Annotated in this window: 52 protein-coding genes and 1 tRNA gene (1 of these 53 running past the window's edge); 9 read left to right on the top strand and 44 right to left on the bottom strand. The window is 38.2% G+C overall.

Features of this window, described 5'->3' with window-relative positions; all coding sequences use genetic code 11:
* From mutL to RTR43_RS15070, 3 genes are all read right to left on the bottom strand, one after another.
* Positions 1-895, bottom strand: the start of a protein-coding gene (gene mutL, locus RTR43_RS15080) for a DNA mismatch repair endonuclease MutL (protein ID WP_312473061.1). The gene continues 1025 nt to the left of window position 1, outside the view; the window shows 895 of its 1920 coding nt (coding positions 1-895); the start codon lies at positions 893-895; its stop codon lies off the left edge, out of view.
* 20 nt (positions 896-915) lie between these two features.
* Entirely contained in the window at positions 916-3516 is a 2601-nt protein-coding gene (gene mutS, locus RTR43_RS15075) for a DNA mismatch repair protein MutS (protein WP_312473060.1), read from the bottom strand.
* A 205-nt stretch (positions 3517-3721) separates the two neighbouring features.
* Positions 3722-5533 carry a M6 family metalloprotease domain-containing protein gene (locus RTR43_RS15070; RefSeq protein ID WP_312473059.1) on the bottom strand — a complete coding sequence of 604 codons (1812 nt, stop codon included), beginning with the start codon at positions 5531-5533 and terminating at the stop codon, positions 3722-3724.
* A gap of 317 nt (positions 5534-5850) precedes the next feature.
* On the opposite strand from RTR43_RS15070, the gene RTR43_RS15065 reads away from it, so the two are divergent.
* The 4 genes from RTR43_RS15065 (at position 5851) to RTR43_RS15050 (ending at position 9346) form a co-directional block, all read left to right on the top strand.
* Positions 5851-6594, top strand: coding sequence for a YwaF family protein (locus RTR43_RS15065; protein WP_312473058.1), 744 nt, complete (start codon positions 5851-5853; stop codon positions 6592-6594).
* Between the two features lie 63 nt (positions 6595-6657).
* Positions 6658-6731: transfer RNA gene (locus RTR43_RS15060), tRNA-Arg, on the top strand.
* 494 nt (positions 6732-7225) lie between these two features.
* Entirely contained in the window at positions 7226-8638 is a 1413-nt protein-coding gene (gene gad, locus RTR43_RS15055) for a glutamate decarboxylase (RefSeq protein ID WP_312473057.1), read from the top strand.
* A gap of 330 nt (positions 8639-8968) precedes the next feature.
* On the top strand, positions 8969-9346 hold the full coding sequence (locus tag RTR43_RS15050; RefSeq protein ID WP_396954586.1) for a CotD family spore coat protein: 378 nt from the start codon (positions 8969-8971) through the stop codon (positions 9344-9346).
* Positions 9347-10071: 725 nt separating this feature from the next.
* Here RTR43_RS15050 and RTR43_RS15045 read toward each other — a convergent pair.
* From RTR43_RS15045 to RTR43_RS15035, 3 genes are all read right to left on the bottom strand, one after another.
* Positions 10072-10161: a YjcZ family sporulation protein gene (locus tag RTR43_RS15045; protein WP_396954585.1), complete on the bottom strand. Its 90-nt coding sequence runs from the start codon at positions 10159-10161 to the stop codon at positions 10072-10074.
* A 72-nt stretch (positions 10162-10233) separates the two neighbouring features.
* Positions 10234-10362: a YjcZ family sporulation protein gene (locus tag RTR43_RS15040; protein WP_248733527.1), complete on the bottom strand. Its 129-nt coding sequence runs from the start codon at positions 10360-10362 to the stop codon at positions 10234-10236.
* Between the two features lie 614 nt (positions 10363-10976).
* Positions 10977-11861 carry a FixH family protein gene (locus tag RTR43_RS15035; RefSeq protein WP_312473056.1) on the bottom strand — a complete coding sequence of 295 codons (885 nt, stop codon included), beginning with the start codon at positions 11859-11861 and terminating at the stop codon, positions 10977-10979.
* A 313-nt stretch (positions 11862-12174) separates the two neighbouring features.
* Between RTR43_RS15035 and hpaB the strand changes: the two genes are divergently transcribed.
* The gene (gene hpaB, locus RTR43_RS15030; RefSeq protein WP_312473055.1) at positions 12175-13614 is read left to right on the top strand and encodes a 4-hydroxyphenylacetate 3-monooxygenase, oxygenase component; all 1440 of its coding nucleotides are present in this window, start codon (positions 12175-12177) and stop codon (positions 13612-13614) included.
* 358 nt (positions 13615-13972) lie between these two features.
* Here the strand turns inward: hpaB and RTR43_RS15025 are convergent, their stop codons facing one another.
* The 4 genes from RTR43_RS15025 to RTR43_RS15010 form a co-directional block, all read right to left on the bottom strand.
* Complete coding sequence (locus RTR43_RS15025; protein ID WP_312473054.1) at positions 13973-14437, bottom strand: flavin reductase family protein; 465 nt, start codon at positions 14435-14437, stop codon at positions 13973-13975.
* 43 nt (positions 14438-14480) lie between these two features.
* A complete protein-coding gene (locus tag RTR43_RS15020; protein WP_312473053.1) occupies positions 14481-14795 on the bottom strand; it encodes a thioredoxin family protein in 315 nt (104 codons plus the stop codon).
* Positions 14796-15083: 288 nt separating this feature from the next.
* Positions 15084-15749 carry a deoxyribose-phosphate aldolase gene (gene deoC / locus RTR43_RS15015; protein ID WP_312473052.1) on the bottom strand — a complete coding sequence of 222 codons (666 nt, stop codon included), beginning with the start codon at positions 15747-15749 and terminating at the stop codon, positions 15084-15086.
* Positions 15750-15802: 53 nt separating this feature from the next.
* On the bottom strand, positions 15803-17281 hold the full coding sequence (locus tag RTR43_RS15010; RefSeq protein WP_312473051.1) for an aminotransferase class I/II-fold pyridoxal phosphate-dependent enzyme: 1479 nt from the start codon (positions 17279-17281) through the stop codon (positions 15803-15805).
* Between the two features lie 425 nt (positions 17282-17706).
* Between RTR43_RS15010 and RTR43_RS15005 the strand changes: the two genes are divergently transcribed.
* From RTR43_RS15005 to RTR43_RS14995, 3 genes are all read left to right on the top strand, one after another.
* On the top strand, positions 17707-19158 hold the full coding sequence (locus RTR43_RS15005) for an aminotransferase-like domain-containing protein (protein ID WP_312473050.1): 1452 nt from the start codon (positions 17707-17709) through the stop codon (positions 19156-19158).
* 267 nt (positions 19159-19425) lie between these two features.
* Entirely contained in the window at positions 19426-19617 is a 192-nt protein-coding gene (locus RTR43_RS15000; protein WP_312473049.1) for a hypothetical protein, read from the top strand.
* Between the two features lie 52 nt (positions 19618-19669).
* Positions 19670-19861 (top strand): hypothetical protein, encoded by a 192-nt coding sequence (locus RTR43_RS14995; protein WP_248733537.1) that lies wholly within the window; start codon positions 19670-19672, stop codon positions 19859-19861.
* Positions 19862-20072: 211 nt separating this feature from the next.
* On the opposite strand, the gene RTR43_RS14990 is transcribed toward RTR43_RS14995, so the two are convergent.
* A complete protein-coding gene (locus RTR43_RS14990) occupies positions 20073-20828 on the bottom strand; it encodes a serine/threonine protein kinase (RefSeq protein ID WP_312473048.1) in 756 nt (251 codons plus the stop codon).
* A gap of 122 nt (positions 20829-20950) precedes the next feature.
* On the opposite strand from RTR43_RS14990, the gene RTR43_RS14985 reads away from it, so the two are divergent.
* On the top strand, positions 20951-21502 hold the full coding sequence (locus tag RTR43_RS14985; protein ID WP_312473047.1) for a GNAT family N-acetyltransferase: 552 nt from the start codon (positions 20951-20953) through the stop codon (positions 21500-21502).
* Between the two features lie 17 nt (positions 21503-21519).
* On the opposite strand, the gene RTR43_RS14980 is transcribed toward RTR43_RS14985, so the two are convergent.
* The 33 genes from RTR43_RS14980 to RTR43_RS14820 all read right to left on the bottom strand — a co-directional run bounded on the left by RTR43_RS14980 (position 21520) and on the right by RTR43_RS14820 (position 57412).
* Positions 21520-21720, bottom strand: a complete 201-nt coding sequence (locus tag RTR43_RS14980; RefSeq protein WP_312473085.1) for a hypothetical protein — start codon at positions 21718-21720, stop codon at positions 21520-21522.
* A 99-nt stretch (positions 21721-21819) separates the two neighbouring features.
* Positions 21820-22365 carry an outer spore coat protein CotE gene (locus tag RTR43_RS14975; protein ID WP_248733540.1) on the bottom strand — a complete coding sequence of 182 codons (546 nt, stop codon included), beginning with the start codon at positions 22363-22365 and terminating at the stop codon, positions 21820-21822.
* 251 nt (positions 22366-22616) lie between these two features.
* Positions 22617-23072 (bottom strand): YlbF/YmcA family competence regulator, encoded by a 456-nt coding sequence (locus RTR43_RS14970; RefSeq protein ID WP_312473046.1) that lies wholly within the window; start codon positions 23070-23072, stop codon positions 22617-22619.
* 1 nt (position 23073) lies between these two features.
* A complete protein-coding gene (gene miaB / locus RTR43_RS14965; protein WP_312473045.1) occupies positions 23074-24618 on the bottom strand; it encodes a tRNA (N6-isopentenyl adenosine(37)-C2)-methylthiotransferase MiaB in 1545 nt (514 codons plus the stop codon).
* A gap of 192 nt (positions 24619-24810) precedes the next feature.
* Positions 24811-25677 carry a 2-oxoacid:ferredoxin oxidoreductase subunit beta gene (locus RTR43_RS14960; protein ID WP_312473044.1) on the bottom strand — a complete coding sequence of 289 codons (867 nt, stop codon included), beginning with the start codon at positions 25675-25677 and terminating at the stop codon, positions 24811-24813.
* On the bottom strand, positions 25678-27414 hold the full coding sequence (locus RTR43_RS14955; protein ID WP_312473043.1) for a 2-oxoacid:acceptor oxidoreductase subunit alpha: 1737 nt from the start codon (positions 27412-27414) through the stop codon (positions 25678-25680).
* 520 nt (positions 27415-27934) lie between these two features.
* Positions 27935-28195 carry a stage V sporulation protein SpoVS gene (spoVS, locus tag RTR43_RS14950; RefSeq protein ID WP_003211281.1) on the bottom strand — a complete coding sequence of 87 codons (261 nt, stop codon included), beginning with the start codon at positions 28193-28195 and terminating at the stop codon, positions 27935-27937.
* 301 nt (positions 28196-28496) lie between these two features.
* Positions 28497-29294 (bottom strand): TIGR00282 family metallophosphoesterase, encoded by a 798-nt coding sequence (locus tag RTR43_RS14945; protein WP_248733545.1) that lies wholly within the window; start codon positions 29292-29294, stop codon positions 28497-28499.
* Positions 29295-29404: 110 nt separating this feature from the next.
* Positions 29405-30964 carry a ribonuclease Y gene (gene rny, locus RTR43_RS14940; RefSeq protein WP_312473042.1) on the bottom strand — a complete coding sequence of 520 codons (1560 nt, stop codon included), beginning with the start codon at positions 30962-30964 and terminating at the stop codon, positions 29405-29407.
* A gap of 321 nt (positions 30965-31285) precedes the next feature.
* Complete coding sequence (gene recA, locus RTR43_RS14935) at positions 31286-32326, bottom strand: recombinase RecA (RefSeq protein ID WP_312473041.1); 1041 nt, start codon at positions 32324-32326, stop codon at positions 31286-31288.
* A gap of 267 nt (positions 32327-32593) precedes the next feature.
* The gene (locus RTR43_RS14930) at positions 32594-33847 is read right to left on the bottom strand and encodes a competence/damage-inducible protein A (protein WP_312473040.1); all 1254 of its coding nucleotides are present in this window, start codon (positions 33845-33847) and stop codon (positions 32594-32596) included.
* 24 nt (positions 33848-33871) lie between these two features.
* The gene (pgsA, locus tag RTR43_RS14925) at positions 33872-34456 is read right to left on the bottom strand and encodes a CDP-diacylglycerol--glycerol-3-phosphate 3-phosphatidyltransferase (protein ID WP_312473039.1); all 585 of its coding nucleotides are present in this window, start codon (positions 34454-34456) and stop codon (positions 33872-33874) included.
* A gap of 51 nt (positions 34457-34507) precedes the next feature.
* On the bottom strand, positions 34508-35419 hold the full coding sequence (locus RTR43_RS14920) for a helix-turn-helix domain-containing protein (RefSeq protein WP_312473038.1): 912 nt from the start codon (positions 35417-35419) through the stop codon (positions 34508-34510).
* A gap of 21 nt (positions 35420-35440) precedes the next feature.
* Positions 35441-36229 carry a DUF3388 domain-containing protein gene (locus RTR43_RS14915; RefSeq protein ID WP_312473037.1) on the bottom strand — a complete coding sequence of 263 codons (789 nt, stop codon included), beginning with the start codon at positions 36227-36229 and terminating at the stop codon, positions 35441-35443.
* 194 nt (positions 36230-36423) lie between these two features.
* Positions 36424-36669 carry a DUF3243 domain-containing protein gene (locus RTR43_RS14910; protein WP_312473036.1) on the bottom strand — a complete coding sequence of 82 codons (246 nt, stop codon included), beginning with the start codon at positions 36667-36669 and terminating at the stop codon, positions 36424-36426.
* Between the two features lie 77 nt (positions 36670-36746).
* Complete coding sequence (ymfI, locus tag RTR43_RS14905; protein WP_312473035.1) at positions 36747-37469, bottom strand: elongation factor P 5-aminopentanone reductase; 723 nt, start codon at positions 37467-37469, stop codon at positions 36747-36749.
* Positions 37470-37662: 193 nt separating this feature from the next.
* Positions 37663-38952 (bottom strand): EF-P 5-aminopentanol modification-associated protein YfmH, encoded by a 1290-nt coding sequence (gene yfmH, locus RTR43_RS14900; RefSeq protein ID WP_312473034.1) that lies wholly within the window; start codon positions 38950-38952, stop codon positions 37663-37665.
* Entirely contained in the window at positions 38952-40232 is a 1281-nt protein-coding gene (gene yfmF / locus RTR43_RS14895; protein ID WP_312473033.1) for an EF-P 5-aminopentanol modification-associated protein YfmF, read from the bottom strand. Before yfmF ends, yfmH begins: the two co-directional genes overlap by 1 nt.
* A gap of 182 nt (positions 40233-40414) precedes the next feature.
* Positions 40415-41374, bottom strand: a complete 960-nt coding sequence (locus RTR43_RS14890) for an ABC transporter permease (protein WP_312473032.1) — start codon at positions 41372-41374, stop codon at positions 40415-40417.
* A complete protein-coding gene (locus RTR43_RS14885; RefSeq protein WP_312473031.1) occupies positions 41375-42421 on the bottom strand; it encodes an ABC transporter permease in 1047 nt (348 codons plus the stop codon).
* Positions 42414-43949: an ABC transporter ATP-binding protein gene (locus RTR43_RS14880; protein ID WP_312473030.1), complete on the bottom strand. Its 1536-nt coding sequence runs from the start codon at positions 43947-43949 to the stop codon at positions 42414-42416. The genes RTR43_RS14885 and RTR43_RS14880 overlap by 8 nt, the downstream gene beginning before the upstream one ends.
* 212 nt (positions 43950-44161) lie before the next feature.
* The gene (locus RTR43_RS14875; protein WP_312473029.1) at positions 44162-45247 is read right to left on the bottom strand and encodes a BMP family lipoprotein; all 1086 of its coding nucleotides are present in this window, start codon (positions 45245-45247) and stop codon (positions 44162-44164) included.
* Between the two features lie 87 nt (positions 45248-45334).
* On the bottom strand, positions 45335-46060 hold the full coding sequence (locus RTR43_RS14870; protein WP_312473028.1) for a GntR family transcriptional regulator: 726 nt from the start codon (positions 46058-46060) through the stop codon (positions 45335-45337).
* Between the two features lie 331 nt (positions 46061-46391).
* Positions 46392-48737, bottom strand: coding sequence for a DNA translocase FtsK (locus RTR43_RS14865; RefSeq protein ID WP_312473027.1), 2346 nt, complete (start codon positions 48735-48737; stop codon positions 46392-46394).
* 144 nt (positions 48738-48881) lie between these two features.
* Positions 48882-49118 (bottom strand): YlzJ-like family protein, encoded by a 237-nt coding sequence (locus tag RTR43_RS14860; protein WP_312473026.1) that lies wholly within the window; start codon positions 49116-49118, stop codon positions 48882-48884.
* The gene (locus RTR43_RS14855) at positions 49115-49870 is read right to left on the bottom strand and encodes a ClpP family protease (RefSeq protein ID WP_312473025.1); all 756 of its coding nucleotides are present in this window, start codon (positions 49868-49870) and stop codon (positions 49115-49117) included. The genes RTR43_RS14860 and RTR43_RS14855 overlap by 4 nt, the downstream gene beginning before the upstream one ends.
* Positions 49871-49985: 115 nt before the next feature.
* Positions 49986-51653, bottom strand: a complete 1668-nt coding sequence (locus RTR43_RS14850; protein WP_312473024.1) for a ribonuclease J — start codon at positions 51651-51653, stop codon at positions 49986-49988.
* A gap of 346 nt (positions 51654-51999) precedes the next feature.
* A complete protein-coding gene (gene dapA / locus RTR43_RS14845) occupies positions 52000-52872 on the bottom strand; it encodes a 4-hydroxy-tetrahydrodipicolinate synthase (RefSeq protein WP_312473023.1) in 873 nt (290 codons plus the stop codon).
* Between the two features lie 92 nt (positions 52873-52964).
* Positions 52965-54209 carry an aspartate kinase gene (gene dapG, locus RTR43_RS14840; RefSeq protein ID WP_312473022.1) on the bottom strand — a complete coding sequence of 415 codons (1245 nt, stop codon included), beginning with the start codon at positions 54207-54209 and terminating at the stop codon, positions 52965-52967.
* Between the two features lie 93 nt (positions 54210-54302).
* A complete protein-coding gene (gene asd / locus RTR43_RS14835; RefSeq protein ID WP_248733744.1) occupies positions 54303-55349 on the bottom strand; it encodes an aspartate-semialdehyde dehydrogenase in 1047 nt (348 codons plus the stop codon).
* Positions 55350-55507: 158 nt separating this feature from the next.
* Positions 55508-56107: a dipicolinate synthase subunit B gene (gene dpaB / locus RTR43_RS14830; protein WP_312473021.1), complete on the bottom strand. Its 600-nt coding sequence runs from the start codon at positions 56105-56107 to the stop codon at positions 55508-55510.
* A complete protein-coding gene (gene dpaA, locus RTR43_RS14825) occupies positions 56104-57006 on the bottom strand; it encodes a dipicolinic acid synthetase subunit A (RefSeq protein WP_312473020.1) in 903 nt (300 codons plus the stop codon). Before dpaA ends, dpaB begins: the two co-directional genes overlap by 4 nt.
* 163 nt (positions 57007-57169) lie before the next feature.
* Complete coding sequence (locus tag RTR43_RS14820) at positions 57170-57412, bottom strand: YlmC/YmxH family sporulation protein (protein WP_248733567.1); 243 nt, start codon at positions 57410-57412, stop codon at positions 57170-57172.
* Positions 57413-57671: the final 259 nt, after the last annotated feature.

Below are 57671 nucleotides of genomic sequence, written 5' to 3'. Positions count from 1 at the left end.
GAACATTGACATCAACTAGCAACGGATCCATTTCGATATTCAGAAGAACAATTGGAAATCTGCCAATTGGCAACAGGGTATGGTAGCCTTCTTGAATCGCTTTGGCTAATGGATAGTTTTTTATAAATCTACCATTTATCATCGTTGAGATATAGTTTCTTGATGCTCTTGTTACCTCTGGCATGGATGCATATCCGCTAATGGTATAATCAAGCGATTTACCGGTGATCGGTATAAGCTGCTTCGTGATTGTCATACCGTAGATAGCAGCGAGAACTTGGCGCATATCACCGTTTCCGGTCGTTTGCAGCAACTTCCGCTCATTATGAATTAAGCGAAAAGCTACCTCTGGATGGGAAAGGGCGAGCCTGTTGACAACATCTGTGATATTCCCAAGTTCTGTGTGAATTGTTTTCATATATTTCAATCGTGCAGGCGTATTATAAAATAAATCTGTAATCATAATATCGGTGCCACGTCGACTCGAAGCTTTTTCAAACGTTTCGATTTTCCCACCCTCGATGACAACCCGGTTTCCGGCACCTTCTCCGGTTGACGTTTTCATCTCAAGTCTGGAAACAGAAGCGATACTAGGCAGTGCTTCTCCACGGAACCCAAGGGTTCTAATGCGGAACAAATCATTTTCATCTTTGATTTTACTGGTGGCGTGGCGTTGAAAGGCGATTAACACGTCCTCTTCGTCAATACCATATCCATTATCCGTAATTCGAATTTTCGCAAGACCGGCTTCCTCTACCTCAATTTCAATCACGGTACTGCCAGCATCAATCGCATTTTCAACAAGCTCTTTGACTACAGAGGCGGGGCGTTCAACAACCTCTCCCGCCGCTATTTTGTTGGATAGGGCATCATCTAATTGAATGATCTTCCCCATGTTGGTCGCCTCCTAATCCATCAGCCCTTTAACTTTTTCTGCAGCTCGTACAACATGTTAATGGCTTGAAGTGGTGTTACATCTAATAAATCTAATTCTTTTATTTTTTCTAACACGCGTTTTTCCTTAGAAGTTGGTTCGTGTTTTTTCGATTCTTTAGGTTCATCAAAAAATGACAGCTGCGCAGGTTGTTCTATAATTTGTTCTACGATTGCTTTTGTTTTAATTGGAATAGTTTGCTTGTCTTGCTGCTCAAGGGCTGTTAATATCTCATTCGCGCGGCTTATTAATTCCGCAGGCAGTTCTGCCAGCTGTGCGACATGTATGCCGTAGCTCTTATCAGCAGGTCCTTCTTTAATTTTATGAAGGAAGACCACCTTACCATTATGTTCAATGGCACTGACATGAATGTTTTTTAATTTTGAAAGTCCTTCCTCTAAAACGGTCAGTTCATGATAATGGGTGGAGAATAATGTTTTCGCACCAATCCGCTTATGAATATATTCAATCATCGCCTGGGCAAGGGCCATTCCGTCGTAGGTTGAGGTTCCACGGCCGATTTCATCGAACAAGATTAAGCTATTTTGTGTTGCATTGGTAATCGCATTCTTTGCTTCAAGCATTTCGACCATGAACGTACTTTGACCTGAGATCAAATCATCGGCAGCTCCAATCCGTGTAAACACCTGGTCAAAAATTGGCAGCGTTGCCTCAGATGCCGGGACATAGCAGCCGATCTGTGCCAAAATGGCGGTCAAGGCAATTTGGCGCATGTACGTACTCTTACCAGACATATTCGGACCAGTTATCAACAAGACTTCACGGTCGCTGTCCATATAACAGTCGTTCGGCACATATTCCTGAGCATTTAACACTTTTTCCACAACTGGGTGCCGGCTATCTTTTACTGCTACCCGACGATCTGTAGAAAATTGCGGCTTTACATAGCGCCTATCTTCACTGACTTTGGCAAAACATTGCAGGACATCGAGCTCACTGACGATTTTTGCTAAAGCTTGTAAACGGGGAATCTGTTCCTTCACTGTCTCGCGGATTTCGGTAAATAACTCATATTCAAGTTCACCACATTTTTCTTCCGCTTGTAAAATTAACGCTTCTTTTTCTTTTAATGCTGGTGTAATAAAGCGTTCCGCATTCGTTAACGTTTGCTTACGCTCATATTGCCCTTCTTCTAATAGATGCAAATTTGCTCTTGTCACTTCAATATAGTAGCCAAAAACGCGGTTATAGCCAACCTTCAACGACTTAATCCCGGTTTTATCCCGCTCTTCCCGTTCAAGTTGGGCAATCCAGGTTTTTCCGTTTCGACTTGCATCTCGATATTGATCCAACTGTGCATGATAACCGTCGCGAATCATATTTCCTTCTTTTAAGGAAAGCGGTGGATTTTCAACAATCGCCTGCTCTAATAAATCCGTGACTTCTTCACATGGATCAAGCTGCTCAGCTATTTGATTCACCTGTTCATCCTGCATATTTTGCAGGATTTGTTTTACTAATGGTACCTGCATTAAGGATCGTTTTAATTGTACCAAATCGCGGGCATTAACATTGCCAAAGGCAACACGCCCTGCTAAACGCTCTAAATCATAAACTTCCTTTAATTTTTCCCGAAGCTCTTGGCGTTCAAAATAATGATTCAATAGGACATCAACGATGGTTTGACGGTGCTCAATTTCAGTTTGATTAATCAACGGCCGGTCAATCCAGTGCTTTAACATCCTTCCGCCCATGGCCGTCATTGTCTCATCAAGCAGCCATAATAAGGAGCCTTTTTTCCCTTTTGAGCGAATGGTCTCCGTTAATTCAAGATTGCGTTTTGAATAATAATCAATTTTCATATATTGATGAATTTGATAAGTAGTGACAGGCTGAAGATGGTCAAGACTTCTTTTCTGCGAACGGTATAAATAGTTAAATAGCCTTGCCACAGTTTGCTTCAATTTATCTTGATTTAAATTCTCTAGCAGATGGGAATAATTCAAATCTAGCGAACTATTATCTTCAAACGAAATCGCCAGCACATCGCGTTCACGCATCTTCTTTTGCAGTTCTCCATCAAAATTGCTGGGCAAGACGACCTCTTTAGCACTCAAAACCGCTAGTTCATTCAAAACGTCATCAAAATTATTCGAGAGCAAGGTAACCTTGCTTTCACCTGTTGAAATATCGTTGTAGGCAATACCATATGTTTGATCATCAAAGGCGGTAATCGAGGCAATATAGTTGTTTTCTTTATCCGTTAATCCTTTTCCATCCATCACCGTACCTGGCGTGATTAACTGGACTACCTCCCGTTTAACCATTCCTTTTGTTTGTTTTGCGTCTTCCATTTGCTCACAAATCGCAACTTTATAGCCTTTTGAAATAAGCTGTTCAATATAGTTAGCGGCTGCATGGTATGGTACACCACACATCGGAATTCGTTCATCACTGCCACCTTCTCGGCTTGTTAATGTTATCTCCAATTCCTGTGATGCCTTAATCGCATCGTCAAAAAACATTTCATAAAAATCACCTAGGCGAAAAAATAAAAAGGCATCTTGATAATCTGCCTTAACGGTTAAATATTGCTGTATCATCGGCGTATAAGCAGCCATAATGACCTCCACGGTTATATTCATTTCGAGTATCTTCGACAAACTATTATAACACAAAATGAGCGTGTCAGGCACTCGTCGATTATTCTCCAAATTAAAGGGATATCCCAGTATAAATAGAGAATTGACAATCTACAGTTTGAGTAATCAAAAAAATAAAGGTGCAGAAGAATTCTTCTCCTGCACCTTTACAATCAACATCTTATCATTTATTAAAAATTACATTTAATTTAACAGTACCATTTGCTTCTTCAACAATATTAGTTATTTGAATGCCTGTTTCAGTGCCCTTTTTCGACCATTTGTATAATGAGGTTGTGTTTGGACCCACATTCCCTTTAGGACTTATAGAGGTTACTTTGTATTTACCAGGGAATACATCGCCTGAATCTCCATCATTCAAATAGTGCTCCAAATCAAAGGAACCATCTGCTTGAACAACACTTACCGCATAATGCCGCTCTCCATTGGCAGGATTTACTGGCAACTGTGCTAAACCAAGATGGTTTAAATCCCAGTTTTGCGCTTCATTTGGTCTCCAGAAATTACGTGAGAGAATATCCTCCACCACATGATAGACGACTAATCCATGTAATTTGTTACCATCTAAGTTGTATTCTAATCCAGCATCAAAACCAGTTTGCTGGCGATTCTCTAATAAGAAGTATTCACGACCGTCCGAGCCAGGAACATTAACCTTATAAATATCGGGCTGCTGTTCTACTGGACGAAGAGTTAGTTGTTGATTTTTATTCACTTCAATCGCCTTAGCAAAGCCAAGATATGTTTTTGACCATGCATCTGGATGGACTGGTGAATTTCCTGAGTAATAACGGTTATTCATGTCACGACCGTATGAACCACCAGCCATTAAACTATACATTCCCACTCCTTCCGAATCATAACCATAATCATATAAATCTGGCAGCCCTAGAACATGACCAAATTCATGTGCAAAAACCCCAACGCTAGGTGGAGATGGTTCTCTACCATTATAATCCGGTCCCACAACATCAGGATTTGATATTTTTAAATATCCTGTAATATCCTGCCCCACCTCTGGAACGATATTATACGTATCCACCGCTACACCATTAACCACTGTGTGCTCTAATGTTGACTCATCAGGCTCCACCCCAGTTTGATAATATTGTCCGAAATAGCTTGCACTTGTAATATCCCATTTATGTGACCATATTAGGCTTGGGTCCAAGCTAAATTCTGCACCCGTTCCACGATGGATGATTAGTAGATTAGGTACAATTTTGTCAATGGTTTGCCCGTCCTTTATAAATGATGTGGCATCAGCACCATGCAGCCAGAAATCACCTGGTTGTGCTGGAACGGCATATTGGGAGAAGTCTACATCCTTTGATGCTAGATTAATAGCATCTTTTACCAACTCCCCAATATGTGCATCTCCATTTTGATTATGGTACCCTTTGTTCTGACCTAAATAATAGTCATAGGAATGCGGCAAGGTATACCATCCTGCAACATCAATATCCATACTGAATTTTCCATAGCTAACTTCTTTATAGAAATTCTTCATTGTGCGATTGGTAGAAGCTTTCTTTCCATTGAAAGTTGCTAGATGTTTAAACATATCCAATCTATAAGGATTAAACATATCTCCATTTATAAGATCATCAAATTGATTAATTGGGATTGGGTCATATTTAACACCTGGAACAGCACTTTTTCCATCTGCAGCTAAAGGAAAATCCACCACAATGGCAATCCCTTTTGTCTTCAAATCCTCCACTCTTTTGGGCTGTAACCTCTCAGTTTCTTGTGGCTTACTATACGATTTACCATTATAGCCGTGTAGTTCTTTTCCTTTAATCGTGCCGCCTTTCTTTAAAACATCTTTTGAGAGATTAGGATCAACTTTTTGATAGTCTGGAAGCTTGGGTGTAAATTCCTTTTTCGTGACTGGAGTTGATTTCGCAAATGCTGGAACAATAGAGAAAAATACCATTGCTAATACAAGTCCAAGTGAAAAAATTTTTTTCATTACATTTCCCCCTTTAACAGTTTGGTAAATAGTAATAGTGCTAATACACTACCAAATATTATTATAATTTCATATGCCGGAATATTATGTCGATTATCCTTGTTAGTAAATTACTTTTTTTGCCATACTTTGTTGAAGGGAAGTGTCTAATGATAGACAATTAGTTTTATTTCTTAACAGAATTAAAATTTTCTATTTAAAAATTACTTCATATTGTAATAACAATAAATTTCATTAAAGGAGTAAAAGCTATTTCATCGAATATACTTTACTAAATGTTTGAATAAAAGAATTAATAACATAAATGGGGTGGTTAAATGGTAGAGTGGTTTGGACACAGTAACAAAAACTATGATTTTCAGATGTTTTCCCTAAGTCACTTTGTTGTTATTTCCATCTTCATTTTAGTTTCAATCTTGATATTTTTGTTTAGAGGTAAGCTGAAAGCAGAAGAATGGAGATATGCTGAAATCGGGGTAGCAATTTCGTTGATTATAATGGAAACAACTTATCATTTATGGATGTTACAAAATGGTAGTTGGCATATTAGTCATGCCATACCTTTGGAATTGTGCAGCATCAGCTTGATTTTAACAGTGATATTATTACTGACAAGGAAAAAATTAATTTATGAGATTCTATTATTTACTGCATTACTAGGCGCATCTCAGGCGTTATTCACCCCATTATTACGTTATGACTTCCCTCATTTTCGGTTCTTTCATTTCTTTTATACTCATTTAATGATCATCTGGGTGCCGCTCTATTTTACTTGGGCAAAGGGATACAGGCCAACCATCTGGTCCGTATTAAAATTGTTTATCTTTTTGAATGTTCTAATGCCGGTTATTATGTTTATTAATAAGCTGGTGGGCGGAAATTATATGTTCTTAAGTCACAAGCCAAGGAGCGCAAGTTTATTGGATGTTCTCGGCCCCTACCCCTGGTATATTTTATCGTTAGAAGGTTTATTAATTTCATTAAGTTTAATCGTTTGGTTGATTTTCCGCGAAAAAGCTGGGAAAAAAGCAGAAATGACCAGAAATCTGCCGATTCAATAAAATCAACTTTTTATTGACCTTTTCCGATTAACTCATTATAATAAATAACGTTCCTATTTTTGTGTCTCAGTAGCTCAGTAGGATAGAGCAACAGTTTCCTAAACTGTAGGTCGGAGGTTCGAATCCTCTCTGGGACGTCTAAAAACCCTTGCATAGCAAGGGTTTTTCTATTTTATCTGTTATAGTTATACTTTTACTTATTAAATAGCCAATTTACCACCATATGAGACAAAAACCTATTGTCAAAGAAATTATTTTGCTTTTATATGTAATGCTTATTAATCATTCCTGGTGATAATCCAATAAAAATAATTCCCCGTAAGGAGTCTTTCTATCTTTTCTTCAAATAAGCACCCGTTCGTAATATTAGGTTAGCCAGATTTCTGGTTGACCTTTTTTATATGGTCTTATCATATAGGTAGTCGGGGGAAAACGTCGCACGCGTGGTATTAGATCCCGTTAGCCAAACTGTTCACCCCCTACTTGTATAAACATGTTTCAGAATGTTTAGGACTATGATCCCGGTTATTAAGCTTTCATCTATAAACATTTCACTGCGTTATGAATATTTTATGGCATTTATTCACAAAACAACATAAGAAGTCTAATTACGTGAAGGAGTTGATCGTGTATGCCACAATGGCACCCTCGCCGCGAGCAAGTCACACAAAGGATGTTACCTCCCGAATTTTCTGTAAATCCTCTATTCTCCCGCAAAGGAGAAGAGGCCGTTCCACGTTTTCGGATGCGTGAACAAGGCATGTTGCCAGAAACTGCGTATCAAATTGTCCACGATGAAATTGCTCTAGATGGCAATGCACGTCTAAACCTTGCAACATTCGTTACCACTTGGATGGAACCCAGTGCAGATCTCTTATATGCCAAATCAGTCGAAAAGAACATGATTGATAAGGACGAATACCCGCAGACAGCGGCAATAGAGGAACGGTGTGTTCGAATTCTAGCCGATCTATGGCATGCGCCCTCCCCGCAAAATACGATAGGTGTTTCGACAACGGGATCGTCGGAAGCGTGTATGCTCGGTGGTCTTGCGTTAAAGCGGCGCTGGCAAAACGCGCGTAAGAAACAAGGGAAGCCGATTGACCGGCCAAATATCGTATTTAGTTCCGCTGTTCAGGTCGTTTGGGAAAAATTCGCGAACTATTGGGACGTGGAGCCGCGTTATGTGAATATTACCCCGAATCATCCTTATCTGGATCCAGAGGGTGTACTCGCTGTCGTAGATGAAAATACAATCGGTGTGGTGCCGGTTCTTGGGGTAACCTACACAGGACTTTACGAACCGGTCGCCGCTATTGCGAGAGCATTGGACGAGTTTCAGGCAAAAACGGATCTTGATATTCCGATACATGTAGATGCTGCTTCAGGAGGATTTATAGCACCGTTCCTTCAGCCGGACTTAGTCTGGGATTTTCAGTTGACCAGGGTGAAATCCATCAATGTTTCCGGACATAAATATGGATTAGTTTACCCAGGGCTGGGATGGGTCATTTGGCGTGAGGCTGAGGATCTCCCTGAGGATCTCATCTTTCGGGTTTCCTATTTAGGTGGGAACATGCCAACCTTTGCCCTGAATTTCTCTCGTCCTGGAGCACAAGTACTCCTGCAATATTATAACTATTTGCGTTTAGGCAAAGAAGGGTACTATGAGGTGCAAAAGGCGTCTCAGGCAGTGGCGCAATTCCTTAGCAAAGCGATTCATGACATGGGACCTTTTGAACTATTTACTGACGGCTCGGATATTCCGGTATTATCATGGCGACTGAAAGAAGGCTACACATCAAACTGGAATCTTTACGACTTGTCCCGCCAATTGCGTACATTTGGCTGGCAAGTGCCGGCTTATCCTTTACCCCCGGACATGGAAGATGTCACAATTATGCGCGTTGTGGTTCGAAATGGATTCTCCATGGACTTGGCTCACTTGTTCTTAATGAACTTCAAACAAGCCGTTTCATTTCTGGATTCTCTGGATGGACCAATACCACATGACACGAAATACGACAATGTTTATCACCATTGATGTCGAAACAATCAAGAGAGTAGCGGTATTATGTCAAGACCTTATGTTAGCATAATATCTAACGTGTCAGCTCTGTTTTTGAAGGAGTTCACCAATTTACCACCAAACATCCTCTCTAGGACGTACAAAAACCCTTGCCTAGCAAGGGTTTTCTGTTTTAACTATTTTTTAGACTATATTATATTGTTTTCATTCATTTTTCGATCCCTCTGTCGACGTTTGATTCAGAAGAACACATTGAATATTTTGATACGAAAAATCATTAACTTTGAATTATTGGAAATAATTAGGTGTTTAACTAGTCCACAAACCCTTTGATTACATAGACTAATGTTGAAATACACCAAATTCATAAGGAGGTCTTTATATATGCATAGAAATTGGGGTTATCCATATGGAGGTGGAGGTGGTGGTTGCTTGCCACATTATGGTGCATGTCCACCACAATACTGTCCACCTCAAATGTTGCCTACTCAATACGATCCACCGCTATTTTCACCACCGCAACAATTTGTAAAAACGAATTTGTCCAACACAGTCGTGGCTCATGTTCACCCTTCTCACACCACTACAGTCAACAAGCATATGATTAATCATCAACACTATTTCCCGCACACAGAATCCTGTGTAAATGAATGTTGTGAACATCATACAATGTGCGGAGTACCTCATAACCCTTGTTGTCCTTCAGGCCCATTCGGATATTAATTTCGAGAAGCCCCCATTCGGGGGTTTTTCATTTATGCTAAATAGTTAATCATATATACCGTAGGTACACAATTCGCAATCCACACTGCTTAATGTGTATTAGTAATTCATCCATAGACAACCACATACTTGTGCGGATAAACAGAAAGAACATGCTTTTTTTCTCATTAAAACATATAATGATAAAAAATTAGTTGGTGATAGCATGTACACCATTATTACTGGGACCGATGGACCATTATACTTAGGTTTCCCTTCACCCACGTTTGGAGCTTGGAGTCAGATCATACACTATAATCCTTATAGTTATCATATTGGACATAGCATCATTCACATGACACCGATCCTCTTTGGACATCCAGCTGCTTTTCCATATTTAGGACCTTACGTCCCTTTTCGAAATAAATGATTTTCCAGTCTTTATTCTGGCAACGCTTTACCCTAAATTGTATCTTAGGCATTATATGTACTGATTTGTAAGCATTCGAGAATATCTTGATAAGTTTCCATACAAATGCAAGTAATTTAGGTTTTCCTGGAATTCACATAAAAGCACAAGTACCCTATCCATTTTTAGTTAAAATAACACCAAGGCTACAGGAAGGGATGGATCGGCTTCGTTCGGTAACACTTTTTTGGGGTAAATTTTAGTAAATGGTTTGGGATTGTTCCTACTTTATAGACAAAGGACAGATTAACTCAACCTGCCCTTTGTTCCTTTCATTTTAGTAGCCCATGAAAGAAGCTCCTACAATGATCAGTAAAATGAACAGGACAACGATTAACGCAAAACCACTTCCCATTCCATCACCCATAAATAACACCTCCAGTAATTATTTAATACTTTTCTCAATGGAAAAATGCATACCGTTAGGTTGCACAAAAAACTAACAGAAACTCGAAAGAACGATAATTAACAAAATGAACAAGACAACAATTAATACAAAACTACTGCCTCCGCCATAGCCTCCACCGTAGCCATAACCTCCGCCGCAACCATATGATCCCCAACACATATCTTTTCACCACCTATTGAAATATTAGAGGGAAAACACTTTACTATGTATATATATTTCATAAGAAAAGGGTTGATTGGACAATCATCATAGTGTAAGAACAAAATCAGCAAACTTTTGAAAAAATTTCTAAAATTGAAAAGAAGCATTTGCAATACATGCAAACGCTTCCTAAGAGGTAAATATATATGAGCTGGTGCGGTGGTAGTAATATCATATGTAATCGAAAAAAAAGGGAATGGACAAGTGCTGAAATTTTAAAAATAAGCAGATGGACATTTTAGATGACATCAGGTCTCAGAATATTCGCTACCGTTATGTATATCCACATCCCAATTAAATTAATATGATTGTATCCATAGCTAACGTTACCCGTTGACACGAATTTAACGAACTAATTATGATTTTCCCTTCAATCCTGGGAGATGTTATTTTATTTATTTTTTACACTTTTGATTGGTGGACTTGTGTTAGCGAATACTGGTGACTTTTCAAAAGTTATTCCTAATCGCTAGGACTCGTTTTGCCGCTATATTTATGAGAATGAGGATGTGTGCCATTAACTGTCGTTACGCGTTGAAAATTATGATAGTGTAATGAAATTTTTAATGTTTTTATTCCTTTCCAGTCACAACTTGAAATAATTCTTCCTGGTCAATGTTACTGCCGGTGAATTCATGCGTTAAATTTCCTGAGGAATCAAAAATAAAGGTTTTATTATCATGCAAAACTTCTGCACCTTTTTTCTCAAAATGCACACCGAGGGTATTAGTCAATTTTTTAATCTCACTCATATCCCCTGTCAGCATTTTAAGGTAGGACCTTTCAAAATTCATTTTCTGCGCATGTTCCTTCATCACTTCAGGAGTATCATTTTCAGGATCAAGCGAAACAGAGACGAGTAAAAGATGATCAGAATTAATCCCTTTCGTTTTTATTTTCTGCTGTAAACTGTTGAAATTCCCCAATAATATTGGGCATGCATTCGGATCCATGCAGTTCAAATAAGTGAATGTCATGACTGTTGTTTTCCCTAAAAGCCCCTGTTTTGTCACAGTATTCCCATTTTCATCGATTAACTTAAAATCCGGTAATGCCGTCTGAGTTGTTACTTTATGGGCATTCACAGCCGTTTTTACTTCGACAGTGAACTCCTTTTCCACCTCAAATTTTTCGCCATCGTGCTCCACGATTATATTTGCCACCCAGTCACCTTGCATCGGCAAATTGACAATTCCAATATACTTGCCATCCCCAATTTCTTCCACAGTAACAGGAATTGTTCCATGGTCCATATTTTTCATATTCAAATTAGCCTTTAACTTAGCCAATTTTACGGGCTTACCCTGCTTGTCTTCAATTTTTATTTGCATTGCCATTGTTTTTCCTGGAGTAAATGTTTTGGGTGTAGATAGTTTCACATTATAGTCAGTTGAATGACCACACCCAGCAATTATCACTAATAAAATACTCATTATAAAGAAAGCAATTCTATTCATTTCTCTCGACCTCTCAGTAATATTTTTGAATTAAGATTAAGCTGTTCCATTTATTATAGGCCCCCGCCATTTTTTAGACTATGAAGTACTTCACTTATCAGTAATTTTCCTTACCTGCTTTCAATAAGAAATGTTTTATGTTTCTTGCCAAATACGCTCTAGAAAATTTCCAGTCTGTCTTTAACGAACAAATCAGCCCTATTATTAATTAGACACTAAAATAAAGAACAAATCGGAACCTTATCCAATAAAATAAAATTAGCTAATCAATATCATTCAATTGGAATGACCCATGTTTTTAAGGAGTGGTCATATGGGAATCATTACTGGAAAAGAGTTTATTGACCGCATTAATCAGTTAAATACAGATATTTGGTTTGACGGGAAGAAGATTGAAGGAAACCTATCTGAACATCCTGCCTTCAAGGGAATCATTCAGAGCAAAGCATCTCTATATGATTTGCAGGCCGATCAAAACCTAAAGACCAAGTTGACTTACCTTTCAGCAGAAACAGGAGAAACCATCGGACTTTCCTATTTGCAGCCAAAAACCAAAGATGATTTAAGGATGCGAAGGAAGATGATTGAACTTTGGGCAAAACACTCGAATGGAATGATGGGAAGAAGTCCCGATTATATGAACACTGCCGTCATGTCTTTTGCCTCTTCGACTGCCCTTCTAGTAGCAAAAGAAAATTGCTTCCCAGAAAATATTCTATCCCTTTATGAAAGGGCTAAAAAAGAGGACCTTTCATTTACCCATACATTTATCACGCCACAGGTGAACCGTTCACAACTCCATTTTGAATCTTCTAAGGAGCCGATTTCGGCAAAGGTGATTGGTGAAAATGAAAATGGAATCATCATTAAAGGTGCCCGCCTGTTAGCTACTCAAGGCGGTCTAACGGATGAAGTGCTGGTTTACTCAGCAGGGGGAGTGTTTAATGAGTCTGAAGCGTACGCTTTTTCCATCCCATCTGATACAAAAGGGTTAAAATTTATTTGCCGGGAATCTTTTGCCGGCGGAGACTCATCCTTTAATTATCCTTTAAGTTCACGATATGAAGAAATGGATACAATCCTTGTCTTTGATCAAGTGTTAGTTCCATGGGATCGTGTATTTTTTTACAACAATGTTGAAGTTTCTAACCAATTTCTACTCCAAAGCTCCTTTCACCACTTTGCAACTCATCAGGTAATCACTAGGCAGATAGTAAAAACTGAATTTCTTTTAGGTATTGCAGAGCTTCTTGTCGAGACGATTCAAGTCAGTGAGTTTCAGCATATCCAAGAAAAACTTGCTGAAATCATCATAGGGCTTGAAACGATGAAGGCACTTTTAGTTAAATCTGAAGTAGAAGCAAAATTAGATGAATGTGGATATATGAGTCCTAGTATTATACCTCTTCAGGTAGCCAGCATTATTTATCCAAAAATTTATCCAAGGTTCAGCGAAATAATTCAAATCGTTGGGGCAAGTGGCATGGTATCTATTCCGACAGAAAAAGACTTTGATTCTGTCATAAAAACTGATTTGGACCAGTATTTAAAAGGGGCTAATACGTCTGCAGAGAACCGTGTAAAAATATTTCGTTTGGCCTGGGATCTAACAATGAGTTCATTTGGTACACGACAAACCCAATATGAAAGATACTTTTTTGGGGATCCCATTCGGCTTTCCAGCCATTTATACAAAACTTATGCAAAAGAAAATCATGTTAAGCACATAGTTGATTTCTTGAATTTAAAATAAAATAGAAGAAAGGATTATTTACGCTCCTTCTTCACTACCAAAAAAATCAGTTACTTCCCCTTTACCCTAAGAACTACCAATTACAATGGGAATTTTATTTTTCAATCTCTTTAATCTTTTATCCATAACACATTCCTCTTTTTTCCTTAGAAAAATGAAACTAAAAAAGCTAAAATGACGAAATTCGACTTTATCATTTTAGCTTTATTTTTATATTTTTAGTTAAATTTTTTTAGTGATTTGACTTTCTATATCTCATTTTGGCGCACTAACTGTCAGTGCCTAAATCAAAGCTAAAATAGTTAATCCAACTGCACTAAAATAGTAAAAAATTCTCTAGATTGACTGAATTCTTCGATTACCCTTCTGCCATCAATCGATATTTCCCACTATAATAAATGAGCGGCTCGGAATCTTCCAATTGGATATTTGTTACCTTGCCAATAAACAGCGTATGATCACCCTCGACATGGGCAGCTGTTACTTCACAGGTAATTTGTACCACAGCGCCGGGCAATACTGGAACCCCGCCTAGTTGGTCAAACACTACCTCTTGATGATTTTTCACTTGACCAGCAAAAATCATCGATAATTCTTGCTGATTGGCAGCAAGGATATTGACAGAAAATTTCCCGCTTTGATATATTTTTTCAAGCATTTGTGCTTTTTCGGCAATTGAGACCACCACTAATTTCGGATTGAGGGACACAGACATAAAGGCATTTGCAGTCATGCCATGAACCTTGCTATCCACTTCTGTTGCAACCACTGTTACACCTGTAGCAAATTTGCCCATAGCGTTTCTAAATTGTCGATCATCCATTTAACTTCCTCCTTTTCCCCCAGCCAAATTATATTTTAAATACTTATAAAGTATTTAAGAATTCTCTTACTTGGTCTGCGGTTTTGGCGTTAGCACTATGCAAATGACCAAGCTTTTTGCCATTTTTGAATACTAATAATGATGGAATCCCCATTACTGTTTGTTCTTCAGCCAGGTCTGGGAACTCATCTTTATCAATTTTAAACCATTTTTTGTCTTGATTTTCTTCCGTAATTTCATCGATAAACATATTCAAACGTTTACAGTCTGGGCACCAAGAAGTTGTAAAAATTCCAACTGTTAGTTGATCCTCTGCTATTTGATCACGATATTCTTGCTCTGTATTAATTTGTTTCATGATTTATCCTCCTAAAATTGCTTTGTTAACTTATTATACAAGATTATATTGTTTTCGAACCACATCAAATACATTTTCTAACCTAAGAGAAAAAAAGTATGTTGAACTAATTTTGTACCTACCGTTCGGTACAAAATTAGTTTAACATACTAACAAAAAGATAAGAAATTAAAACTCCTAGTTATTAACCCCAATTCCTTGTTGGAGAAATTGGGGCCTTATCGATACTGATATATACATGAATGTAGGATAAGAATAAATATCTTAAACTTACAGACTCTTACTTTTTTAATAGCCGGATAATTCTTCCTTCCCTTCGAATAATGAAACAGCTCGACTGGAACCAATTCTTGATGCCCCTGCCTCTACCATTGCTCTCAAGCCATCATAATCCTTTACGCCTCCTGAAGCTTTTACTCCTATATTTGACCCTACTGTTTTCCTCATTAATGCTACATCTTCAACTGTTGCCCCGTACATGGAAAAACCAGTTGATGTTTTGACGTAGTCAGCTCCAGCTTTTACAGATAATTCACAAGCGCGGACTTTTTCTTCTTCTGTTAATAAACATGCCTCTATAATTACTTTAACCAAGGCTTTTCCTTTTGCCACATCCACTACGACACGAATATCTCGTTCTACAAGTTCATCATTTTTATCTTTCAATGCTCCAATATTAATAACAGTGTCAACCTCCGTGGCACCATTTTCGATAGCATTACTTGCTTCAAACGCTTTAGATTCAGGAGTATTGGCTCCTAATGGAAAACCAATAACGGTACAAACATTTACATTAGAACCTTTTAAGTTCTCTGCTGAGGTGTATACCCAAGTTGGGTTTACACATACTGAAGCAAACCCATATTGTTTTGCTTCTTCACATAACTTAATAATTTCTTCCTTATTCGTTTCGGGATTGAGTAATGTGTGATCAATTAAATTGGCATAGTTCATCTGAGGTGTCCCCTTTCATAGATAAAACACATAAATATTTTTTCTTAAAGTTTTTATTTAGTTGCCAGTTGTTCTTTTATTACACGTAATGATTTCATTTCGTAATCTTCTGCACCCTGTACAGGAAGACCTGCTTCCATATTTTTTTGTGTGTATACTAGATTTTCTTCTGTCACAATTTCTCCTGGAATAAAAATTGGAATACCTGGCGGGTAGACCATAACAAATTCCGCAATAATTCTTCCGGCAGCTTGTTCAAACGGAACCACTTCACTTTCCGCATAAAATGCATCACGGGGAGTTAGTGCTAATACAGGGATTTCAGGCAATAATACAGAAATTTCCACATTTTGATCTGACTGATGCTTAAAGTCCGCTGAAATTTCTTGTAAGGCTTGAACAAGTTTCAGCAATTCTTCTTCAGAATCTCCTGAAGTAACAATACAAAGAATGTTATACAAATCCGAGAGTTCAACCTCGATATTAAATTTCTCACGGAGTAAATTCTCTACATCGTATCCGGTAAGACCCAACTGTTTTACGGAAATCAGCAGTTTGGTTGGATCGATAGCGACCGCAGCGTTTGTCCCCAATATTTCACGACCAACACAATATATATGATCAATTTCATTAATTTTGGCGCGTGTTAGCTCTGCCAATCGAATCGTATCTTCTAATAAAGCCTGTCCTTCAGTCGCTAACGATTTTCTTGCAACATCTAATGAAGCCAGTAACAAGTAAGAAGTTGATGTTGTAGTCAGCATACTTAATACAGCTTGAACGCGATTAGGTGAGATTAGATTCCCACGTAAATTTAAAATAGAACTTTGAGTAAGCGAACCACCTAGTTTATGAACACTGGTGGCAGCCATGTCAGCACCTGCCTGCATGGCAGAAAGCGGCAGTTCATCATGAAATTGAATATGTGCACCATGTGCTTCGTCCACTAATACAGGGATTTCATGAGAATGAGCAATATCTACTATTTTTTTCAAATCACCCGAAATTCCAAAATAAGTCGGATTAATGACAAGTACAGCTTTGGAATCTGGATGCTGTTCTAATGATCTTTCAACTGATTCCGGGGTAATACCGTGTGATATACCTAGATTAGGATCCACTTCTGGATGGATAAAAATAGGCGTTGCGCCTGATAAAACGATTCCACTCATAATTGATTTGTGTACATTACGTGGTACGAGGATTTTATCTCCCGGTCCACAAACAGACATAACCATAGCCATAATTGCACCGCTTGTACCTTGTACTGAAAAAAAAGTGTAATCAGCTCCAAATGCTTCTGCAGCTAAATCCTGTGCGCGTTTAATCATTCCTTTAGGCAAATGTAAATCATCTAGAGGACCTATGTTAATTAAATCGATAGAAAGAGCATTATCGCCAATAAATTCTCTAAATTCAGGATCCATTCCTTTTCCTTTTTTATGGCCTGGGATATGGAATTGAACCGGATCTTTTTTTGCATGTTCAACAAGTGCCGTAAATAAAGGAGTTTCTAATTGATTTCGCTCCATTGCAGTCCAACTCCTTTTCTAGGTTAGTGTAAAATCTATTTGAAAGTAAGGTTGCCCATTTATCTTTTCCTACAAGCTGATGATAAGGATTGGGAGTGGCACTAGTTCCTCTCTTCTTCTAATAAATCCTTCACGCCTTGATATATAAGTTCTAATAGTAAAATGAAATCTTTCACTTCATATAATATAGAAATAGAAAAAGATTGAGACCGTCCAATCCGATATTTTTTTCATCATCCACTTAATTGATACGGTGAATAAAGGGTGTTCATAAGTTTTTAGAATTACTATTTTTTCAAAAAACACCAAGTACTTGACAATGGTTAGGCATAACGATTTAATTTTCAATGAATGACTAATTTAAAAATATCACTTTTAAATTCAACATCATAAAATAGTAGTCAAAATTAATGGGAGTGAAATTGGTGGAATGGAAGCCAGATAAACAAAGCGATATTCCTATTTATCAGCAAATCGCTAATTATATACAAAAGAGAATTGCTTACGGGGAATATCCTCCAGGTACAATTCTTCCCTCTGAAAGAAGCCTAGCAAAAGAATTGGACGTAAATAGGGGCACCGTAATTTCCGCTTACGATGTTTTATATTCAAATGGAATGGTGGAGCGAATCAAAGGGAGTGGTACGAAAGTCAATACAAACGTGTGGGGGCTATCACGTACAAGAATCCCTAACTGGGATCTTTATGTCGAACGAGGATCTTTTTTACCTAACCTTCCGCTATTTCAACATTTACGTGGTGAAGTTCATGAAAAGAATATAATCAACTTTGCAAGCGGTGAGCTTGCTCATGATTTGATGCCCTATGGTGCTTTTCGAGAAATCCTTTCTAAACATGAATTCCATCAATCTCTTGGTTATGAGCACCCTCAAGGCAATCTAAGCCTTCGTGATGAAATCGTTACCCATTTAAAGGAATTTAGAAACATCGAATGCTCCAGCCAGTCTGTCTTAATTACATCCGGAGCCCAACAGGCACTTCACCTAATTATTCAATGTTTGTTAAACCATGGTGATGCTATTGCCTATGAAGATCCATCGTATGCACACTCTCTTCCGACTTTTCGGTCAGCCGGCTTAAAAACATACAAGTTGCCAATCGGAAAGAATGGCTTAAACCCAGAAGATATTTTGTATTTGTATAGAAAACATAAAATAAAAATGGTCTTTCTTAACCCAATTTTTCAGAATCCAACAGGAACGATTCTATCTTTGGAGAATAGGAAAAGGGTGTTAGATATTAGCCAAGAACTAGGAATCCCTGTTGTGGAGGATGACCCCTATAGCTTAATTTCATTTTCTGAAAGCACAAATACTTCCACACTAAAATCTCTGGACAATAGTGGAACAGTCTTATACATTAGTTCCCTTTCAAAATTGGCCGCTTCAGGGCTACGGATTGGATGGATCATTGGCCCAGATAACGTGATTCAACGACTTGCCGACGCTAAACAACAAATTGATTATGGGCATAGTATTTTTCCTCAATGGGTTGCTGCTGAATTTCTTGGTTCGGATAGTTTTGGAAAGAACATCATAGATTTAAAACTTAAGCTTATAGAAAAGAGAGATGTATTAATCACTTCGTTACAAGAAGAACTTTCACACCAGCTTGAATTTCATATTCCTGAAGGTGGAATCCATCTTTGGTGCCGACTGTTAAATGAAGATCTCAATGAATACAAATTACTTGAAGAATCGTTACGAAATGGTGTCGCGTTTGTTCCAGGAAGCTTACTTGGTTCCAAAAAAGGGTATATTCGCCTAACATTTGGGAGAGTCGAGACTCATTTGATTAACGAAGGAGTTTTAAGGCTAAAGAAAGGATTTGAAAATCAAACGAATCCCTTCTCTTAAGTTTTTTGGTTTTAGACCGAAGTTTATCTTCGGTCTTTTTTAACTTGAATAAAATCTCAACTATTCATTTTGGTTTATTACGTTATCGTGAAGGAATTGAAAAAAAGTGGATGGTTCCATTTCTTTAAAATTGGATGATTATTTTTTTCTAAAATCACTTACTATTAAATTGATGTATAAAACCGTCAACTACAATTCTTAGTGAATCATTTCAATTTACCATGAGTGAATGGCCGTTTACATTGAGTAGCTAAAGGAGGGACCATAATGAATTTTTCTATATTACTAATAATCGTAATTTTAATTTTAGCAGTTGTAAGTACACTGTCACTGACAGGAAAAAATGATGATAACTATTCAACTTCAACAAAACAAAATACTTATAGATTAACTGCTATTTATATTATCGTAATCTTGCTAGCACTTGTGGGATTAGCTTGGTATATAACCCATATTTAAAAAGTCTATTGAATAAAAATAGAGGATACTTTGATGTTAGGAGAAGGAAAAAATGAAATTAATCCTTATGTTTGTACTTGTAGCTGCAATGGTGGTTTTATTCTTTAGTGGTTTTTTTGTCGGGATGTTAAAAGAAAGGTATGGAAAAAACTTACTTATTTTAGTTCCCGTGTGTATAGCATTGGTTATGTTTAACATTATTTGGGCATTAACTGAGCTAGCCAAATCAGCAAGATGGCAATAAATTAATGATCAATAATAGAAGCACAAGACATATCTAACAGAGCTTTTTAATAAATAATTAGGAGCATTCATGGTTGTTTTATTGGGGACCTTAGAAAATACAATGGCTCCTTATATGCTTGAAATCTTGCGGATAGATGAGGAACTTACGTGGATAATGAATCAATCAAACTATGTAAAAATAGGGAAATAAAATAAATTAGTATATTTCCCTATCTCTTTTTCATTCTCCGATACATCCGATATCCTTTTCGCACCCCATCGACAATAAAAAACGGAATGGGTAGATGGTGTTTATAAAGATAGGGTCTATAAATTTTGTAATAGGCTTTTTTCAGATCGTCCCACTTACGGCAATAGCCCTGCTTATAAAAATCAGATACATCTACGATATAGCCCCTTCCTTCAAACATGACAACATTTTTGCCGTGAACATCGAAGGGGTTTAAACCAACAGTCCGAGCATAATCTAGCCCTTTATCGATATCCTCTATCACATGTTTAGGTATTTGAACACCATTTACAACCGCATCAAACAATGTGATTCCTTCGATCTTTTTTAATACTATATAAGTGTCCCCATATGCATAAAGAGTTGAATAAGATTCATGCTCTCCTAATCTTTTATAGACCTCAATTTCCTTTTTAAGGTCCTTTGGATTTCGACCGTATACCTTTACAACCTTCTTTGGATCAGCTTTATGGAAAAAGACACCTGCATAATTGCCGCTCCCGATTGTTTTCCACGAATTTGACCGATTGTTTACGATGATAGGGTCAAATGGGTTGTTAGTGGATAAATGTATTTGCGTTAATAACTCCTGTTCTATTAAATCTATATACTTAGAAATCAGCATCTTGACACCATATTCCCTTCCCTTAATAAAAATCCGGCACATATCCCAAGCATTAATGAGGGAAAAACGGGCAAATTCCTGTAAGGCAGCCTCTTTTCCCTCTTGAAACATTATACTCTTGGATAAAAATAATTTATTACATTAATCTTAATTTGCTCTTGACTTAGATTCAATTCTAAGAGGAAAATTAAGTTATTAAACTACATTATGTGTAAAAGAGAGCTGATAAGTTAATGAATTTTCCAGTTTTAGAAACGAAAAGATTAAAATTAATTGAAATAACTGCTCAACATGTTGATAGTCTCTATGAGATTTTATCTTTAGAAGAAGTGACGAGATTTTATGGGACCAGTCGGTTCACTTTACAGGTTGAAGCTTCTAAATTAATTGATATGTTCCAGAAAAACTTTCTTGAAAAACGAGGCGTACGCTGGGGAATCAAGCTAAAGGAAAATCAAAGAATCATTGGTACTGTAGGTCTTAATGGGTTACAGCTAAAAAATAAACGTGCCGAAATTGGTTATGAAATCCATCCATCTTTTTGGAGAAAGGGATATGCATCAGAGGCAATTAAAGAAGTCCTGCGCTTTAGTTATAATCAATTGGATCTGTATCGAATTGGGGCCGTGGTTTATCCCGAAAATGAAGCATCAATAAATTTACTTATTCAGCAAGGCTTCACAAAGGAAGGTCTACTTCGCGGCTACCTCAATCAAAACGAACAATTTCATGATACGTATGTGTTATCCCTATTACGGCCAGAATGGGAAAAGAGCCAGGAATAAAGATGTCCTGGCTTCTCTTATTCTTCAAAATACTCCTTCATTGCTTTAGGCTTTTTAGCTTGCCCATTATGATAATATGGGTTATTTTCGGCAGTATCCTTTGGGTCAAGATTCGTTTTGATTACTAACATGGGTGAGGTCCCACTTTCTGCAATTATTCGGTCATTTAATTGAACAAAATCAGGCATTTTTTTATTTCCAGGTTCTTTTATCTCCAATTTTTATTCACCTCCTAAAAGTTAATGTGCTTGTTTTTCGTCATATAAATTCGCCAGAAAAAAGAAAAAAACTAGGAAGTAAAAACCTCCTAGTTATTATTATTCCTCTTCAGAGCCGACTAAGAAATCGGGATTAAGTTCTTCGAATTCTTCGTCATCTACATCCAATCCCCATGCATCGTCATCGTCCTTGCATCCTTCAGGATTGATACGAACGCAAACCTTTGTTTCGCCAATCACTTCAACAAGGAATTCCCTTTCAACATGGACAATGATTCGGTTACCATTTGGGGAGATGACTGCTTCACAACAATTGGGCTGTTGCAGTACCCTTGCAACAATTTCATTGTCATCCAAACAGTCATTGTCACGATACTTTAACTTAATGACATCTGTATATTGAACACGTTCAGTTACTACTTCTGTTTTGGTATTCTCATTAAATGAGTACCAAACGTTGATGTCATATGAGCCATGTATCTCTACAGTCTTGCCGACTTTTTTCGCGTTGTATTTATGGTTGATGATCCAACAGCCAAGAATACTTGTTGGACTATGTGCCGGGCTTATCGTATGATTGGACTGCGTGAATTTCTGTCCTTTCGCTACTACCGCCTTCGTTATTATCTCTCTATATTCTCCCATTTCGCGCGAACCCTCCTCATTCAGTTTCATTTCATCCTATGCTAATTTGTAGACTAGTGTGAAATATATTTTTGTGAATACTGGTTAAAAGTTTAGTCATAGTTCATTTTATGCGGGATTTAAAGGTGTGTGCCTTTCATGCATGTACTTAAAATGAAGGGTACTACGCGCAGTTTTTTTTGAGGAATTCTTTGAAGGTAGAAAACTAGAAAAAGAAAACCAGACTTCGTTTAGAAGCCTGGTTCTCATTCTTAATGTTCGTGATCACAATCGTCGTGGCCATCGCAAGCCCCGCCGCCGTTCTTCATGCCTGAACCTGTTTCACCCATTAATACGTCTCCACCGGTTGAAATAATAATTTCATCAGTAACAGTATTAGAAATGGTTGATGCAATTAGTTGTAGAAGTTCATTCACTTCCAATTGAGATTGTTTGAAATCCTGTACGACAGGAATTTCATCCAATTCTTGCTCAATCGAAGTAATTTTATCTTCCACTTTTTTTAATGCCTCTTGTTTACCATAATGTTGAAGGTTTACGGCTTGCTTTTGTAAGCCCTTTATATCTGATATTAATGTTTTCACTTTTGGGTTGTCGTGAATTTGTGCTTCCGCACGTTTAAAGAAGTCCACTTCCTCAGTTTCTGTAATCATGCGTGCTAAATCTGCTGCACGAGCGACGATATCGTCTTTTGTATACTTCGCCACTTTATTCCACCTCTATTGGTTGTAATTCTTCTACTATTTCTCCGTTTAATGACCATGTTTTTGCTTCTTTAATTTTCACTTTAACAATTTTGCCAATGGCTGTCTTTGGAGCAACAAAGTTTACAAGCTTGCTTCTGCTTGTGTAGCCCGCAAGGACATCAGGGTTGTTCTTACTTTCCCCTTCAACAAGGACATCAAGGATTTGACCTTCGTGTTTTTTCATTGCTTCTAAAGAAAGTTCATTAACAAGTGCGTTAAGTCGCTGCAAGCGCTCTTTCTTTACTTCCATCGGAACATTATCCTCCATTTTCGCCGCAGGAGTCCCTTCACGTGGAGAGTAAATAAATGTATACGCCAATTCATAACCGACTTCTCGGTAGAGGGACATCGTTTCTTCAAACTGTTCATCCGTTTCATTCGGGTAGCCGACAATAATATCGGTTGTCAAGGCAACGTTTGGAATAGCCGCTTTGATTTTTCTAACAAGCTCTAAATATTGTTCTCTTGTATATTTACGAGCCATAATCTTTAATACCTCAGTTGAACCTGACTGTACTGGTAAATGGATGTGATCCATTAAATTACCGCCTTTTGCAAGGACTTCAATCAGACGATCATCAAAATCACGTGGGTGGCTGGTGGTAAAACGAATACGAGGAATATCAATTTTCCTTAATTCGTCCATTAACTCGCCTAAGCCGTAGCTAACACCCTCAAGGTCCTTACCATAGGCATTAACATTTTGCCCTAGCAATGTTACTTCTTGATAGCCTTGTGCTGCCAAATGGCGGACTTCCTGGAAAATTTCTTCAGGGCGTCGGCTTCTCTCTTTCCCTCGTGTAAAAGGTACGATACAGTACGTACAGAATTTATCACATCCATACATAATGTTAACCCATGCCTTTATTTTACCGCGGCGAACCTTTGGAAGGTTTTCAATGACATCTCCTTCCTTAGACCATACTTCGACAACCATCTCTTTTGACATGTATGCTTCATGCAAAATATTTGGTAAGCGATGGATATTATGGGTCCCGAAAATCATGTCTACCTGTTGGTACGTTTTCAATATCTTGTTAACGACAGACTCTTCCTGAGACATACATCCGCAAACACCTATCAATAGGTCTGGCTTTTCCAATTTCAATGCTTTCAAATGGCCAAGTTCACCAAATACTTTGTTTTCGGCATTCTCACGAATAGCACAAGTATTTAAAAGAATAACATTAGCGTCATCTGTGCTATCTGTTGGCTCATATCCTAATGCTAAAAAGATCCCAGCCATTACCTCTGTATCATGCTCGTTCATTTGACATCCATAAGTACGAATATAAAATTTACGGCCCTCACCCATTCCACGAAATTCTTCAGGAATGGCAAAGTCATTATGATACTTCACTTCTTCTTTACCACGTTTTTTAGCATCTTTAAGGGAAGGCGCAGTAATGACTTGCTCAAAGTACTTGCTATAATCCTTGGCGGATTTTTTGTCCGAAGAATTAGCAGTTTCAACTTGCTGGCCTTCTAATCGTTGCTTTTCATTCATGTAAAAAATATCTCCTTTCAATTAAAATCACTTGATACGTCTATGAAGATAAATATTGTATTTTTCACCTTTACTATAGTAGAAAAGGAGTATGTGCCTTATCTGCACATTATAATAGTATAAAGGTTTAAGCCTTTGAAAACAATAGAAAATCCCGTGGATTTGACTCCACGGGACCTTACGATTATATGATTACATAAATTCTGCTACTAGTTTATCAAAGTGTGCTTGATCAAGATTAAGATCTGCATCTGATAGGGGAGCATCCGAGTATCCAATGATTAAATCTTGATAAGATTGACGCTCCGTATTTTGGTAAATAAGACCTGTTACAAGGCCGTTATGCTTCATTAAAGTCTGCATAGCCATTTCACGGTTAGATGCATCATAGCCTTCAATATCACTAAGCTTTGTTAAATTCTCTTTAAACCAATCATATGTGTTGACCTTATTATAGGTAACACAAGGGCTAAATACATTGATTAAAGCGAACCCTTTATGATTGATACCTGCTTCAATTAAGGCAGTTAGGTCTTTTAAATCTGTTGAAAAGCTTTGTGCTACAAATGTTGCTCCTACTGTCAAAGCCATTTCCATCGGAGAAATCGACTGTTCAATAGAACCCATTGGAGTGGATTTTGTTTTAAAACCAACTGCAGAACGTGGTGATGTTTGTCCTTTTGTTAAACCATAAATTTGGTTATCCATAACAACATAAGTAACATCAATATTACGGCGAATCGCATGAATAGTATGTCCCATCCCAATCGCGTATCCATCACCATCACCACCAGAAGCGATAACCGTTAAATCACGATTGGCCATTTTAACACCTTGAGCAATCGGAAGGGATCGGCCGTGAATTCCATGGAAACCGTAAGCATTTATATAACCAGAAATACGGCCAGAACAGCCAATCCCTGAAATTACTGCTAAATTTTCTGGTTGTAAACCAACATTTGCTGCGGCACGCTGCATTGCCGCTTGTACGGAGAAGTCGCCACAGCCAGGGCACCAGTTCGGTTTAACATCATTTCGAAAGTCTTTGAAAGTGGCCATTTAGAACAACTCCTTACATTTTGTATGAACTTCGTGTGGAAGGAATGGATTCCCATCATATTTAACAAATTTAGTAATTTTTTCAGCATAGCCAACATTCATCTTCATGATATTAGCTAACTGACCAGTTGCATTATTTTCCACAACAATTACTTTTTTAGCTGAACGAACAAGTGGAAGAACCTCGTCTGTTGGGAATGGATGAATTAGACGAATTTGAGCATGATTCACTTTCAAACCATCATTTTTCAAGCGTCCCATTGCCTCTTCAATTACACCACGGGTTGAATTAAAGCCGACGATTAAAAGGTCAGCATCTTCATGTGGAGCATTTTTATAAACAGGTGTATCAAAACGGATATTCTCTACCTTACGGAAACGTTTATCCATTTGTGCAATACGATTGGTTGCTGATTCAGAAGGTTTACCTGTTTCAGCATGTTCAACACCGGTGACATGGTGGATACCATTTTTCATTCCCGGAATCGTACGAGGTGAAATACCGTCTTCCGTTACTTCATAGCGTTTGAAATAGCCTTTGTTTTCAATTTCAGGAAGTTCTTCAGTTACAAGCTTACCACGTCTAATTTCTACTTTAGAAGCATCAAGCGGTTCAACTGTTTGTTTTCCTAAAGATAATTGAAGATCGGATAAAACAATAACTGGACATTGATACTCTTCTGCAAGGTTGAACGCTTCAGCAGTATCATAGAATGCTTCTTGAACAGTACTTGGAGCAAGAACGATTTTTGGAATTTCACCGTGTGTTCCGTAAATCATTGCCATAAGGTCGGATTGTTCTTGCTTTGTTGGTAATCCTGTTGATGGACCGCCACGCTGTGTGTCAACAATAACAAGTGGAGTTTCAGTAATACCAGCAAGGCCAATTGCTTCCATTTTTAATGATAATCCAGGACCTGATGAAGCGGTAATCGCACGAACACCACCATAGCTTGCACCAATTGTCATTGTACACGCAGCGATTTCATCTTCTGTTTGGATAACAGTTCCGCCAAGTGCAGGTAATTTCTTAATCAAATACTCCATAATATCAGAAGCAGGGGTAATTGGGTATGCAGCCATAAAGCGGCAACCGGCTGCAAGTGCACCTAATGCAATCGCATCGTTACCAATCATAAACATCCGCTTTTTACCATCGGCTTTTTCAAGCTGCATTGTTTGAATACCCGCTTCAAGTTTTTCTTTCATATAATCAAAGCCAGCTTTGATAGCATCCATGTTTTTGGCAACAACTTGATCGCCTTTTTTGCCGAAAATCTCACGAACAACTTCCTCAAATACATGAATATCCAAATCTAGAACAGCAGAAGTTGCACCAATTGCTACCATGTTTTTCATTAATGAAGTTCCAAGTCCAGTGGCAATTTCTGTGAATGGTACCGCAAACATCGATGCTTCAGTATCCTCTGGTTTCTTTGGAGTAAATTTGGAATCAGCAAGGATGACACCTGTGCTAGGAAGTTCCTTGTAATTTACATCAATGGTTTCTTGGTCAAAAGCGACAAGAATATCAAGATCATCTGAAATAGAACGAACTTCTGTTGTACTAACTCTGATTTTGTTGTTTGTATGACCGCCTTTAATACGTGATGAAAAGTGACGATAGCCATACAAGTAATATCCTAGGCGATTCAGTGCGATTGCAAAGATTTCCCCAGTACTTTCAATACCTTCCCCTTGTTGTCCGCCAACTTTCCACGAAAGTTGATTGATCATGTCTTACACCCCTTTGGATATGTAAAAAATATGTAGATAGAATCATTTATTAGTGTAGCACTAATCCAAGCAAATCACTAGAATTTAGCCTATTTTACTGCTTAATAGACCAAAAAAAAGAGAATCAAGGATATGTACTAAACGCTTACAATTCTAGACCTAAGCACTAAAAATTGCAACCCTTTACAAAGAAATATTGTCTAAAATATGAATATTTTTTTATTATTAAAATCTTGCCTTCTTCCTTTAATGAGGACTCGCATAAAATATAGGTTTAAACACGTGTGGTAACGCAGTTTTACCCTGATTAATTGGATATGGAATTGAATAGTTTTAAAATTCCAAGCTATATATCAGAATAATATATTCATATCGAAATAATCGACATATATTTTATTATTATCCATTTTGCGGATAATTATGAAAACCTATACAAACAAAAAACCTGCTTGTATAGACAAACAGGTAGGTAAAGTTAAAGAATTACATGTGTTTTGCCCTTATGAATAGTCTATCTCTTTCAACGTGGTTCGACGATGAGCTTAATAGCTGTGCGTTCTTCGCCGTCAATTAAGATATCGGTAAACGCTGGGATGCAGATTAAATCTACTCCGCTAGGTGCTACAAATCCTCTTGCAATTGCAACTGCCTTAACGGCTTGATTCAATGCACCCGCACCAATTGCCTGTATTTCTGCTGCACCTCTTTCACGCAGAACTCCGGCGAGTGCACCAGCTACAGAATTAGGATTAGATTTTGCTGAAACTTTTAATATTTCCATTCCTAGCTCCTCCTTAGAAAATCCCGATCCCGCATGAGCAGTTTCATGAACAAATCAGGTATATATCATTCCACTGCTACTATATTCATTTCTCAAAAGACATATTCCGGCTTGGACAAAATAATTAGAAAAGCGAGGCGTCCGTTTAACGAAGTACACTAGTCGCTGGACGCTCCTCAGAAAAGTTAACTCTTTTCTTTCGTGCAAAGCATCACTTCCGAACATTACTCTTATGGAGCTAGACAGTTATCAAAGTTAAAGGTTTTCTTACAACAAAAAAAGAGCAAATAGTAATTCGCTCTTAAGTATAAAACGGATGGTCATCATTTATTAAGATGGGAATCATCTTTTTGGTTAAGCCTGTTTTACGGTCTAATTCAATGAAAACCGCGCTTAACTGGTTTCGTCCCCCTGTTGCTACATCAAAGCGAACTGGCATACTAGTTAGAAACCTTTTAAGGACAGCTTCTCTTTCTACCCCTAGAATGCCGTCATACGGTCCCGTCATGCCAACATCTGATAAATAACCTGTCCCACCAGGTAACACCCGACTATCTGCCGTTTGAACATGTGTATGAGTTCCAACAACTGCTGATACTCTTCCGTCCAAATACCACCCCATGGCCTGTTTTTCACTCGTGACTTCCGCATGAAAATCCACAAAAATAAATGGTGTCCTTTCCTTGGCTATACCAACCAATTCATCTGCCTTTCTAAAAGGGCAATCCAATGGAGCCATAAAGGTTCGACCTTGTAGATTAATTACCGCAACTTCTAATTCATTCACTTTAAAAAAAGCCAAACCTTTACCAGGTGTGCCTTCAGGGAAATTTGCTGGTCTTACCATATTTTTCGCTGTATCGATAAATTCAAAAATCTCTCGATTATCCCACGCATGATTTCCGAGTGTTACAGCCTGTGCACCATAACCCAAAAATTCTCGATAGATTTTTTCAGTAATTCCCTTTCCACCTGCTGCATTTTCACCATTAATAATGGTAAAGTGTGGACGAAATTTTTCTTTTAATTTTGGTAAATATTCCTTCACCATGTCACGGCCCGGCGAGCCGACGACATCGCCAATAAATAAAAGATTCATTTTTCTCCCTTTCATCAATAAGAATTGTTATCGTTTAAATTGTATCACATTCAGACTATTTTTAATCGCAAAAGGATTATCAATAAATAAAGCGGTGCTTTCGCACCGCTTTATTTTGCGTATTCTACAGCCCGCGTTTCACGAATGACTGTCACTTTAATATGTCCAGGATAATCAAGCTCTTCTTCGATTCGCTTGCGGATATCGCGTGCTAATCGATGTGCTGCCAAGTCATCAACCGCATCTGGCCTTACAATGATACGAACCTCACGACCAGCTTGAATGGCAAAGGATTTCTCAACACCTTCATAGGACTCAGAAATCTCTTCCAGCTTCTCAAGACGGCGGATATAGTTTTCAAGAGTCTCACTACGTGCACCTGGTCTTGCTGCTGATAAGGCGTCTGCCGCAGCTACCAGGACGGCGATAATAGATGTTGGTTCAGTGTCACCATGGTGAGATGCAATACTATTGATTACTACTGGGTGTTCCTTGTATTTTGTTGCAAGTTCTACCCCAATTTCCACATGGCTTCCTTCCACTTCATGGTCAATTGCTTTCCCTATGTCATGGAGTAAACCTGCACGACGTGCTAACGTTTCATCTTGACCAAGTTCAGCGGCAAGCAAGCCCGAAAGCTGTGCAACTTCCATTGAATGCTTTAAGACGTTTTGTCCGTAGCTCGTACGGAACTTTAAGCGACCAAGAATTTTGATAAGATCTGGATGAAGTCCATGTACACCCACTTCAAAAGTGGTTTGCTCTCCCACTTCGCGAATATATTCATCCACTTCACGGCGAGATTTTTCAACCATTTCCTCAATTCGAGCAGGATGGATACGCCCGTCTTGAACTAACTTTTCAAGTGCTAAGCGAGCCGTTTCCCGACGAATAGGGTCAAAGCCTGATAGAATAACAGCTTCTGGTGTGTCATCAATAATCAAATCAATTCCCGTTAATGTTTCAAGTGTACGGATGTTTCTTCCTTCACGGCCAATGATACGGCCCTTCATTTCGTCATTTGGCAGGTTGACGACAGAAACAGTCGTTTCCGCAACATGGTCAGCAGCGCAACGCTGAATTGCTAATGAAAGGATTTCCTTTGCTTTCTTGTCGGATTCCTCTTTTGCACGATTTTCACTTTCCTTGATCATTATGGCAGTATCATGGGTAAGTTCCTGCTCCATCCTGTCAATAATGATTGTTTTAGCTTCCTCGCGCGTTAAGCTCGAAACTCGTTCGAGTTCAGTTTGTTGTTTTCGTACCAACTCGTCCACTTTGCTTTCCATCTCTTCAATATGCTGTTGTCTTTGATTTAGAGAATCATCCTTCTTTTCTAAAAGATTTTCACGCTTATTTAACGTTTCCTCTTTTCGATCTAAATTCTCTTCTCTTTGCAGTAAACGGTTTTCTTGTTTTTGCATTTCATTTCTTCGTTCACGAACCTCACGTTCTGCTTCTGTCCGAAGCTTGTGAATTTCATCCTTTGCTTCCAACAAAGCTTCTTTTTTCAATGAATCAGCATCACGTTTGGCATCTTCAAGAATCTGCTCAGCAGCATTCTTTGCACCAGCTACTTTTGCTTCAGCAATGGATTTATGAACAAAATAGCCAACAACGGCACCGACGATAAGGCCAAGCAAAATGAAGGCGATTGTAATTAGTTCCATCGTTACACCTCCTCTTGCTATGAACTTTTGTTACAAATTTTTTAAGTGTCGGCATGTACATTGTTTAGACTCAACATACAGCAAGCACCAAAGCTTTTTCGCAATGTAATATTACCAAAAATGTAAAATATACATGTTAATTGTAAAGGTGGGAATATTCATTGTCAAGGCTTAGTCCAATTGGCTTTTTCAAATATTTAGAATTTGTCTTCATTCATTCACTTAACAGGCTAAATTACAGTTGAATATTTATAACTTCAATTAAAATAATATACATTATTAAAAAGGAGCAAAACCAAAATTAGGCTTTGCTCATCAACATTAATCTATTAATTCAAATTGTTCATCGTCATCAGTTTCTGTGACCGTCTTTTCACCATCTAAACCATAGTGCTCACGAATTTTTTGTTGAATTTCAAGGCGAACCTCAGGGTTTTCTTTCAAGAATAACTTCGCGTTTTCACGCCCCTGGCCAAGTCTTTCATCATTATAGGAATACCATGATCCACTTTTTTGAACGATATCTAATTCTGAGCCTAGGTCGATGATCTCGCCTTCCTTAGAAATACCCTCACCATACATAATATCTACTTCAGCTGTACGGAATGGTGGAGCAACCTTGTTCTTCACTACTTTAATTTTGGTTTTGTTCCCTACCATGTCAGTTCCTTGTTTTAGTGTTTCTGCACGGCGCACTTCAAGACGGATTGTTGAATAGAACTTAAGTGCACGGCCACCAGGGGTCGTCTCGGGATTGCCAAACATTACTCCAACTTTTTCACGGATTTGGTTAATAAAGATAGTTATAGTTTTCGATTTATTAATCGCACCTGAAAGCTTACGAAGTGCCTGGGACATTAAACGCGCCTGTAAACCTACATGAGCGTCACCCATTTCTCCTTCAATCTCTGCCTTCGGAACTAATGCTGCTACTGAGTCGATAACAATAATATCAACAGCACCGCTTCGCACAAGTGCCTCAGCGATTTCAAGGCCTTGTTCCCCAGTATCAGGCTGGGACAGCAATAACTCATCAATGTTAACACCCAATTTTTGTGCATATGTTGGGTCGAGGGCATGCTCAGCATCAATAAATGCCGCTTGTCCACCTTTTGCTTGTACTTCTGCTATTGCATGCAATGCAACAGTTGTTTTACCAGAACTCTCAGGGCCATAAATTTCGATAATTCGGCCTCTTGGGTATCCACCCACACCAAGTGCAGCATCAAGAGCCAAGGAGCCACTTGGAATCGTTGAAATCCTCGTTTCGGTTTTTTCCCCCATTTTCATTATTGAACCTTTACCAAATTGTTTTTCAATTTGTTTTAACGCCATTTCTAATGCCGCTTTACGATCGCTCACGAATCATTTCCTCCCTTATATATAAACACTAGCTTCTTGCTACAATCTATCAAATTATTACCTATAAATAATATAACTTTTTTTCGGTAATTTGTCGAGCAAAAAATCGAACATTCATTCGATTTTTTTCAAGACCATTCTTGATGCAAAAACAGGCTTTCTCCCTACTTTTTGTATTTTTTCGCAAATTTTGTAGTCAGTTATCGCGATTTTCGATATTTATCAGAAAATTGTTTTTATTAACAAATTATTTAAAAAAACAGAACGCTATTTAGCATTCTGTGAATATTTTATATATTTAAGAATAAAATAGCAGCCAAATTTAACCGCTCGATTCCGATTTGCTTCTCTCGTTCCGCCAAGATTAAGTTTTTCGACATGCGTTGGTCTTCCTTTGATTGAAATCCCAATATAAACCGTACCAACAGGCTTACCTTCAAGATCGTCAGGTCCAGCTACACCCGTGAAACTAATTCCAATATCAGTCGCAAAAATTCTAGCTGCATTTTCAGCAAGCTCTTGAGCACATTGTTCACTCACAGCCCCATGTTTTTCAAGCGTTTCTTGTTTCACTTGTAACACCTTTTGCTTTACATCATTTGAATAGCAGACTACCCCGCCTTTAAACACTGAGCTGGCACCTGGAATCGAAGTTATTTCCTGCTGGAACAGCCCCCCAGTTAAACTCTCAGCTGCCGTAATCGTTAGATTTCTTTCTTTTAAACTTTTCGTCAGTTCTGCAATCAGAGATGTGTTGTCATAGCCATAAAAAAAGTCGCCGACACGTTGATTAATCGTATGTTCTACTTCATCAAGCATGGATTGTGCCTTATTCTCATCAACATGTTTTGCAGTTAGTCTTAAGGTAACCTCTCCATCCCCTGCCAGTGGAGCAATCGTAGGATTATTTTGCGCATCAATTAAATCAATAATTTCAGTTTCAAGCGCCGCTTCCCCAATTCCAAAATATCGTAACACTCTTGAGACAATCTTTTCATTAGAGCAGGCAAAGGAAGAAAGCGCATGACCACCGTAACGAAGGAACATAGGTTCTATTTCTTTTGGTGGTCCTGGCAGCAGCATATAAAGATGGTCGCCGCTTTCTAGCACCATCCCTGGAGCCATTCCATGATCATTAGGGAGAACATGAGATCCTTCTAATACAAGAGCTTGTTTTCGATTGTTTTCAGTCATGATCCGGTTGGTCCGCTTAAAAAAAAGTTCAATTGAAGCTAATGCTGATTCGTCCATGACTAGTTCTTTTCCAAGGTGACGAGCAATGGTTTCTTTTGTCAAATCATCCTTAGTGGGTCCAAGTCCACCAGTAAAAATGATGATTTCGGAACGCCTTTCTGCCTGTTCAATCGAGGCCTTCAACCTAGCAGGATTATCACCTACGACAGTATGAAAAAAGACATCAATTCCTAGTCCAGCTATTTGCTGAGACAAAAATCGGGCGTTCGTATTAACAATTTGACCGAGTAACAATTCCGAGCCTACTGCAATAATCTCAGCATTCACATTTATTTCCCCTTCCATCAAAGATTACTTTGAGTTCTTTAGCACATGACTATTTTTGGCAAAATAATCCCAGCCAGACCAGATGGTAAAAATTAATGCAACCCACAATGACACTACATCAAATCGAAACGGAATCATGACAAAAATAATATTATGTAACAAGATAGAAGATATCGCGATAATCTGGGTCCATGTTTTAATTTTCCCAAGCATATTAGCAGCTACCACTTCTCCTTCACCGGCAAGCAACAAGCGCAAACCCGTTACTGCAAATTCCCTGCTGATGATAACGATAACTATCCATGAAGGTGCATATACGTGATTAAGCTCCACTAAAACAATAAGAGCAGCTGATACTAGCAATTTATCGGCAAGCGGATCGAGAAATTTGCCCATATTGGTCACGAGATTATACTTACGGGCATAATGACCATCAATCCAATCCGTTGATGAAGCTAAAATAAAAATTAACGCTCCGACAAAATGGGTAACTGGCATGTTTGCACCAAGAAGATCCATATTCCCCCAATCAAAAGGTGCAAGCATAATGATCATGAAGATTGGAATTAATAAGATTCTTGATACGGTTATTCTGTTTGGAATATTCATAATTTTCCTCCGCGTGTTTATTGAAAGCGAAAAATAGCCATCCACAGATGACTATTCGCTCTTCGGAACATATTGAATCGTAATGTTCTGAACATCATTAGTCGGTGCAACTGCATACTCAAGCATTTGGTCATTTACATAGATTTCAGTTTCCGCCGCGTTTCCAACCCTAATGACAGCACTGCTTTCTGCCGTTAGATCTACGGTTTGGCTCTCGGGTCCACCATTTTCAGGTGTTTTTAGAGTACCTTGAAAAAAGGAATTCCCTTTCCCATTTTTAATACTAACCCATGTTTGTCCTTTTGAGACCAATTTGACAACAAATTTATCAGCATTTTTTAGTTCATATGTAGAATTCTTTCGACTACTTTGTACAACTGTAATTTCTTGTTTAGGTGTTTCGGCTATAGGTGGATTCTTTTCTTCCTGCTTAGTTGTTTCTTTGTCTTTTCCATTGTCTTTTTTCTTATCCTTCTCTTTTTCATTTCCTTTTGCTTTGTCTAGATCAGACTTAATAAATTTAACCGTGTCATTTTTTTTATTAATCGATTCATTCGAACCTTTCCCTGCATAATTAGTAATTAAAATATATACAAGACTAACTATGCCAATGATAAACACAGTAATGAGGATTTTAGGAAGAATATTATAGATTTTCGAATTTCCTCCAGTAATGTTTTTTTGAGTATTCACTCTTGATAATTGCTGCGGTAATTCCTCATTGTAAGAAGCTGGAATTTCACTTTGATAAGTTTCAAAAATTTCATCAGGATTAAGGCATAATGCCTCCGCATACTGTTTAATAAAGGCACGCACATAAAAATTTCCGGGCATACTCGAATAGTTTCCCTCTTCAATCCCAATTAAATATCTCTTTTGAATTTTTGTCATGGATTGTAAATCATCCAAGCTTAATCCTTTGGCTAATCGAGCTTCTTTTAGTCGATTCCCTAATTCAGTCACCTTTTAACACCTTCCAATTAATTAAAAATCAAAATCTCCAAAATCAGATCCGGAGAACATATTATGCTGATCGACAATATCGTATGTAATCTCCTCATCCGCGTCATTCCTAAGTTCAATAATATAATCAAAATCCTCAAGCGTGTACTCTGAGTTTTGTACAAAGATATCTGGATGTTCCACTACCTTAACAGATGGTAATCGCATGATTTCGCGGACGAGCTGCCAGTGACGTTCGTTTGCTCGTCTTGTCGAAACAATTCCATCAAGAATAAACAAATTATTTTCGTTGTACTCATCTTCAATTAGTTGATTACGAATGGTCTGTTTTAATAGAGTAGATGAGACAAATAACCAGCGTTTATTGGCACAAACACTTGCGGCAACAAGTGATTCTGTTTTGCCAACACGTGGCATTCCGCGAATACCAATTAGCTTATGTCCATCCTGCTTAAATAATTCTGCCATAAAATCCACTAATAATCCAAGCTCATCCCTCACAAAGCGAAATGTTTTTTTATCATCTGCGTCTCTTTGAATATATCGCCCGTGTCTAACAGCAAGTCTGTCTCGTAATTTCGGCTCTCTTAGTTTGATTAATTTTATTGTATCCATTGTATGTAAAATTGACTCAAGCCGTTTAATTTGATCATCATCTTTTGCTAAAATAAGCAAACCTCGTCTGCCTTCATCCACACCATTGATGGTTACAATGTTAATAGCAAGCATTCCTAATAAGGATGAGATGTCCCCCAAAAGTCCAGGGCGGTTTTTTTGAATCTCATATTCTAAGTACCATTCTTTTTTCACTAATAAAAACCTCCTAAAAAGAAGTTTCGACAAATTTTTCGCAAATCCTTATCTAACCCTTATAATAAATGATTTTGAATGAAGATGAAAGGAAAAACAAAGAGAATAACACTTTTTAACAGCAAATTAGCATGAAGGGATTAAAACTGTTATTGATAAAATAAAAAAGAGAGGAGAAACCTCCTCTCTTATCATTATTCCTTTACAAGTTTAACCATAATATTCGCAATTGCCTGTTGTTCTTGCTTATCAGCAACAGACCACATGTCAGAAAGAATTCTCTCTTGCTCATTTTTTGGATCTACTTGATTTGCTAAATAATCCCCAATTTGAAATGCAAGAGTGTTTATTGCCCCTTCACTCATACCTTCATTTTCTGCGTGTTGAAGACGATCACCAAGGAATTCTTGCCACTGCTTCCAATTATCTAAAACAGACATCACATTACCTCCTTTAGAGTAGTACAAGGTTATTTTGCGAACAAGAGGCGTAAACTATTCATGTAAACTTGTGAATTTTATATGTACCAGCCACCATTAACAGCAAGAACCTGCCCGGTAATATAGGAAGAGTCATCAGAAAGCAAGAAAGCGACACATCTTGCAATTTCATCAGTCTGTCCAAGTCTGCCCATTGGAACTTCAAAAGAAATTCGGTCTACCTCTTCCTCCGTAAAACCATCCATCATCTTTGTTTCAACAGCACCAGGGGCAATCGCATTAACACGAATACCATTTAGAGCTACTTCTTTACTGAGTGCCTTTACAAACGCAATCTGAGCCCCTTTAGCTGCAGAATAAGCCACTTCACAAGCGGCACCTGTTTGGCCCCAAATGGAACTAATTACAACGATATTACCTGAACCTTTACTAAATAATTTCGGTAGCAACTCTTTTGTTAACATTATCGGACTTAATACGTGAACATTCAGTAAAGATTCTGCATCTTGTTGCTTCAAATCCATCAGTAAACCATATTTACTGTTCCCAGCACAATGGATAATTGCATCTAAAGAAAAAATTTGTGAGCTTATTGATTTGTAGCCCTCAGTTTTAGTCAAGTCAGCATGAATCGGAAGATACTCTCCGCCAAATGGCACAAGGTTTTCGATTAAGGATTTAATTGATTGTTCATTTTTATTGTAATGTAAGTATAAATGATATCCTTTTGCTGCAAGGTTCCAGGCAACTGCTTGACCGATTCCTCCACTCGCTCCCGTTATAAGTACATATTTCTTCATTTATATCACTCTCTCTATAAAATAAACATAAATAAGGAAAAAAGCGCCTTGAAAACGACGCTCCATCCTTATCTGTCCAGCTTAACACTACTCCTTCACTAGGACATAATTCACTTCGTTAAGAAGGAAATGTAAAATCTACTAGCCAGCTCCACTTATACTTTTCGGGGCTGCTCGTTTCGCTTTCCTATTTTTACTTTTTGGGTATTATCTGGCATACAGAAAAGCGTTCTTCAGATATAACTTCCTCTGCCAAAGATTGGACATCATGTAAAGAAATTTTTTCTAGTGTTGGCACAACATCAAATAAATTCATTTCATTAAATGCATAGCGTGTAAATTGATTGGCGATATATTCAGGTGAATTAATTGAACGCAGAAATGTGCCAATTTTCTTCTTTTTCGCCCTTTCTAATTGATCTTGTGTAAATGCATTTCCTGACTTGGTAGCGATAAGCATTTTTTCCAGCCTTTCAGCAAGCTGATCTGCATCTTTGGTGTCACCGCCAATCATCGCAAACCCAAAGCCAAATTCCTGTGAATAGTCATATGAGAAGGTTTCATCAACCAAACCTTCATTATAGAGCTGATTATAATTTTCTGAACTTTTCCCGAACAATAGGTCTAGAAGCACATTCATCGTTAATTCATTTTTTAACATTTCATTTCCAGATTGATCCACATGAAGTGCTTTTATACCAACTAAGCATTTTGAGGTTTTGACATTCATTTGCAGCACTTGTTTTTTCTCTGCCGCTTTTGCAGGCTCTTGTTTGAATTGACGCCTGATTTCCGGCATATCCTTGTAATCTTTTTTTGCTTGATTTTCCCTAACTTGATTCATAAAGGATTCAGGGTCAACAGGACCAACAATAAATAAAAGCATGTTGCTTGGATGATAGAAGGTATTGTAACACTCATATAACCAATCCTTGGTAATATGCGAAATAGATTCAATTGTTCCAGCAATGTCGATTTTTACAGGATGATTTTGATATAGGTTTTGGATTAAACCAAAATATAAGCGCCAATCAGGGTTATCATCATACATCGTGATTTCTTGACCGATAATTCCTTTTTCTTTTTCCACCGTTTTTTCAGAAAAATATGGTTCTTGAACAAAATCAATCAGTGTTTCTAAGTTTTTTTCTATATCGGAAGTACTCGAAAATAAATAGGCCGTCCGGGTGAAGGAGGTAAATGCATTAGCAGATGCCCCCTGCATGCTAAATTGCTGAAAAACATCTCCTTCTTCCTTTTCAAATAACTTGTGTTCTAGAAAATGGGCGATCCCATCAGGTACTTTTACATAATCATTTTTTCCTAACGGAACAAAAGTATTATCTACCGACCCATACTTAGTGGTAAAGGTCGCAAACGTTTTATTGAAGCCTTTCTTTGGCAAAATATAGACATTTAGTCCATTTGACATTTTTTCGTGATATAGCTCCTCCTGAAGCTGGTCAAAAGTAATTTTCTCCATTACTTTGCTGCCTCCGTTCCTGTTAAGAAATAGATGGTATCAAGATGTATCTTCTTTGCGACCGCCACAATTTCATCCTTTGTTATTTTTTGCATTTCAGTAAGCCAAGTGTTTAGTTTGATATCGGAATGTGCCACAACATTATGATAAAGAATTTCTGTTAAACCCCTAGCTGTGTCGATGGTTTCCAAAATTTGATTTTGGATTACAGCCTTTGTCTGTGCTAACTCCTGGTCTGTGAAATCACCATTTTTCATTGCCTCCATTTGCTCGTGGATGATTCCAACAGCCTGATTATAATTTTTCAAATCTATCCCAGACATAACCATCATTAAGCCTTTATGGCTTTCTAATCGGCTGGCTGCATAGTAAGCAAGACTTGCTTTTTCACGGACATTGATAAATAACTTGGAGTGTGAAAATCCACCAAATATCCCATTAAAAACTTGAAGGGCAAAATAATCCTCGTCACCGTAAACAATATTTGTTCGATAACCCATGTTTAATTTCCCTTGCTTCACATCTTGCTGTTCTATCACTTCATTAACTTCCTCTTTTTTCCTCACTTCCTGATTTACAACGGGCTTAGGGGAGCGATTTTCAAATGGAAGAAGTTCCAATGCAAAATTTTTTACTTCCTCCTCTTTTACATCACCAATCACATAAAGATCCATTTCATCCTCTAAAAAGGCCTTTTGGTAATAGTCGTATAAATTCTCCGGTGTAATTGCATCAACATCTGCTGCTTCCCCATTCACTTGCAGGGCATATGCTTCACCCTTACACATTTCTTCTAGAAGACGGACATTGGAGTAGCGCATCTTATCATCAAAAACGGATTGAATTCTAGATTTTAGCGTTCGTTTTTCATTTTCAATTGTTTCTTTGTCAAAGGCATTTCCCCTGACGTTAGGTTTGGTTAATATTTCTGTCAATAATTCAAATCCTTTTTTCAATAAGGGGCTTGGATTGCTTAAAAACTTTTCATTTGCAATTTCTATGGTAAAACTCATAATATGGTATTCGCCTTTTTTAGCTAAATCAACATACAGCATCGCACCATAAAGTTCATCCAGGTATGATCGAAGTGTTGTTGTCTGTGGATATTTTGCAGAGCTGCTTTGTAGAACATAGGGAAGAAGGGCCCTTTTCGTTACATCCTCTTTTGTTAACGGAGCTTTCATTCTCCAAACAATGGTATTGGTTTTGAATTTATTTGTTTCAATGACATGGAGGTTGAACCCATTCATGTCTGTTATTTTTTCTGTGACAGCGTCCATTTACATTCCTCCTTTGTTATTTAAAGCGCTAACTTAAAAATATGTAAACATTTTTCTTTTTATCTTTTCCAATGTAATATATGCCTATTCTTACTATAATTTGACAATATTAAATCTGGCAAGTAATAACACCTTGTTTATATTAAAAAGAACCCTCGATACCGAGGGTTCTAGAATATATCTTATCTGCTTCCTTTGATGTAATGAACCCCATCTGCTTTTGGAGCTTCTGCACGACCGATAAAACCAGTTAAGGCTAAAATAGTCAATACATATGGAGCAATTAATAAATATACATCTGGGATTTCTTTTAAATAAGGTAAGCTTGAACCAATGATACTAATACTTTGGGCAAAACCAAAGAACAATGCCGCCCCCATAGCACCTAGTGGATGCCATTTACCGAAAATCATTGCTGCTAGCGCCATAAAACCTTGTCCGCTGATTGTTGCATGACTAAAGTTTGAAGAAATCGATTGGGCATAAACGCCGCCGCCAATTCCACCAAGCGCTCCGGAAATAATAACACCAAGGTATCGCATTTTGGTAACGTTAATCCCCATTGTGTCAGCAGCCATTGGGTGTTCACCCACCGAACGAAGTCGTAAGCCAAATGGAGTTTTATAAATAACATACCAAGCAATAACGGCGACAATAATCGCTACAAAGGATGTCCAATAGGTGTTTTGAAAGAAAATTTTTCCAATTACAGGGATATCCTTTAGAATTGGGATGTCTACCTTGCTAAAGCCTTGTTTAATAATATCTGTTTCACCTTTATTATAAATCAACTTGATAAGGAACAATGTAAGTCCTGTTGCTAACAGGTTGATGGCAACCCCAGAAACAGTATGGTCAGCACGGAATGTAATCGATGCGACAGCATGAAGGATAGAAAAAATCGCACCTGCAAGCATTGCAACCAATAAGGCAATCCATGGTGTGGCACTACCGAATGTACCAACAAATGTTAAGTTAAACACGATTGAAGAGAATGCGCCAATGACCATTAGTCCTTCCAATCCGATATTTACTACACCGGAACGTTCGGAGAAAACACCGCCCAATGATGTGAAGATAAGTGGAGCAGCCCATAATAATGTGGATGGAATTACAATCATTAAAATTTGCATTAAGGTCACTTACTTCACCCCCTTTTTACTGAATCGATCTAGAACTACTCGAATAATATAACTAGACGCAACAAAGAAAACAATCAACGCAATAATGATATCAACAAGTTCCTTTGGCACTCCTGCCTCAAGCGGCATTGATAATGCTCCAATTTTTAAAGCACCGAATAATAAAGCAGAGAAAAATACACCAAGCGCCGTATTTCCTCCTAATAATGCAACGGCAATCCCGTTAAAACCAACACCTGTGAACCCGCCTTGAACTGCCATATAACCGAATGTACCTAACCCTTCCATAGCACCGGCTATTCCAGCAAAGGCTCCGGAAATTACCATTGAAAGAATGATATTTTTATTAACACTCATACCAGCATAATGTGCTGCATCTTGATTAAATCCAACCGCACGTAGTTCAAAGCCTCGTGTTGTTTTCTCAAGTAGGAACCACATTATGAAACAACAAATAATTGCGATCACAATACCCCAGTGCATGGTGGAGTGGGTCGTGAGTTCCTGAAGCCAAGGAGAACGTAGTGACGCTGATTCATGGATCATACCAGTTTTTGCAGATCCCTGGTTTAATTTAGTACGGATAATGTAGTTAACAGTGTGCAATGCTGTATAGTTCATCATAATGGTAACAATAACTTCGTGTACGCGAAAACGTGCTTTAAGTAATCCAGGGATAAATGCCCAAAGACCACCGGCAACCATTGCAGCTATTATTGCTAGAGGCAAATGAATCACTTTAGGAAGATCAAAGGCAACCCCTACCCAAACTGCTGCAAGCCACCCAACTATAAATTGTCCTTCTACACCGATATTGAACAAACCAACTCTAAAAGCAAAGGCAACAGCAAGACCAGCTAAAATATATGGTGTAACCTGTCTTATTACCTCTCCTGTGTAATAAACATCACCAAATGCCCCGTTCCATAATGCGGTATACGCATCAACGGGATTGTAACCACTCACTAACATGATAATGGTCCCAACAATAATTCCTAAAAGCACAGCAATAATTGGTGTTAAAATACTGCGTAAGCGTTTAGACATGTGTTTCTTCCCCCGCTTCCTTTCTATTCGAGCCAGCCATTAGCAATCCTAGTTCTTGTTCAGTCGTTTCTTTTGGATTGACAACAGCAACAATTTTCCCCTCATAAATAACAGCGATCCGATCACTGACATTCATAATTTCATCAAGCTCGAAAGAAACTAGTAAAACAGCTTTTCCATGATCTCGCTGTTCAATTAAACGTTTATGAATAAACTCAATTGCCCCAACATCAAGTCCTCGAGTTGGCTGTGCTGCAATAAGCAAGTCTGGATTACGGTCAACTTCGCGGCCGATAATTGCTTTTTGCTGGTTCCCCCCGGAAAGAGCACGAGCCAATGTATATTCACTTGGTGTCCGAACATCAAACTCTTTAATTAATGTTCTTGCTTTATTGTAGATCTCTTTAAAATTTAGAATACCGTTTTTGGAAAAAGGCTTCTTATAGTAGGTTTGCAAAACCATATTTTCAGCAATCGGATAATTCAGGACCAATCCATGCTTGTGTCGGTCTTGCGGAATATGACCTACTCCTGATTCGGTAATTTTCCGTGAAGAAAATCCCATCAATTGTTTGCCATTAACTTTGACGCTACCGCTTTCCGACTTTCTTAAACCCGTAATAGCTTCAATAAATTCGGATTGACCATTTCCATCTATACCTGCAATACCGACAATTTCACCGGCACGTACGTGTAGATCGAGTCCGTTTACCACAGTAACACCACGTGTATCTTTTACCACTAAGTCTTTTATTTCCAAAACATCCTGTTTTGGTGTAGATGGATTCTTTTCTGTTTTAAAAACAACTTCACGACCGACCATTAAACTAGCAAGTTCATTTGGATTTGTTTCACTAACAGTAACTGTCCCAATTCCTTTTCCTTTACGGATAACGGTACAGCGATCGGCAACTTCCATAATCTCTTTCAATTTATGGGTAATAAGGATTATGGATTTACCCTCTTTAATAAGCGTTTTCATTATTTGTATAAGTTCTTTTATTTCTTGCGGAGTTAATACAGCTGTTGGTTCATCAAAAATTAAAATTTCAGCACCACGGTATAGAGTTTTTAAGATTTCTACCCGTTGCTGCATTCCCACCGTGATATCTGAAATTCTCGCTTGTGGGTCAACGGCCAATCCATAACGTTCCGAAATCTCCCGAACTTCTTTTTCTGCTTTTTTAATGTTTATTTGTCCTCCGCTTGTAATCTCTTTACCTAAGATGATATTCTCAGTAACGGTAAACTTGTCAACAAGCATAAAATGCTGGTGAACCATTCCAATTCCAAGATCGTTAGCAATATTAGGGTTAGAAATGTGAACTGGTTTCCCCTTTACGCGTATTTCACCTTGTTCTGGCTGGTATAATCCGAAAAGAACGTTCATTAACGTTGATTTTCCGGCACCGTTTTCACCGAGCAAAGCATGAATTTCACCCTGCTTTAATTGTAGGGTAATGTTATCATTCGCAACGAAGCCACCAAACTCCTTTCGAATGTTGAGCATCTCAATTACATAATCCATCTTATCTCACTCCCTGTAATAAAGGTAAAAGGAAAAAATGACCAATAGTAGTAAGAGGTCAGACCTTACTTAGGTTTAAAAAAACGGGGAATTCCTCCCCAGTTAAAATCTTAAGTGAAAAGTAGAATAAGTATTCTACGCTTCAATTAGGATTTTCAATTAAGAAGGAATAAGCAGGCAGATTCTAAAACCCGCTTATTCCTCAATTAGTATTATTTTGCACTAAAAGTCTTTAATTCTTCAAGCGTACCAGGAACTTTAACAGCGCCTGATTTAATTTTTTCAACCCATTCTTTAACAGCTTTATCGATAGCATCTTTATTTGATGCTTTGCTGTTAATTGGTGCTAAGCCAACACCATCTTCTTGTAAGCCATAAGTAGTGGTTTGTCCACCAGGGAATTTGCCATCTTTTGCTTTAGTGGAAAGGTCTTTAACTGCTACGTCAACACGTTTCATAGCAGAAGTTAGAACAACATCAGGACCCATGTCGTTTTGGTCACGGTCTACACCGATTGCCCAAATTTCACGCGATGGATCTTTTTTCTTTAAGTCACCAGCTTCTTTGAATAAACCATTTCCTGTAGCACCGGCAGCATGGAATATTACATCTGCACCTGTAGAGTACATTTTAGAAGCGATTGTTCCGCCAAGTTCAGCTTTATCAAATGCTCCAGAATATTGAACGTCAACTTTTGCTTCTGGCTTAGCAGCTTTAACACCAGCTAAGAAACCAGATTCAAAACGTTCGATTACAGGAATTTTCATACCACCAATGAAACCGATATGATTAGTTTTTGTTTGTAGGGCAGCTGCAACACCAGCAAGGAATGCTGCTTCTTGCTCTTTAAACATTACGCTCGCAACGTTTGGCTGTTTCACTTCATCATCGACGATTGCAAATTTTGATTTTGCTTGTTGTTGAGAAATTTCATCAACAGCAGCATGCATTAAGAATCCGATACCGTATACTAAATCAAAACCTTGGCGGGCAAGCGTATTTAAGTTAGTAGAGTAATCAGCATCTGATGTGGATTGAAGGTAATCAAATCCACCCTTACCTTTTTTCAAGCCGTTGTCTTTACCAAATTCTTTAAGACCTTCCCAAGCAGATTGGTTAAATGATTTGTCGTCAACACCGCCGACATCCGTAACCATTGCAACAGAGAATGCTTTTTCTTTTTCTCCACCTTTAGTTGTATCTGCGGGTTTGTTAGTATCACTTTTTCCACAAGCACCTAAAAGTGTTCCAGCAGCAAGAACTAGTGATAGCGCCATTCCAATTTTACGCTTTTTCAAGGTATTGTACCCCCTATGAATGATGTTTGATTTAGTAGAAATGTTCTAAAGCATGACTGGTTGCGTTTTCAAAAAGGATTATAAAAATTATGGTCTTTTCCTTAATACATGAAAACTAAATTTATCAGCTTTAAAATAGTTTACCGAGAATAGGACAGGTTCATCCATTTCGTCGAAATGCATTTGTTTTAAAACCAACAATGCTGTTTCTGGGTCACATTCTAGAATTGGGGAAATTTTCTCATGATAGCCAATCGGCTCGATCTGGGCAACCGCGTATGTAATTCTCCGGTTGGATTCCTCATCTAAAATGCTGAAGATTGATTCTTCTCCATGAGAAAAGGTTTCCGGCAAAATGCGTTCAGGGACCTTGTCGACACAGTAGACGACCGGCTCTCCATTTGCGGTTCTGACCCTCTCCATCACGACAATATCCTCACTAGTAGAACATGCGAAACGACGAATATCCTCTTCGGTTGGACTTTGTGTTGATGAACTTAAAAAAATGGTTCCTGGTTTCATTCCAGCCTGTTTAATCATGTCAGTAACACTATTAAGTTGTTCAATCCCTGAAGTAAACAATGGCTTTGCATTAACAAAGGTACCAACTCCATGGCGCCTTACGATAACATTTTCCTCCTCAAGGATGCGTAAAGCTTCCCTAAGGGTTGCCCTGCTTACACCAAGCTGTTTGGCAAGATCGAATTCTGAAGGTAATTTTTCTTTTTCTTTGTATACTCCATCTTCCATATCCTGCTTTAACCGATCGATTACTTGTAAGTATAAATGTCGGTTATCTGACTTTATTGACATGCTGTTTCCTCCAGCCTTTTTCCTAAGACATCAGACATCTGATATCATTCCTACTAATCGAGATTTATATTAACATTTTTTTTGTGATAAATAAATAGGAATTCAAAATTTTGTCGAAAAAAGGTCAGAAGATAATAATTGTCATAAAGTTACCTAATTATTCAGGAGAAAATCTGCTATAATTAAATACTAAAATATAAAAAGTGAGACTTTGTAGTAAAATATAGCTATTTTTTCTTTGATATCGGCATTCACCTCCTATTACTATAGTATCAAATTTTCAGTAAATTAGTATAAAAAAAAGAGCCAAAAGCTCTTTTTTTTATACTAATTATGAACTTTGTTCTTCCTTAGGCTTAGATTGTAAAACAGCACGAGGTTTACTTCCTTCATATGGGCCTACTACTCCACGAACCTCCATTTCGTCTATTAAACGAGCGGCTCTTGTATAGCCTATTCGGAAGCGGCGCTGTAGCATGGAAACGGATGCTGTTTGCATATCAATGATAAGCTCAACCGCTTCGTCATATAGGTCATCTTCGACCGCACCTGTTACTTCAGGTATATCATCAGGAATCATTTCTTCTTGATATTGTGCCTTTTGCTGAGAAATTACAAATTCTACGGTTTCCTCAACCTCTTGATCTGAAAGGAATGCACCTTGAACCCTGACTGGTTTTGATGCCCCCACTGGTAAGAATAACATGTCACCGCGACCAAGTAGCTTCTCTGCTCCCCCCATATCCAGGATGGTTCTTGAATCGGTTGAACTTGATACCGCAAAGGCAATACGGGATGGAATATTTGCTTTAATTACTCCCGTAATGACATCAACGGATGGCCTTTGGGTGGCGATAATTAAATGAATGCCTGCAGCGCGAGCCATTTGCGCAAGTCTAGTAATCGAATCCTCTACATCCGAAGAGGCTACCATCATTAGGTCGGCTAGCTCATCAACAATGACGACAATATATGGTAATAACGGTTGCTTATCATTTTCCTCTAAATTATGCCTTCTGATATGATCATTATAGCCTTCAATATTTCGTGTCCCGGTATAAGAAAACAGTTCATAACGCCTTTCCATTTCATTAACTACCTTTTTCAAGGCCTGTGAAGCTTTTTTTGCATCTGTTACAACAGGTGCCAGCAAATGGGGGATTCCGTTATAAACATTTAACTCGACCATTTTCGGGTCAATCATCATTAACTTTACTTCATGTGGCTTTGCCCGCATTAAAATACTCGTGATAATCCCATTTATACAGACACTTTTCCCACTTCCTGTTGCTCCTGCTACTAGCAGATGGGGCATTTTATTTAATTCTGCTAGAACGGCTTCACCAGTAATATCCCTGCCAAGTCCAATGAGAAGTTTGGCATCCGGCTTATCATTTTGGGTAGCGTCTAGTACTTCACGAAGGGAAACCATCGCTACCTCAGAATTGGGAACCTCAATACCAATCGCAGATTTTCCAGGGATAGGAGCTTCTATCCGAATATCTTTAGCAGCAAGTGCTAAGGCTAAATCATCACTTAAGCTGACAATTTTACTAACTTTCACTCCAACATCAGGATGCACCTCATATTTTGTTACAGCTGGTCCTAAATGTACTTGTGTGACACGCGCTTTTACGCCAAAGCTTTGGAAGGTCCTTTCAAGCTTGGCCGCATTTGCATGAATTAATTCATATTCTCCACTTTGGTCGGTTTTTTTGGGAAGCTTTAGGAGTTTTAGTGGCGGTAATTCGTAAGCCACGTTTTCCACTTCTGTAAATGTAATTGGAGGGGTTTGATCTTCCACATCTTCATCATGGCTACTCTTTGTACTTTTTGATTGTACTTTTTGATTTTCTTTTAGGCCCTCTTCAACATATGCTCGGTCTGAAAAACTAGATATAATCGGTTCAGGTATTCTGGTCTCATCTTGTTCCGGTAGCTTCTGACTGTTTATAATCGGTCTGTTTTCACTTGAAGGATTTTGTTTTTCTGGCTTCTTATGTGATTTTCTTTCATTACTGCGTTCTTGTTTTTTTTGTTTCCATTCAGACATATCCATTTTAAAGGCTTCCCATTGATTTTTTAAAAAATCAATACCGGTAATGAGAATTTTACCAATGATATCTCCAAACGATTTTCCGGTAATAAGTATAATTCCAATAATAATGAAAATAAAAGCGATAATTTTCGTACCAGTTTCAGCGAATAAGTAATGAAATAATGCAAACAAGATTGCTCCAATTATTCCGCCCCCAAGGTCGGTGGTACTGGTATCTCCTTTAAGTTCCATCATAAATAACTCCCAAGTGTTTCCGATCACACTAGGGTCTTTAAATCTCCCGTCATTCGTAAGCAAATTAAATAAAGTTACATGACTTAACAATAGGATGGCAGAAACAATAAAATAGCTGCCAACTAATTTTATATGGAAGAAAAAGGGCATTTCTCGTTTCCACATCAAATAAACACTTAATATTACCAATCCAAGTAAACATAACATGTACCATTCACCCATCCAAAACCGGAAGAAGAGGACAGTTGCCTTACCGACAGCCCCAAGCTTAGCAATCGAAATTATCGCCAACGCTAATAGTACGAGTGCCGATAATTCATATTGAATGGTTCGTTTTAAATGGTTATCTCGCTTTTTAGGTTTTCTTCTCTTTTTTTTGGCCATCTGATCACCTTGTAGTTTTATTGTGGTATATTATTTTAATTATTGTTACCTTCTATTATTAATAGCTGATAATAATAAGGTAAAAAGGAAAGCAGCCGATTGGCTGCTCTTGTCTTCATAACCTAATTATACCATAATCTACTACTACATTACCGTCAATCCTTCGAGATTAGTAAAAGATATTTTTGCACCTGGGCATATTTTCTCATCCATAAAATGCTGGGGATCACTGCTAAGGATGCGGATCACTTGAAAATTCTGTTGGTCAGTAGCCTCTACTAATAGTGGTATTCCTTGGAAGTTTACCATTTGTTGTTTACTGACCGATTCACTATCATAAGGAAAAACAAGTTCATTTGGCATCATCGTATAAAGAATCATTGAATCAGTCCCTCATTCTTTTCTTTTTGAAGATCAATCATCTTATTTAACTTTTTCATTGCCTGCCCTAGTCCGCCCACTTCGTCTATTAATCCACATTTTACCGCATCCACACCAATTACATTTGTCCCAATATCTCTTGTTAAATTCCCCTTTGCAAACATTAAGTCTTTAAAAGTTTCTTCTGTAATTTTCGAATGCTTCGTAACAAAGTTGACTACCCGCTCCTGCATTTTATCCAAATATTCAAAGGTTGCTGGAACTCCAATAACAAGACCTGTTAAACGGATAGGATGAATGGTCATCGTAGCGGTTTCAGCAATAAAAGAATAGTCACAGGATACAGCAATTGGCACGCCAATTGAGTGTCCTCCACCTAGCACGATCGAGACAGTAGGTTTTGATAGGGTTGCTAGCATTTCTGAAATGGCCAAGCCCGCCTCTACATCGCCGCCAACGGTATTTAAAATAATCAGAACTCCCTCTATTTTGGGATTTTGTTCAATAGCAACGAGCTGCGGAATTATATGTTCGTATTTTGTTGTTTTGTTTTGCGGCGGCAGGGCTAAATGGCCCTCAATTTGACCGATTATGGTCAAACAATGAATTTTAGAATCCTGAGACAACTGTGGCACATTGGTTTGTCCTAGCTGCTGAATTTTTTCTATTAATGTAGAAGGAGACTTTTCCTCTTTTTGAGGCTCCCCTTCTTCCTGGTTATCAGTGTCGTTTTTTGGAAAGTCGGTATTCATTCTAATACTCCCTTCATACATGATAAAGTTAGTATTATCCTTTCATACAATTTCATCCATGAATATTGACCATACAAACAGGCACTGATAGCATCAGTGCCTGTTGAAATTCAAATTAGACTTCCATAATAATCGGAAGAATCATTGGTCTTCTTTTTGTTTTTTCAAATAAGTATCGATTTAATTCATCTCTTACTTCCTGCTTGAGGCTTGCCCATTCAAAAGAACCTTTTGCCGTATTTCTTTCTACAATATCCCGTACTAATTTTGTAGAATCATCCATTAGTTTTTCTGATTCACGAACATAGACAAAACCTCTTGAGATAATTTCAGGACCTGCGGCAATTTTCTTTTCTTGTTTCGTTAAGGTGACAACCACGATTAGAATGCCATCTTGAGATAAAAGCTTTCGATCCCTTAATACGATGTTACCAACATCACCTACACCAATACCATCGACGAGAACATTACCAGAGGGAACTTTACCAGTAATGGATAATGATCCTTCCTTCCATTCCACCACATCACCACGGTCTAGAATGAATATTTGTTCATCGGTAAGGCCACATTCCAGCGCTAATTTTCGATGTGCTTTTAGCATCCGATATTCGCCATGAACAGGTATTAAAAACTTAGGATTCATTAAATTTATCATAAATTTTAATTCTTCTTGACTTCCATGGCTTGAAACATGGATCGTCCGTTTACCAGAAATGACATTAGCTCCTGCCCTGAATAGCATATCGATTGTCTTGAATAAAAATACTTCACTCCCCTTAAGCGGTGAGGCAGCGATCAAAACAGTATCCCCTGTTTGGATATTTAATAGTTTATGTGTTTGTTTTGCCATTTTTTGCAGGGCCTCAATAGGTTCCCCTTGACTGCCAGTCATTAATACCGCAATTTCCCGGTCTTGATAATCCTTAATCTCGCTAATCGGGATAATTAAATCTTCTTCCACTTCCAGGTACCCTAAATCGAGCGCTATATGATATATTCGTTCCAGGCTCTTCCCAACTACTGCGACTTTACGGCCATTCTCTCTAGCAGCGTTAAAAATATGCTGTATTCGGTTTATGTCTGATGCAAAACAAGCTGCAATGATTCTGCCAGGGGCATTATAAAAAGCGTTGGACATTTCACGTTCAACGATGGCTTCAGATGTTGTATAGCCTGGTTTTTCAGCATCGGTACTATCAGACAATAAACATAAGACTCCATTGTCACCAATGGCTGCCATTTTTCCTATTTCAGGTTTGTATAGTTTAGTTGCGGCTTGATCAAATTTAAAGTCACCGGTATAAACAATACTACCTTCAGATGTATGAATGCAAACTCCTACAGAATCAGGGATGCTATGATTGGTTTTAAAAAAGCTGACATTTACGGAATCTAAGTCTACTATCGTATCCGAATTCACTTCAATAAATCGAGCTTTCCCATTGAAGTCCTGCTCCTTAAACTTTGCACTTGCAAGGGCAAGGGTCAGTTTCGTTCCATAAACGGGGACATCTACTTCCTTGAGCACATAGGATAGTGCGCCAATGTGATCTTCATGACCATGTGTTAAAAAAATGGCTTTAACCCGTTCCTTGTTGTCTTTTAAATAGGTAATATCAGGAATAACCATATCGATGCCCAGCATTTCTTCCTCGGGGAACATTAAGCCGGCATCAATAATGAAGATGTCCTTGTCCACTTCTACAAGGTACATATTCTTACCGTTTTCTCCATTACCACCAAGTGCAATAACCTTAATGGAATTATTTTTTTCCTTTATCAATTTCCGTTTCCTCCTACATGTGTTTAGGCCGATCGAAATCAGTTACAATTATTATACTTGAAATAAGAAAACCTTTACAACTTAAATGAGCTGTCTATGCCCACACAAAATAGCCGAGATATGAAAAGCGCAAGCTTCCTTTGCGCGGCGTATGGACTGGAGCACTTTGAATGAGATAAAGGAAACACGGAGAGCTATAGCGATCCGATGTTGACTTATCGTAGGGAAAAGGGCGAAGTCCACTAGCCGCTGGGCGCTGGAGCTGGACAATTCTCAAAGTCGAAAATTTTATCTTATCTTTTAAAAAAATAAGCCAACCGATATTGTTTCGGTTGGCTCTTAGTTATTATTTTTTATTTAAGAGTGAAATTAACGTGGTCCGTTCTTGTTCAGTTAATCCTACAAGAGGCAGCCTTACTGAGCCTACATCCAATCCAAAAACCTGCAATGCCGTTTTAACTGGAGCAGGACTTGGAGCAGCAAATAACCCTTGCATAATTGGCAGTAACTGCTGATGTAATTTCGCAGCCTTTCCAATCTCTCCATCAATAAACACATTAATCATTTCTTGCATTTCATTTCCAATCACATGAGATGCAACTGAGACTACACCTACCCCGCCAATGGAAAGAACAGGTATTGTTAAACTGTCATCCCCGCTGTACAAAACAAAATCATCATCCGAATTGGCAATAATTTGCGTCATGGCATTTAAGTCCCCACTAGCGTCCTTTATTGCCACTATATTTGGTATCTTGGAAAGACGAATCACAGTTTCTGGAAGGATGTTTATTACTGACCTTCCAGGAATATTATAAAGCATTACTGGTAGTGTAGTTGCTTCGGCTACTGCCTTAAAATGCTGGTATAAGCCTTCTTGATTTGGCTTGTTATAATACGGTGCAACCACTAAAATAGCATCCACGCCAAGCTGCTCTGCTTTTTTTGTCAATTCAATTGAGGCATATGTGTTATTGCTTCCTGTTCCAGCAATCACTGGAATTCTTTTGTTTACAACTTTTACAACATGATTGAATAATGCCAGCTTTTCTTCCTTGGATAATGTTGGTGATTCACCTGTAGTACCTGCAATTACAAGGGAATCTGTTCCATTTTCAATTAAATAATTTACTAATTGAGTGGTCTTAGCAAAGTCAATATGCCCTTTTTTATCAAAAGGGGTTACCATTGCAGTAGAAACTCGCCCGAAATGAACCATTTTCCTACTCCTTCCCATCCATACGGGGTGCCGTATGTGCAAATGTATCCTTGAATTTCTTCAAATGACACATTATATCCTGTTGATAATATTTATAAATCTGTATAATTAAATTCCATTAATTCTTCTTCTAATTGAAAAGCATCATGCAGGGCATTGACGGATTTAACCAAGTCATCCTGCTTAACTAGTACCCAAATGGTGGTATGGCTGTCTGCCGATTGTAAAATACGAATTCCCTTGTCTGATAAGGCAGTAACAATTTTCGAGGTTACCCCTGGGACGCCAGCAATACCTGCCCCAACTACAGAAACCTTTGCACAATGGCGTTCTATAATAGGCTCATGATCTAATGCGTTTAAGACTTGAATAGCCCTGTCCGTCATCTCTTCATTTACCGTATAAACAACACCGTTTGGCGAAATATTGATAAAATCAACACTGATTTTTTCATTGGCCATTGCCTTAAAAACTTCTGACTGCAAGTAGTATTGATCTTTTTTCGCAAACACCTTTATTTGAGTGACATTTGAAACATGTGCAATTCCTGTTACGACTCGTTCCTTTATGTCACTTCCACGATTATATTTATTTAATGTTGTAACCAATGTTCCAGGGGTGTCGGAATAGGTGGAGCGAATTCGAATGGGCACCTTTGCCTGCATGGCAATTTCTACTGCTCTTGGATGAATCACCTTTGCACCTTGATAGGCCATATTACAAACTTCTGTATAGGTAACTACAGAAAGCGGCCGGGCATTTTCTGCAATCCGTGGGTCTGCAGTCATAATTCCCTCCACATCCGTGAATATATCAATCCATTCAGCATTAAGGGCAGCACCAAGAGCTGCTGCTGATGTATCACTTCCGCCGCGTCCAATAGTGGTAACATCTCCATTTTTCGCAGCCCCTTGAAATCCGGCAACTACGACAACATCAGATTTTTCAAGTTCTCTAAGGAGCCTGTCACATTTTATTTCGTTGATTTTTGCATTTGTATGGTCATTGTTCGTCCTAAATCCAGCTTGAGCTCCTGTTAATGCTACCGCATTGACTCCGTTCTCCAGCAACATGTGTGTAAATACGATGCTAGAAATAACCTCACCGCATGATAATAATAAATCATGTTCCCGTTTCGAGATTTTACTTAAGTTGCCTCCGATTAAAGATAATAGTGTATCAGTTGCATAGGGGTCTCCCTTTCTCCCCATTGCCGAAACAACAACTACTACTTTGTAACCGTCAGCTAATGCTTTTTCAATATGGCCTTGAGCAAATTTCCTGCTCTTCTCATCTTTGACAGATGTCCCGCCAAATTTTTGAACAATAATTTTCATAATAACACCAAAACCTGCCTTTTTGGATGTAACTTTATACTTTTCTATCATTCAACTTCGATAACTGTCTAGCTCCAGCAACAACTGTTTTTCTTATACTAACCCCAATTTAACTAAACTTTCTGCGATTTGGACGGAATTCCATGCAGCGCCTTTAAGCAGGTTGTCTGAAACTACCCACATATGGAACCCGCGGCCTTCATCGATGTCTTTTCTAATACGTCCTACAAAGACATCATTTTTTCCAACACAATTTGCCGGCATTGGATATATTTGATTTTCAAGATCATCCTGTAAGATAACTCCCGGTGCATCTTTTAATAATGCTTTAATGTCGTTTGCACTTACGTCATCTGATTCAATTTCAAAATAAACTGATTCCGAATGACCGACTGCAATTGGGAGTCGGACACAGGTTGCAGAAACCTGTAATTCTGGCAAATGCATGATTTTCTTTGTCTCATTAATCATTTTCATTTCTTCAAACGTATAGCCGTTTTCTTGAAATTTATCAATTTGCGGAATGGCGTTAAAGGCAATTTGATAATGACTTTTGTCTGATTTTACTGGTAAAATACCAGGTTCAAATGGTTCATCATTTAAAATTGACTTTGTTTGTTCCATTAATTCTTCGACTGCAGCAGCACCTGCACCGGAAACCGCTTGATAGGTTGATACGATAACCTTTTTTAAACCATATTTCTGACGAATTGGTTCTAAGGCTACAACCATTTGAATCGTTGAGCAGTTTGGATTAGCAATAATGCCATTATGGTGATGCAAGTCCGCTTCGTTCACTTCAGGAACAACCAATGGTTTATCCGTATCCATTCTAAATGCGCTAGTGTTGTCCACGACGATGGCACCACGTTTTACTGCTTCAGGGGCAAGTTCCTTAGAAACACTGCCGCCAGCACTGAATAAGGCAATTTCGACTCCTTCAAAGCTCTCAGGCTTTGCTTCCTGAATTATATATTCCTGACCATTTACATTCACTTTTTTCCCTGCAGACCGGGCTGAGGATAGGAGGGTAAGTTCTCCAATTGGAAAATTCTCTTTGATTAGTGTTTGAATCATTTGTTGTCCTACTGCTCCTGTTGCCCCAACAACAGCAACATGAAATCCATTGTCGCTTCTCATTACCTGTTCTCCCTTCAATCTTTCAACTGTATATTTTTTGGTCATTTCAATTTTGGAAAATATCATCAGCGGGAGAAACCTCCCGACTGATGAATAGTTAATCTATTTTAACATATTCCTTTTAAGAAATAACCTTTTTTAAAGAAAGAAGGGGAGAATTAGTCTTTGTCATTATATCTTTCAACAAGTACGGGCTGAATTTGTATTCCTTCCATTGCTGCTTCAACTGTTTCAGAAAGCAACGTCATTCTAGCAACCATCGAATTAGGCTTTTTCACAGGATCATCCTGGCCATATGGAATAAAATATATATTTTTTGTTGCCATTAATCTCATTAAATTTACGCCATTTAACCCAAGTGCATCATTGGTTGATATACCTAGTACGACTGGCCTTAAATTTCTAAGAGTTGCTTTTGCAGCCATTAAAACCGGACTGTCGTTCATGGCATTAGCAAATTTACTCATTGATACTCCGGTTAATGGCGCAATAACCATACAATCTAGTGGGATTTTTGGTCCTAAGGGCTCTGCTTTGACAATTGAATCAATAACCTTGTGTCCTGTTAAATCTTCAATTCGCTCAATCCAGTCTTCCCCTTTTCCAAAACGGGTTTCTGTATTTTTTACTGTAAAACTTACAACTGGCATTACCTCTGCACCGGCGAGAACTAGTTTTTCTATTTCTGGAAATACAGCATCATACGTACAATGAGAACCGGTTAGGCCAAAGCCAATCCTTTTACCCCTTAAACTCATTTTACCTTCCCCTTTCGCCTTCTTAAATCGTCCTGAAGCAGTTGGGCGAGAACATTGGCCAGAATTTGACCAGCTGTTTTGGGTGCAACAATCCCTGGAAGCCCTGGAGCAAGTAATGCTTTTATTCCTCTTTTTTCAGCATATCTAAAATCAGTTCCACCTGGTTTTGAGGCAAGATCAATAATGAGCGAATGTGAGGGTAATTTAGAAATAACCATGGCCGTAACAATTAAATGTGGTGCCGTGTTAATAAGAATATCTGTATCCTTCACTTCATTCACTAAATTATTTAAATGGAATGGCGTTAAGCCCATTTCGGTAATTCTTGCCAAATGTTCACTTCTTCTGGCTCCAACCTTTACCTTTGCTCCTAGTGCCGCAAAGGTTCTTGCCACACTCATCCCAACTCTTCCTAAGCCCAAAACTGTAATATTTGAGCCGTGAATCGTGAAATCAGTATGCTGTATGGCCATCATAATTGTTCCCTCTACAGTTGGGATGGAATTATAGATGGCAACATCATCCCGTTCAAATAACTGGACAAGAGTTCGTTTGCTCTGTTTTGTAATTCCATTTAAATAGGAATTACTAATCCCAGAATAAATCGTACAATTTTCAAGTGTTTTATCCAGCATTGCTCCTGTTAAAATAACCTTCTCATTCGAAAAGATTGTTTCCACCTGGCCTTCTAGGTCTGTACCTGGAACAGGTAGAATAAGTGCATCCATATTTGAAAAATTAACTTCATCCAACTTTTCCTTGACTGCACCAGTGAAGGCATGGTCAAGCTGTTCGAAACCAATTAGCGATAATCTCGCATCTAACTCGGTTAACTTGCGGATGATTTCCAGCTGTCTGGCATCCCCGCCAATCACGGCAATTTGCATCCCTGTCAGCATGAAAACATTCACCTTCTTTTTTTAAAAATCCAACTGGGAATTCCTTTTCTTGTTATCACTCCACCATCTTATGAAAGAAGGCTTCATTCGGTGAGTTTTCCACCTATAGTAAAACGAAAAAGCCCAAGCAAAATTTATTTTGCTTGAGCTTTTTGAAGTTTTCCTAATCTTCTTCTGGAACATCAATAATAATCATATCCGAGCCAATTTTTTTTATATGCTGCCAAGGCACTCTTATTTCCACTCCCTGTTTCCGAAAACCAAACCATTTTAATGAAGGAATTAACAGTGCCTGTATTTGGCCTGTGCCTTCATTAATTTCTAAATCTGTTTGGCCAAGTACGCCAAGACGCTCAGCCTTTTTAACATCAACTATTTCTTTACCACTTAATTCACTCAGCCTCATGGAATAGAACTCCCCTCATTGCTCTTTTCTATTAGTTTATAAAAGGAAGTCCTAATTTAGACTAAATAAAAAAACAGTTCAAAAACGAACTGTCAGGCCTTCGAAAAACTTTCGACAGCCTTTTATTTTATTCACATTCATTAATAATCAACCGCGTTAATTTATTATAATATTATTAATATATAGGCCTTTCAACATGTCTTGTGATTTGCGCTCCAGGCGCTTCGCTTTCCGCGGGCGTGCCGGGGAGCCTCCTCGT

The sequence above is a fragment of the Neobacillus sp. genome (genome assembly GCF_031988165.1).
GTDB lineage: Bacteria > Bacillota > Bacilli > Bacillales > Cytobacillaceae > Neobacillus > Neobacillus rhizosphaerae.
The sequence above is the reverse complement of the archived record's forward strand: the minus strand, read 5'-3'. Positions and strand labels throughout refer to the sequence as shown.

Excerpts from the sequence above, each read along its gene's own strand:
- RTR43_RS15070 (WP_312473059.1), bottom strand. The coding sequence starts at position 5,533 with ATGAAAAAAATTTTTTCACTTGGACTTGTATTAGCAATGGTATTTTTC.
- miaB (WP_312473045.1), bottom strand. The coding sequence starts at position 24,618 with ATGAATGAAAAGCAACGATTAGAAGGCCAGCAAGTTGAAACTGCTAAT.
- RTR43_RS15050 (WP_396954586.1), top strand. The coding sequence starts at position 8,969 with ATGTTGAAATACACCAAATTCATAAGGAGGTCTTTATATATGCATAGA.
- rny (WP_312473042.1), bottom strand. The coding sequence starts at position 30,964 with ATGGAACTAATTACAATCGCCTTCATTTTGCTTGGCCTTATCGTCGGT.
- RTR43_RS15010 (WP_312473051.1), bottom strand. The coding sequence starts at position 17,281 with ATGGAGCGAAATCAATTAGAAACTCCTTTATTTACGGCACTTGTTGAA.
- RTR43_RS14960 (WP_312473044.1), bottom strand. The coding sequence starts at position 25,677 with ATGGCCACTTTCAAAGACTTTCGAAATGATGTTAAACCGAACTGGTGC.
- RTR43_RS14975 (WP_248733540.1), bottom strand. The coding sequence starts at position 22,365 with ATGGGAGAATATAGAGAGATAATAACGAAGGCGGTAGTAGCGAAAGGA.
- RTR43_RS14990 (WP_312473048.1), bottom strand. The coding sequence starts at position 20,828 with ATGTTTCAAGAGGGAAAAGAGGCTGCCTTACAGGAATTTGCCCGTTTT.
- RTR43_RS14910 (WP_312473036.1), bottom strand. The coding sequence starts at position 36,669 with ATGTCTGTTTTAGATAATTGGAAGCAGTGGCAAGAATTCCTTGGTGAT.
- RTR43_RS14995 (WP_248733537.1), top strand. The coding sequence starts at position 19,670 with ATGAAATTAATCCTTATGTTTGTACTTGTAGCTGCAATGGTGGTTTTA.
- pgsA (WP_312473039.1), bottom strand. The coding sequence starts at position 34,456 with ATGAATATTCCAAACAGAATAACCGTATCAAGAATCTTATTAATTCCA.
- asd (WP_248733744.1), bottom strand. The coding sequence starts at position 55,349 with ATGAGAAGCGACAATGGATTTCATGTTGCTGTTGTTGGGGCAACAGGA.
- mutS (WP_312473060.1), bottom strand. The coding sequence starts at position 3,516 with ATGGCTGCTTATACGCCGATGATACAGCAATATTTAACCGTTAAGGCA.
- RTR43_RS14865 (WP_312473027.1), bottom strand. The coding sequence starts at position 48,737 with ATGGCCAAAAAAAAGAGAAGAAAACCTAAAAAGCGAGATAACCATTTA.
- dapG (WP_312473022.1), bottom strand. The coding sequence starts at position 54,209 with ATGAAAATTATTGTTCAAAAATTTGGCGGGACATCTGTCAAAGATGAG.
- RTR43_RS15025 (WP_312473054.1), bottom strand. The coding sequence starts at position 14,437 with ATGGATGATCGACAATTTAGAAACGCTATGGGCAAATTTGCTACAGGT.
- RTR43_RS14885 (WP_312473031.1), bottom strand. The coding sequence starts at position 42,421 with ATGTCTAAACGCTTACGCAGTATTTTAACACCAATTATTGCTGTGCTT.
- hpaB (WP_312473055.1), top strand. The coding sequence starts at position 12,175 with ATGGGAATCATTACTGGAAAAGAGTTTATTGACCGCATTAATCAGTTA.
- RTR43_RS15045 (WP_396954585.1), bottom strand. The coding sequence starts at position 10,161 with ATGGGTGATGGAATGGGAAGTGGTTTTGCGTTAATCGTTGTCCTGTTC.
- RTR43_RS15035 (WP_312473056.1), bottom strand. The coding sequence starts at position 11,861 with ATGAATAGAATTGCTTTCTTTATAATGAGTATTTTATTAGTGATAATT.
- yfmH (WP_312473034.1), bottom strand. The coding sequence starts at position 38,952 with ATGGAGAAAATTACTTTTGACCAGCTTCAGGAGGAGCTATATCACGAA.
- RTR43_RS15000 (WP_312473049.1), top strand. The coding sequence starts at position 19,426 with ATGAATTTTTCTATATTACTAATAATCGTAATTTTAATTTTAGCAGTT.
- dpaA (WP_312473020.1), bottom strand. The coding sequence starts at position 57,006 with ATGCTGACAGGGATGCAAATTGCCGTGATTGGCGGGGATGCCAGACAG.
- spoVS (WP_003211281.1), bottom strand. The coding sequence starts at position 28,195 with ATGGAAATATTAAAAGTTTCAGCAAAATCTAATCCTAATTCTGTAGCT.
- RTR43_RS15020 (WP_312473053.1), bottom strand. The coding sequence starts at position 14,795 with ATGAAACAAATTAATACAGAGCAAGAATATCGTGATCAAATAGCAGAG.
- RTR43_RS15040 (WP_248733527.1), bottom strand. The coding sequence starts at position 10,362 with ATGTGTTGGGGATCATATGGTTGCGGCGGAGGTTATGGCTACGGTGGA.
- RTR43_RS14855 (WP_312473025.1), bottom strand. The coding sequence starts at position 49,870 with ATGAATACCGACTTTCCAAAAAACGACACTGATAACCAGGAAGAAGGG.
- RTR43_RS14870 (WP_312473028.1), bottom strand. The coding sequence starts at position 46,060 with ATGTCAATAAAGTCAGATAACCGACATTTATACTTACAAGTAATCGAT.
- RTR43_RS14880 (WP_312473030.1), bottom strand. The coding sequence starts at position 43,949 with ATGGATTATGTAATTGAGATGCTCAACATTCGAAAGGAGTTTGGTGGC.
- dapA (WP_312473023.1), bottom strand. The coding sequence starts at position 52,872 with ATGGTTCATTTCGGGCGAGTTTCTACTGCAATGGTAACCCCTTTTGAT.
- gad (WP_312473057.1), top strand. The coding sequence starts at position 7,226 with ATGCCACAATGGCACCCTCGCCGCGAGCAAGTCACACAAAGGATGTTA.
- ymfI (WP_312473035.1), bottom strand. The coding sequence starts at position 37,469 with ATGAAGAAATATGTACTTATAACGGGAGCGAGTGGAGGAATCGGTCAA.
- RTR43_RS14945 (WP_248733545.1), bottom strand. The coding sequence starts at position 29,294 with ATGAATCTTTTATTTATTGGCGATGTCGTCGGCTCGCCGGGCCGTGAC.
- RTR43_RS14985 (WP_312473047.1), top strand. The coding sequence starts at position 20,951 with ATGAATTTTCCAGTTTTAGAAACGAAAAGATTAAAATTAATTGAAATA.
- deoC (WP_312473052.1), bottom strand. The coding sequence starts at position 15,749 with ATGAACTATGCCAATTTAATTGATCACACATTACTCAATCCCGAAACG.
- RTR43_RS15065 (WP_312473058.1), top strand. The coding sequence starts at position 5,851 with ATGGTAGAGTGGTTTGGACACAGTAACAAAAACTATGATTTTCAGATG.
- yfmF (WP_312473033.1), bottom strand. The coding sequence starts at position 40,232 with ATGGACGCTGTCACAGAAAAAATAACAGACATGAATGGGTTCAACCTC.
- dpaB (WP_312473021.1), bottom strand. The coding sequence starts at position 56,107 with ATGAGTTTAAGGGGTAAAAGGATTGGCTTTGGCCTAACCGGTTCTCAT.
- RTR43_RS14860 (WP_312473026.1), bottom strand. The coding sequence starts at position 49,118 with ATGATTCTTTATACGATGATGCCAAATGAACTTGTTTTTCCTTATGAT.
- RTR43_RS14820 (WP_248733567.1), bottom strand. The coding sequence starts at position 57,412 with ATGAGGCTGAGTGAATTAAGTGGTAAAGAAATAGTTGATGTTAAAAAG.
- RTR43_RS14955 (WP_312473043.1), bottom strand. The coding sequence starts at position 27,414 with ATGATCAATCAACTTTCGTGGAAAGTTGGCGGACAACAAGGGGAAGGT.